This window comes from Acetobacter oeni (assembly GCF_011516825.1).
GTDB classification, from domain to species: Bacteria; Pseudomonadota; Alphaproteobacteria; order Acetobacterales; family Acetobacteraceae; genus Acetobacter; species Acetobacter oeni.
Genome location: NZ_WOTA01000020.1, coordinates 1 through 54,427 on the forward strand (window position 1 = coordinate 1; position 54,427 = coordinate 54,427).

General features: G+C 59.4%; 66 protein-coding genes, 2 pseudogenes and 1 riboswitch (1 of these 69 cut by a window edge). Of the genes and pseudogenes, 37 read left to right on the forward strand and 31 right to left on the reverse strand.

What is annotated here, in order from left to right; all coding sequences use genetic code 11:
- Positions 1-146 precede the first annotated feature (146 nt).
- Positions 147-692, reverse strand: a complete 546-nt coding sequence (locus GOB90_RS12760) for a hypothetical protein (protein ID WP_146888342.1) — start codon at positions 690-692, stop codon at positions 147-149.
- Positions 693-1,089: 397 nt separating this feature from the next.
- Positions 1,090-1,242, reverse strand: coding sequence for a ribbon-helix-helix domain-containing protein (locus GOB90_RS12765; RefSeq protein WP_173572085.1), 153 nt, complete (start codon positions 1,240-1,242; stop codon positions 1,090-1,092).
- 168 nt (positions 1,243-1,410) lie between these two features.
- Here GOB90_RS12765 and GOB90_RS12770 point away from each other — a divergent pair, with 168 nt between their 5' ends.
- Together GOB90_RS12770 and GOB90_RS12775 are read left to right on the forward strand one after the other, a co-directional pair.
- Entirely contained in the window at positions 1,411-1,695 is a 285-nt protein-coding gene (locus GOB90_RS12770) for an Mce/MlaD family protein (protein ID WP_146888340.1), read from the forward strand.
- Positions 1,692-2,390 (forward strand): BRO-N domain-containing protein, encoded by a 699-nt coding sequence (locus tag GOB90_RS12775; RefSeq protein ID WP_146888337.1) that lies wholly within the window; start codon positions 1,692-1,694, stop codon positions 2,388-2,390. Before GOB90_RS12770 ends, GOB90_RS12775 begins: the two co-directional genes overlap by 4 nt.
- Here the strand turns inward: GOB90_RS12775 and GOB90_RS12780 are convergent.
- The 5 genes from GOB90_RS12780 to GOB90_RS12800 are packed head-to-tail and all read right to left on the reverse strand — an operon-like array spanning position 2,347 to position 4,903.
- Entirely contained in the window at positions 2,347-2,850 is a 504-nt protein-coding gene (locus GOB90_RS12780; protein ID WP_146888334.1) for a hypothetical protein, read from the reverse strand. The genes GOB90_RS12775 and GOB90_RS12780 overlap by 44 nt on opposite strands.
- Before the next feature lie 48 nt (positions 2,851-2,898).
- A complete protein-coding gene (locus GOB90_RS12785) occupies positions 2,899-4,119 on the reverse strand; it encodes a hypothetical protein (protein ID WP_146888331.1) in 1,221 nt (406 codons plus the stop codon).
- The gene (locus tag GOB90_RS12790) at positions 4,116-4,388 is read right to left on the reverse strand and encodes a hypothetical protein (RefSeq protein WP_146888328.1); all 273 of its coding nucleotides are present in this window, start codon (positions 4,386-4,388) and stop codon (positions 4,116-4,118) included. The genes GOB90_RS12785 and GOB90_RS12790 overlap by 4 nt, the downstream gene beginning before the upstream one ends.
- Positions 4,389-4,403: 15 nt before the next feature.
- Positions 4,404-4,679: a hypothetical protein gene (locus GOB90_RS12795; protein ID WP_146888325.1), complete on the reverse strand. Its 276-nt coding sequence runs from the start codon at positions 4,677-4,679 to the stop codon at positions 4,404-4,406.
- Positions 4,664-4,903, reverse strand: coding sequence for a hypothetical protein (locus GOB90_RS12800; RefSeq protein ID WP_146888322.1), 240 nt, complete (start codon positions 4,901-4,903; stop codon positions 4,664-4,666). Before GOB90_RS12800 ends, GOB90_RS12795 begins: the two co-directional genes overlap by 16 nt.
- Positions 4,904-5,031: 128 nt before the next feature.
- Between GOB90_RS12800 and GOB90_RS12805 the strand changes: the two genes are divergently transcribed.
- From GOB90_RS12805 to GOB90_RS12815, 3 genes are all read left to right on the forward strand, one after another.
- Complete coding sequence (locus GOB90_RS12805) at positions 5,032-5,265, forward strand: hypothetical protein (protein WP_146888319.1); 234 nt, start codon at positions 5,032-5,034, stop codon at positions 5,263-5,265.
- A gap of 310 nt (positions 5,266-5,575) precedes the next feature.
- Positions 5,576-5,968, forward strand: coding sequence for a hypothetical protein (locus GOB90_RS12810; RefSeq protein WP_146888316.1), 393 nt, complete (start codon positions 5,576-5,578; stop codon positions 5,966-5,968).
- Positions 5,969-6,202: 234 nt separating this feature from the next.
- Positions 6,203-6,367 (forward strand): hypothetical protein, encoded by a 165-nt coding sequence (locus GOB90_RS12815; RefSeq protein ID WP_173572086.1) that lies wholly within the window; start codon positions 6,203-6,205, stop codon positions 6,365-6,367.
- A 114-nt stretch (positions 6,368-6,481) separates the two neighbouring features.
- On the opposite strand, the gene GOB90_RS12820 is transcribed toward GOB90_RS12815, so the two are convergent.
- A complete protein-coding gene (locus tag GOB90_RS12820; RefSeq protein WP_146888313.1) occupies positions 6,482-6,742 on the reverse strand; it encodes a hypothetical protein in 261 nt (86 codons plus the stop codon).
- 242 nt (positions 6,743-6,984) lie between these two features.
- Here GOB90_RS12820 and GOB90_RS12825 point away from each other — a divergent pair, with 242 nt between their 5' ends.
- The 11 genes from GOB90_RS12825 (at position 6,985) to GOB90_RS18985 (ending at position 10,849) form a co-directional block, all read left to right on the forward strand.
- On the forward strand, positions 6,985-7,587 hold the full coding sequence (locus tag GOB90_RS12825) for a hypothetical protein (RefSeq protein ID WP_146888310.1): 603 nt from the start codon (positions 6,985-6,987) through the stop codon (positions 7,585-7,587).
- Positions 7,588-7,794: 207 nt separating this feature from the next.
- Positions 7,795-8,076, forward strand: coding sequence for a hypothetical protein (locus GOB90_RS12835; RefSeq protein WP_146888307.1), 282 nt, complete (start codon positions 7,795-7,797; stop codon positions 8,074-8,076).
- Positions 8,073-8,306, forward strand: coding sequence for a hypothetical protein (locus GOB90_RS12840; protein ID WP_146888304.1), 234 nt, complete (start codon positions 8,073-8,075; stop codon positions 8,304-8,306). Before GOB90_RS12835 ends, GOB90_RS12840 begins: the two co-directional genes overlap by 4 nt.
- 19 nt (positions 8,307-8,325) lie before the next feature.
- Entirely contained in the window at positions 8,326-8,547 is a 222-nt protein-coding gene (locus tag GOB90_RS12845) for a hypothetical protein (protein WP_146888301.1), read from the forward strand.
- A gap of 124 nt (positions 8,548-8,671) precedes the next feature.
- Entirely contained in the window at positions 8,672-9,016 is a 345-nt protein-coding gene (locus GOB90_RS12850; RefSeq protein ID WP_146888298.1) for a hypothetical protein, read from the forward strand.
- A complete protein-coding gene (locus GOB90_RS12855; protein ID WP_146888295.1) occupies positions 9,013-9,537 on the forward strand; it encodes a hypothetical protein in 525 nt (174 codons plus the stop codon). Before GOB90_RS12850 ends, GOB90_RS12855 begins: the two co-directional genes overlap by 4 nt.
- Positions 9,534-9,668, forward strand: coding sequence for a hypothetical protein (locus GOB90_RS19560; RefSeq protein WP_260175977.1), 135 nt, complete (start codon positions 9,534-9,536; stop codon positions 9,666-9,668). Before GOB90_RS12855 ends, GOB90_RS19560 begins: the two co-directional genes overlap by 4 nt.
- Positions 9,658-9,876: a hypothetical protein gene (locus GOB90_RS12860; protein WP_146888292.1), complete on the forward strand. Its 219-nt coding sequence runs from the start codon at positions 9,658-9,660 to the stop codon at positions 9,874-9,876. The genes GOB90_RS19560 and GOB90_RS12860 overlap by 11 nt, the downstream gene beginning before the upstream one ends.
- Positions 9,873-10,274 (forward strand): DUF551 domain-containing protein, encoded by a 402-nt coding sequence (locus GOB90_RS12865; protein WP_146888289.1) that lies wholly within the window; start codon positions 9,873-9,875, stop codon positions 10,272-10,274. Before GOB90_RS12860 ends, GOB90_RS12865 begins: the two co-directional genes overlap by 4 nt.
- On the forward strand, positions 10,267-10,635 hold the full coding sequence (locus GOB90_RS12870; protein ID WP_206752479.1) for a DUF551 domain-containing protein: 369 nt from the start codon (positions 10,267-10,269) through the stop codon (positions 10,633-10,635). The genes GOB90_RS12865 and GOB90_RS12870 overlap by 8 nt, the downstream gene beginning before the upstream one ends.
- The gene (locus GOB90_RS18985; protein WP_242012009.1) at positions 10,628-10,849 is read left to right on the forward strand and encodes a MerR family transcriptional regulator; all 222 of its coding nucleotides are present in this window, start codon (positions 10,628-10,630) and stop codon (positions 10,847-10,849) included. The genes GOB90_RS12870 and GOB90_RS18985 overlap by 8 nt, the downstream gene beginning before the upstream one ends.
- Here GOB90_RS18985 and GOB90_RS12875 read toward each other — a convergent pair.
- On the reverse strand, positions 10,833-11,840 hold the full coding sequence (locus GOB90_RS12875; RefSeq protein WP_146888280.1) for a site-specific integrase: 1,008 nt from the start codon (positions 11,838-11,840) through the stop codon (positions 10,833-10,835). The two genes, GOB90_RS18985 and GOB90_RS12875, sit on opposite strands and share 17 nt — an antisense overlap.
- A 335-nt stretch (positions 11,841-12,175) precedes the next feature.
- On the opposite strand from GOB90_RS12875, the gene GOB90_RS12880 reads away from it, so the two are divergent.
- Positions 12,176-12,724, forward strand: coding sequence for a phosphate-starvation-inducible PsiE family protein (locus GOB90_RS12880; RefSeq protein WP_146888277.1), 549 nt, complete (start codon positions 12,176-12,178; stop codon positions 12,722-12,724).
- Positions 12,725-12,844: 120 nt separating this feature from the next.
- Here the strand turns inward: GOB90_RS12880 and GOB90_RS12885 are convergent, their stop codons facing one another.
- Positions 12,845-15,340, reverse strand: a complete 2,496-nt coding sequence (locus tag GOB90_RS12885; RefSeq protein ID WP_146888274.1) for a TonB-dependent receptor — start codon at positions 15,338-15,340, stop codon at positions 12,845-12,847.
- A 319-nt stretch (positions 15,341-15,659) separates the two neighbouring features.
- Entirely contained in the window at positions 15,660-16,925 is a 1,266-nt protein-coding gene (locus tag GOB90_RS12890) for an NAD(P)/FAD-dependent oxidoreductase (RefSeq protein WP_146888271.1), read from the reverse strand.
- A gap of 142 nt (positions 16,926-17,067) precedes the next feature.
- Here GOB90_RS12890 and GOB90_RS12895 point away from each other — a divergent pair, with 142 nt between their 5' ends.
- Positions 17,068-17,274 carry a hypothetical protein gene (locus GOB90_RS12895; RefSeq protein WP_146888268.1) on the forward strand — a complete coding sequence of 69 codons (207 nt, stop codon included), beginning with the start codon at positions 17,068-17,070 and terminating at the stop codon, positions 17,272-17,274.
- Between the two features lie 376 nt (positions 17,275-17,650).
- On the opposite strand, the gene GOB90_RS12900 is transcribed toward GOB90_RS12895, so the two are convergent.
- The 12 genes from GOB90_RS12900 to ltnD all read right to left on the reverse strand — a co-directional run bounded on the left by GOB90_RS12900 (position 17,651) and on the right by ltnD (position 28,097).
- The gene (locus GOB90_RS12900) at positions 17,651-17,902 is read right to left on the reverse strand and encodes a DUF3297 family protein (RefSeq protein WP_146888265.1); all 252 of its coding nucleotides are present in this window, start codon (positions 17,900-17,902) and stop codon (positions 17,651-17,653) included.
- 105 nt (positions 17,903-18,007) lie between these two features.
- Positions 18,008-19,294, reverse strand: a complete 1,287-nt coding sequence (gene fabF, locus GOB90_RS12905; RefSeq protein WP_146888262.1) for a beta-ketoacyl-ACP synthase II — start codon at positions 19,292-19,294, stop codon at positions 18,008-18,010.
- Between the two features lie 75 nt (positions 19,295-19,369).
- A complete protein-coding gene (locus GOB90_RS12910; protein WP_146888259.1) occupies positions 19,370-19,612 on the reverse strand; it encodes an acyl carrier protein in 243 nt (80 codons plus the stop codon).
- Positions 19,613-19,909: 297 nt separating this feature from the next.
- Positions 19,910-20,653: a 3-oxoacyl-[acyl-carrier-protein] reductase gene (gene fabG, locus GOB90_RS12915; RefSeq protein WP_146888256.1), complete on the reverse strand. Its 744-nt coding sequence runs from the start codon at positions 20,651-20,653 to the stop codon at positions 19,910-19,912.
- Positions 20,654-20,775: 122 nt separating this feature from the next.
- The gene (gene fabD, locus GOB90_RS12920; RefSeq protein ID WP_146888253.1) at positions 20,776-21,747 is read right to left on the reverse strand and encodes an ACP S-malonyltransferase; all 972 of its coding nucleotides are present in this window, start codon (positions 21,745-21,747) and stop codon (positions 20,776-20,778) included.
- A gap of 252 nt (positions 21,748-21,999) precedes the next feature.
- Positions 22,000-22,512, reverse strand: a complete 513-nt coding sequence (locus GOB90_RS12925; protein ID WP_146888250.1) for a YdcF family protein — start codon at positions 22,510-22,512, stop codon at positions 22,000-22,002.
- Positions 22,509-22,817, reverse strand: coding sequence for a PqqD family protein (locus GOB90_RS12930; RefSeq protein WP_242012010.1), 309 nt, complete (start codon positions 22,815-22,817; stop codon positions 22,509-22,511). The genes GOB90_RS12925 and GOB90_RS12930 overlap by 4 nt, the downstream gene beginning before the upstream one ends.
- 148 nt (positions 22,818-22,965) lie before the next feature.
- Entirely contained in the window at positions 22,966-23,763 is a 798-nt protein-coding gene (gene otnI, locus GOB90_RS12935) for a 2-oxo-tetronate isomerase (protein WP_146888247.1), read from the reverse strand.
- Positions 23,764-23,785: 22 nt separating this feature from the next.
- A complete protein-coding gene (locus GOB90_RS12940) occupies positions 23,786-25,165 on the reverse strand; it encodes a GntT/GntP/DsdX family permease (RefSeq protein ID WP_146888244.1) in 1,380 nt (459 codons plus the stop codon).
- Positions 25,166-25,210: 45 nt separating this feature from the next.
- Complete coding sequence (otnC, locus tag GOB90_RS12945) at positions 25,211-25,849, reverse strand: 3-oxo-tetronate 4-phosphate decarboxylase (protein ID WP_146888241.1); 639 nt, start codon at positions 25,847-25,849, stop codon at positions 25,211-25,213.
- Positions 25,846-27,132 (reverse strand): 3-oxo-tetronate kinase, encoded by a 1,287-nt coding sequence (gene otnK / locus GOB90_RS12950; RefSeq protein ID WP_146888237.1) that lies wholly within the window; start codon positions 27,130-27,132, stop codon positions 25,846-25,848. The genes otnC and otnK overlap by 4 nt, the downstream gene beginning before the upstream one ends.
- Positions 27,129-28,097: an L-threonate dehydrogenase gene (gene ltnD / locus GOB90_RS12955; RefSeq protein ID WP_261765961.1), complete on the reverse strand. Its 969-nt coding sequence runs from the start codon at positions 28,095-28,097 to the stop codon at positions 27,129-27,131. Before ltnD ends, otnK begins: the two co-directional genes overlap by 4 nt.
- Positions 28,098-28,216: 119 nt before the next feature.
- Between ltnD and GOB90_RS12960 the strand changes: the two genes are divergently transcribed.
- Complete coding sequence (locus GOB90_RS12960) at positions 28,217-29,227, forward strand: LysR family transcriptional regulator (protein WP_146888234.1); 1,011 nt, start codon at positions 28,217-28,219, stop codon at positions 29,225-29,227.
- Here the strand turns inward: GOB90_RS12960 and GOB90_RS12965 are convergent.
- The 6 genes and pseudogenes from GOB90_RS12965 to GOB90_RS12985 form a co-directional block, all read right to left on the reverse strand.
- A pseudogene (locus GOB90_RS12965) lies at positions 29,203-29,933 on the reverse strand (IS5 family transposase). The gene GOB90_RS12960 and the pseudogene GOB90_RS12965 sit on opposite strands and share 25 nt — an antisense overlap.
- A 278-nt stretch (positions 29,934-30,211) precedes the next feature.
- Positions 30,212-30,379: a hypothetical protein gene (locus GOB90_RS18990; RefSeq protein ID WP_183187347.1), complete on the reverse strand. Its 168-nt coding sequence runs from the start codon at positions 30,377-30,379 to the stop codon at positions 30,212-30,214.
- 229 nt (positions 30,380-30,608) lie between these two features.
- Positions 30,609-31,268 carry a TetR/AcrR family transcriptional regulator gene (locus GOB90_RS12970; protein ID WP_173572088.1) on the reverse strand — a complete coding sequence of 220 codons (660 nt, stop codon included), beginning with the start codon at positions 31,266-31,268 and terminating at the stop codon, positions 30,609-30,611.
- 83 nt (positions 31,269-31,351) lie between these two features.
- The gene (locus tag GOB90_RS12975) at positions 31,352-32,929 is read right to left on the reverse strand and encodes an efflux transporter outer membrane subunit (protein WP_146888228.1); all 1,578 of its coding nucleotides are present in this window, start codon (positions 32,927-32,929) and stop codon (positions 31,352-31,354) included.
- Complete coding sequence (locus tag GOB90_RS12980; protein WP_146888223.1) at positions 32,929-34,506, reverse strand: DHA2 family efflux MFS transporter permease subunit; 1,578 nt, start codon at positions 34,504-34,506, stop codon at positions 32,929-32,931. The genes GOB90_RS12975 and GOB90_RS12980 overlap by 1 nt, the downstream gene beginning before the upstream one ends.
- On the reverse strand, positions 34,503-35,603 hold the full coding sequence (locus GOB90_RS12985; protein ID WP_146888218.1) for an HlyD family secretion protein: 1,101 nt from the start codon (positions 35,601-35,603) through the stop codon (positions 34,503-34,505). Before GOB90_RS12985 ends, GOB90_RS12980 begins: the two co-directional genes overlap by 4 nt.
- Positions 35,604-35,693: 90 nt before the next feature.
- Here GOB90_RS12985 and GOB90_RS12990 point away from each other — a divergent pair, with 90 nt between their 5' ends.
- The 5 genes and pseudogenes from GOB90_RS12990 (at position 35,694) to bluB (ending at position 38,743) form a co-directional block, all read left to right on the forward strand.
- Positions 35,694-35,957 (forward strand): hypothetical protein, encoded by a 264-nt coding sequence (locus GOB90_RS12990; protein WP_173572089.1) that lies wholly within the window; start codon positions 35,694-35,696, stop codon positions 35,955-35,957.
- A gap of 72 nt (positions 35,958-36,029) precedes the next feature.
- Positions 36,030-36,550 (forward strand): annotated as a pseudogene (locus GOB90_RS19810) (transposase); the annotation flags it as partial.
- Positions 36,551-36,630: 80 nt separating this feature from the next.
- Complete coding sequence (locus tag GOB90_RS19815; protein WP_408737202.1) at positions 36,631-36,834, forward strand: transposase; 204 nt, start codon at positions 36,631-36,633, stop codon at positions 36,832-36,834.
- A 262-nt stretch (positions 36,835-37,096) separates the two neighbouring features.
- On the forward strand, positions 37,097-38,059 hold the full coding sequence (gene cbiB / locus GOB90_RS13000; RefSeq protein ID WP_306309456.1) for an adenosylcobinamide-phosphate synthase CbiB: 963 nt from the start codon (positions 37,097-37,099) through the stop codon (positions 38,057-38,059).
- 60 nt (positions 38,060-38,119) lie between these two features.
- The gene (gene bluB, locus GOB90_RS13005; RefSeq protein ID WP_146888214.1) at positions 38,120-38,743 is read left to right on the forward strand and encodes a 5,6-dimethylbenzimidazole synthase; all 624 of its coding nucleotides are present in this window, start codon (positions 38,120-38,122) and stop codon (positions 38,741-38,743) included.
- A gap of 6 nt (positions 38,744-38,749) precedes the next feature.
- On the opposite strand, the gene GOB90_RS13010 is transcribed toward bluB, so the two are convergent.
- Positions 38,750-40,195: a cobyric acid synthase gene (locus GOB90_RS13010; protein ID WP_146888391.1), complete on the reverse strand. Its 1,446-nt coding sequence runs from the start codon at positions 40,193-40,195 to the stop codon at positions 38,750-38,752.
- A gap of 184 nt (positions 40,196-40,379) precedes the next feature.
- A riboswitch (cobalamin riboswitch) is annotated at positions 40,380-40,602 on the forward strand.
- Here GOB90_RS13010 and GOB90_RS13015 point away from each other — a divergent pair.
- The 7 genes from GOB90_RS13015 to cobJ all read left to right on the forward strand — a co-directional run bounded on the left by GOB90_RS13015 (position 40,567) and on the right by cobJ (position 48,733).
- Complete coding sequence (locus tag GOB90_RS13015) at positions 40,567-41,058, forward strand: DUF1636 domain-containing protein (protein WP_261765960.1); 492 nt, start codon at positions 40,567-40,569, stop codon at positions 41,056-41,058. (Overlaps the previous riboswitch by 36 nt.)
- 1 nt (position 41,059) lies before the next feature.
- Complete coding sequence (gene cobW / locus GOB90_RS13020; protein ID WP_146888208.1) at positions 41,060-42,151, forward strand: cobalamin biosynthesis protein CobW; 1,092 nt, start codon at positions 41,060-41,062, stop codon at positions 42,149-42,151.
- Between the two features lie 6 nt (positions 42,152-42,157).
- Positions 42,158-45,397: a cobaltochelatase subunit CobN gene (gene cobN / locus GOB90_RS13025; RefSeq protein ID WP_146888204.1), complete on the forward strand. Its 3,240-nt coding sequence runs from the start codon at positions 42,158-42,160 to the stop codon at positions 45,395-45,397.
- Entirely contained in the window at positions 45,394-46,578 is a 1,185-nt protein-coding gene (gene cobG / locus GOB90_RS13030) for a precorrin-3B synthase (RefSeq protein WP_146888200.1), read from the forward strand. Before cobN ends, cobG begins: the two co-directional genes overlap by 4 nt.
- Entirely contained in the window at positions 46,562-47,191 is a 630-nt protein-coding gene (locus GOB90_RS13035) for a precorrin-8X methylmutase (RefSeq protein ID WP_146888197.1), read from the forward strand. Before cobG ends, GOB90_RS13035 begins: the two co-directional genes overlap by 17 nt.
- Before the next feature lie 19 nt (positions 47,192-47,210).
- Entirely contained in the window at positions 47,211-48,002 is a 792-nt protein-coding gene (locus GOB90_RS13040; RefSeq protein ID WP_146888388.1) for a precorrin-2 C(20)-methyltransferase, read from the forward strand.
- Complete coding sequence (gene cobJ / locus GOB90_RS13045; RefSeq protein WP_146888192.1) at positions 47,999-48,733, forward strand: precorrin-3B C(17)-methyltransferase; 735 nt, start codon at positions 47,999-48,001, stop codon at positions 48,731-48,733. Before GOB90_RS13040 ends, cobJ begins: the two co-directional genes overlap by 4 nt.
- On the opposite strand, the gene GOB90_RS13050 is transcribed toward cobJ, so the two are convergent.
- Positions 48,709-49,473, reverse strand: coding sequence for a cobalt-precorrin-6A reductase (locus tag GOB90_RS13050; protein WP_146888188.1), 765 nt, complete (start codon positions 49,471-49,473; stop codon positions 48,709-48,711). The two genes, cobJ and GOB90_RS13050, sit on opposite strands and share 25 nt — an antisense overlap.
- On the opposite strand from GOB90_RS13050, the gene cbiE reads away from it, so the two are divergent.
- The 6 genes in view from cbiE to cobF are tightly spaced (each overlapping or abutting the next) and all read left to right on the forward strand, a layout consistent with a single transcriptional unit that may run on beyond the window.
- Positions 49,472-50,665 (forward strand): precorrin-6y C5,15-methyltransferase (decarboxylating) subunit CbiE, encoded by a 1,194-nt coding sequence (gene cbiE, locus GOB90_RS13055; RefSeq protein ID WP_146888184.1) that lies wholly within the window; start codon positions 49,472-49,474, stop codon positions 50,663-50,665. The genes GOB90_RS13050 and cbiE overlap by 2 nt on opposite strands.
- Entirely contained in the window at positions 50,662-51,108 is a 447-nt protein-coding gene (locus tag GOB90_RS13060) for a cobalamin biosynthesis protein (protein ID WP_306309455.1), read from the forward strand. The genes cbiE and GOB90_RS13060 overlap by 4 nt, the downstream gene beginning before the upstream one ends.
- Positions 51,105-51,890, forward strand: coding sequence for a precorrin-4 C(11)-methyltransferase (cobM, locus tag GOB90_RS13065; protein ID WP_146888179.1), 786 nt, complete (start codon positions 51,105-51,107; stop codon positions 51,888-51,890). The genes GOB90_RS13060 and cobM overlap by 4 nt, the downstream gene beginning before the upstream one ends.
- Positions 51,887-53,212: a cobyrinate a,c-diamide synthase gene (locus GOB90_RS13070; protein ID WP_146888175.1), complete on the forward strand. Its 1,326-nt coding sequence runs from the start codon at positions 51,887-51,889 to the stop codon at positions 53,210-53,212. The genes cobM and GOB90_RS13070 overlap by 4 nt, the downstream gene beginning before the upstream one ends.
- Entirely contained in the window at positions 53,209-53,946 is a 738-nt protein-coding gene (gene cobA, locus GOB90_RS13075) for a uroporphyrinogen-III C-methyltransferase (RefSeq protein ID WP_146888170.1), read from the forward strand. Before GOB90_RS13070 ends, cobA begins: the two co-directional genes overlap by 4 nt.
- Positions 53,943-54,427 carry the 5' portion of a precorrin-6A synthase (deacetylating) gene (cobF, locus tag GOB90_RS13080; protein WP_146888167.1) on the forward strand. The gene runs 295 nt beyond the window's last position, so 485 of the gene's 780 nt are visible here — the first part of the coding sequence; the start codon lies at positions 53,943-53,945; its stop codon lies beyond the right edge, outside the window. Before cobA ends, cobF begins: the two co-directional genes overlap by 4 nt.

The following is a 54,427-nucleotide window of genomic DNA, read 5'->3' on the forward strand; positions in this document are numbered from 1 at the left end:
TCGGTGAGAGGTCACATGACATGGCTTTCCGGCATAAAAAAGCCCGCAGCAGTCAGGGACTGTGCGGGCGCAATTCTCGATAATGTATGTCTGGATGCCTGTCCCTGTACAGACTGGCAAGAAACCGGATCTGGTCTGCCCTTATATTAGCAGGCTGATGAGCGCCGACGGGATGGCCGGCTCGATATCAGCGTCTCACCAGAGTTAATAAAAATTTCCATGGTTTGTTCTATTGCTCGCCACGAGCCGCATATCACGAGAACAAACAGGGATACGATCAGCATCTCTGCAATACATACAAGAAACACCAATGGGCTGGCAGCTCCCCAGGACAAAAACATCAATCCCTTGAACACCCTCAGATCATCCGAATTTTCGTCCGCGCTAGAAATCTTATTTCCGCGTATCCCGGAAATATACTGAACTGCGAGTTTTGCGGCGGATGCAGGGATCGCAAGCACGAACAGAAACATGGGCCAACCAGAAAAGGCTGATGCGATACCACTCTCAACTACGCTCCTATCTTTTTCTGAGAGCGTTTCGCTGTCGAGCAATTTTTTCCCCAGCTGCGCAAATTTGAGACGTGCGGGCTGCGCTGCCTCTGCAACGCGACGCTTCACGAATGCATAACCGATTACTGCCGCACACACCTCCGCAAAGTAGAGGGGGACATAAAAAGCAGACCAGTTCATATACTCCTCCTCTCCACCTATCAGTTCCCTTCAGCCGCTTTCGAAAACGCTTTTTTTAATCCGTCAGGGACGGCGCGACCAAAAGTAAAAGCTAGAAAAGCACACCCAACCACTATGCAGAGAAAGCATGGGAGTATGGTGTAGCAAAAGGTGCCAGGTTGCTTTTCAGCGAAGTGAAAAAACTCCATCCCAACGTTCTCGTAACATGGTGCCTGTCCCAGCCCCGCAGTAGCCGCTGCGTGTGAATTTTCACCCGCCGGCTGACGACTACCTGTCATCCTTAACGTCTCTCGCTCAAACTTGTTGCCATCGGGTTAAGCACACAAAAGCTGTGCACGGCAACAGATGGAGAGCCATGAGATTATCACAAGACGCGCATCTCGCCGGGAGCGGCCACTCACTCGCTTTCTTTATTCCGCCCGGCATCAAGGCCCATCTGGATCAGGCGGCGGATCGCTTCGGGTCGACTAACATAAGGAGGACCGTTTTGAGCTATCCACGCATCGATCGTGGCCAGCTCCTCACTTGCGATGCGCACCATGATTGGCATCGTGTCAGCTCTTGGCCTACCTCTTGTTGATTTCTTGATATCTTCACTTGCAGTTCTCATGCTTTCTTGATATCAAGAAATCAGGCCGGAAGGAAGAGGCAACTTCCAACCGGCCCTAACCTCGAACAAGGGAAAGCCCCCATGCCCAAGGCTATCAACTGACCTACCATGACGCGCCGGGCCACTAAAGCGGAGAGGCCCGTACAGCCTCCGCAGCCGCCTCTTTCGCGACAGGAGCAGTCCGAGAAAGACCAGCTACTTGCCGACATGCAGCGGATATTGCGGCAACTCGATCAGGAACACCTGAACAACGCCGTCAGTCTGGCGATGGAAGCCGCGCGCGGCCAGGGGGAACTTGTCGAGCATTTTGCTGAACTCGGGCGCCGCTTCGGTTCGCACTCCGCAAAATCCAGTCAGCGAAAACTGCATGTCATTGAGGGAGGCCTGTCATGACCGGCCTCATCCCGTTTGCCTTCGAAGACGCGCCGGTGCGGGCGACGCTGCGCGACGGCGAGCCCTGGTTCGTTCTGGCCGATGTGTGTGTCGTGCTGGAGATCAGTAAGCATCGTGACGCTGCGTCTCGGATGGACGACGACGAAAGGGGGTCGGTAATAGTGGACACCCCTGGTGGTCCACAACAGACCACCATCATCAACGAGAGCGGTCTCTACACTCTGATTCTCACCAGTCGGAAACCCGAAGCGAAGCGTTTCCGGAAGTGGGTCACATCCGAGGTTCTGCCGTCAATCAGAAAGACTGGCGGCTATGCAGATCACTCAGAAGCGGGCTCGGTTCGTCGGCTGTCTCTCGTGCTCGTGACTCTGGATCTGAGTGGGCTAGACGCCGCGCTGCCGCTGTGGGCGGAACTGAAAACCGGCATGCCGATGCCGGACAGACGTGGACTGATTGCGCTGATCCGGTCCTATATGAGCCCGCAAGCAGGCGGACAGCACGAGGATGGACGCCCACTGACGTCCCGCCACAACGGCGCGCTTGACGGCCGGCCCCGGAAGGGAGAGACCGCCGAGATGGCGCGGACACGGCGGCTGCAGATGGTGGACAAGGTCGTCATCCCCTCTGACGACGGCCAGAGCGCTTCGGTGATCACCTATTCGACGGTGCAAAATCCGGAAGACGGGCGCGACTGACGCGGTCCGCCTCATAATAATGATCTGCCAGCACTTCCAGCACCAGTGCGATCTGCGCTGACGCCTGCCGGCATCCGGTCGGGGAGCCCGGAAACAACAGATCCCCGATCCGCGCGAACGGCAGTTCCTCGACCAGCATAAGGATGAGGCGTTGTTCGCCGGCACGGCCGATTGCGGCGCGCGCACCACGCAACGCCTCACCGGCACCGACGCGCGCCAGCTGGAAGCTCTCCTGATCGCCGGAAATACCGCACCGCAAAAGTGGATCCTGATCCCCGACGCCAAAATTGAAGAAGACATAATCGACACGCCATCTCTCGGCCGCAGCGGCCTGCGCCTCTGTAATACGGCTTCGCCGCAAAAGCGTCTGGACGGTGGTGATTACCCTTGAAACGCCGCCTGTTTCGTCGACATCGCTATGATATTTGCGCTCGGCCGTCGCCGATAGTCCAACCAGCAAAGCGCGATCCTTCAAATTGTGAGTGAAAAGACAGGAAGTTACACGTCCTCACGCCACGCGCCGGTCAGGCTCATATGCCGCGCGGTAGGCCTCACGCGTTATCTCGCATTCCGCCGGCAGTCCCAGTTCACGCGCCCGGTCAGGCCAGCGCTTTTTCATCGCTCCCCACCCGCCGCAATCGCGTGAAAGCTTCGCGCTCTCACAGGCCGCGAGATCGTAAGCCTCATCAGCCGCGCGGATGTGCTCAGGCAGTTCAGGACCGCCGGTCGCCGCCTCGCTGGCAGCCAGCAGTGCATCCTGATCCCGCATCCCGTCTTCAACGGCGCCCTTGAACGCGCCCATGTGCCCAGGCTTCTCACCACGGGACGCCATGTCTGAAGCCCGCTTCCTGATCAGCTCGCGAATGATGGCGGGGTCATACCCTTCGGACAGCCAGCGCCGGGACATCGAGACCACATAAGGCCCCTGAACCTCACCGAAACCGGTGATTGAGATAATCTCCCGCACCAGACTATTCAGGGTTTCAGGATCGACCGGAGTTTTCGCGGTTTCGGTTTCCGGAGTTTCCCTAGGGTTAGAGCAGGAATTATCAATATCTCTTTTCTCTTCTAGTTCTAGGGAAAACCCGGAAACCGGTTTTTCGTCCGAAACCCCCGAAACCAAAACCTGTTTTGAAAAACGGTTTAGGTTTCCGGTTTCCGAGGTTTCCCCGCCCGAAATAGAGCGCATCAGCGGGATCGACCTCTGCTGCGTGGCGTCGTGCAACTCACGCTCGCGACGGACACGGGCCATCTCTGCCGTCTCGCCTTTGCGCGGCCGACCGCCCAGGGCGCCGTTGCGCGGTGATGTCACCTGGTGAAGCGTTCCGGTCGGGTCGGCCTTGCCCCCCTCGACCATGCGGAGAAACTCACGCTCATGTGCCTCCCGGGCTGCCCGACGCTCGGCACGCTCCTGCCGTCGGATTTCGCGGGCCACGAGCTCCGGACTGTAAAGCGCCCCGTCGTCATCGCGCGCGGCAAACCCCCACTCGATCGCCTCGGGCAGAAGACGCTCAAGCTCGCTTTCATCCTCGGAGATCATTCGGGCAATCTCCTTCGTGCACAGGATCCGGCTTCCGCTGCGGAAAGTCGTTTCCCGTGCTTCCTTCAGAGTCTCGACGAGGCTGAACACGACACCGCGCACGGCGGCCGGGGCCACGCGCAGAAACCTGCGACCGGGCACGGACGAGACGTCAAAATTTTCCGGGATATAAAGCTTCTTCGTCGTCACCGCGCAGCGCCTCCCTGTACGGACCCTGTTTCTGCGGCAACAAAATATTCCACCCGGCGAAGGCCGACTGCCCGCAGCATGGAGTCCGGAACAGGCCGGCGACTACAGAGCACATCCGACACATCCTGCTCCCTCAGCCCGTGCGCCAGCGCGAATTTACGCTGTGTGCCGTATTTCCCGATCGCATCGCGAAGAATCCGAAATGCATCGACGCGATCCAGTCGGGGATGTTCAACCACCCCCGGGATCTTCGAAACGGTGTGCGTCATGACTGGCCGCCTTCTTTATCTGTCCTGGCTTCCGTCAGGTCGCTGACTTTTCGTCCGCTCGGGGGGGGGGCTACAGAGATTGTGAGTCCGGCAAAGCACGCGAAGGCGCTCCAGCTCACGGGATGCAGCAAAAAGGGCATCACGATCCTCTTCGACGCAGTCAGTCACTCCGGTCAGGCCGCCAGGCATGAGAAACACCCTGATCACCCCGAGACTGACAGACGGGACTTCACCAGGATCGGCACGCAAACCAAACCAGGCACCAACATCAATGCCTACTCCCCAGAGCACTGCTGATTCTCCTCAATGAACTGATTGATTTTTTCGCGAAGTGGTTTGCACTCGACCATCAGCCTCAGTAGTTCCTCGCCACGAGGCGTGCTTGTGCCACGCAGCCAGTTTCGGACCGTGTGCGGGCTCTTGAGAAGCCTGCGCGCGAGTTCCTTCGCGGCATTTCGCTTCCCGCCGTATTCATGGCGCAGCGCATCCGTAATGACGTCCTGGTAAATCGACACATTCAGTGGCCTCCTAAACGGAAAGAACTGACCTCTTTTCGACCAGAAATGGTCGCTTTCAGTGCGCGACTTTTCCATTCATCCCCTCCATCATTTCGGACGTGAGCAGCGCCGGAATATGGGGAAGGATGAGGAAAACGCCTGGTGGACGGGAGATTGTGATCTGCACGCGTTTCGGCATTGAGGTATTGCCAGACCAGGCAAACTACGGACTTGCGGACGACGGTCATGGCCGTGCTTCCCGTAGCTTCAGTGTCAGAACACTCCACGCGGCACATACGGCGATGGCTGCGGCGCACCAGGTGGCGAGGCAACCCACTGCAATCATGGAAACCCGTCTCATCTCACGGTCTTCTTCGTGACAGACGAAGCATCACGGCACTACATCTGCGGTTGGCCAGTCATGATTATCAGGCCAATTCTGACTAAACCACTTCACTGCCTTCGTGTAATTTCTGGTGGCAATGTCGCCACCCGATCGCACGCGAGCGATAGTGCGACTGTTTTTGAAGATGAGTCCGGAAACGGTAGCCTCCGAGACGCAACGCGCCGCGCAGTAGCAATCAGTCAGTCGCAGGAGATGTTTAGTAAGTTCCATGGTGTAATTATGCGGTATATTTACCGCATATGTCAAGCCGACACGCGGTTATCTTACCTCGTGTCAGAGTCACCATGACACGGCATTATTACCGCATGGAGATCGACGAATTCATAAAGCGATACGATGCTGCCCTGGTGGCTGCGGGGCTTAGTAATCGCAAGGCCACAGAAATGGCCGGTGTCAAAGAAGATACGACGCGTAATCCCAGACGAAAGGGCACGTCACCCGACGTCCTCTCGGTCATACAGCTGGCACACGTTCTCGGAGTGCCTCCTTTCCACTTTCTTGAGCCTCTGGGAATTACACCGGACATCCTCAGTTCTGCTGAGGTTGAGGAGAATTCTCTTCATAATGATGAGGAGCTCACTCTCCTCAGAATCTGGCGCAAGCTGGACGAGCCGAAGCGCCGGTCGTGGCTGCTTCTCCTTGATCAATCCGCGTCGGATAGTTCCGATGCTGCATAGCTCCTCCATACCTTCCCCCGTCTCTCTATTTGGACACCGTAACCCAAATGGGAACGAAACAGGAACGTATAATATACGTATGGGGGTTATGCGGGGGGTTTGGCTTGCGGAGATGTGGAGCCGGTCATGGATCATGACATGCCCACGGTGCTGTGACGCCGAAATAAAGGGGCGCCACTTCTCAGATCTGCCTGCGCTCCATGCGCTTAGACACCGAGACGGGAGAGGGTTCCTATGTCGCCAACAAACCGCAAAAAGCTGATCCGGATCCTGGTGTTTGGCATCATAATGGTAGCCATCGGAGTGCTGGTGTTTCTCGCTGCAGGACGGCGCGGTGGGCTGGATGGACACCGCCCGAACGACCAGTCAATTTCAGGGCAGGCGCCTCGCCGGTTCTGACGCCCATCGGTCAGTACGAACTAGATATTATCTCTCCGATTCACCCCCTAAAACCACCCAAAAGTGCCATAATACCGGCCTTCTGATTCACCAGGCTCCGAGGCAGCTTTCTCCCTACTCTCCCTCAGCGTCCGGCACATCTCCCGCAGCGCCCAGATACTCAGGCTCGCCGTAATCGCCGGTCTCAACGTCAACCGACATCCTCACGACCTGGGCTCCGTCCACGCTGAGTTGCCCCAGCCGAACCTTTTCCAGCCTTCGAAGTCCGTCTTCCTCATTGCGACAGACAATCGGTGATCCCGGATCAAGCTTCGGGCGGCGTCCGCCTTTCTTCCACGTGTAAGACTGGAAGATGATTCGTTCCTCGGTAGCCATGTAGAGCCTCAGATGATGGGATAGACACTGTAGCACGACGGACGTCCGTCTATCTCGGCGTGGATTTTTTTTGTTCGGTATGCGGTATTTATACCGTTGACAATAGCGGTATTTATACCGCACATTCCCTTCATTGCCACCTGCGATGGAGATTTCCTTGCCCCCATATTCATCCCGGTCCCGCCCCGTTGCATGCGTGCCTTATGCCATCGAAGATAACTCACCCAGTTCCGGAGAATATCGTGAGCATCGCCAGCACCAATCCCGCCGACCCTCCCAAAAAATTACTGGAGATCGGAATTCTTACGGACGAGGATCGCGACGATCCGCACTGGGGGGCTGCGGGTGCAGACTATCGTCTCTGGCGTACGAAAGAGGCGATATCGCAGGCAGAAAAGATGCTCACATCGGAAGCATCCGCACTTTCAGCGCACGAGGCTCGAGCAACATCTCTTATTGGATGGTTGAGTGCCGAAATGCTTGCAACTGCAGCGGCGGTAGCAGCGCATCCGTGTCAGACACGATTGTTCTGTGCTTTAGGGGTTATTCTTCCTGGCCTGATCTGCGGGTGGAACCTGTCACGCGTGTTCTTCGAGAAGAAGTGGAGCGTTGCGGGTATCCATCCATCGTGGCTGCTGCGGGATTATCCGGAAGCGTGCGAGTTGACTATGCTGGAGGAGATTGCAAAGCACTATGTGCAAGAGATCGATCGCAACGAGAAAATACTCGCTGCGACCTTTCGATTCCTCCGTATGGGGTGGCTTTCCTTTTTAGCAATCCCACTTGTAGCAATAGTCTGGCTCGCGCTTATAGGTCTTCTGACAATCAGCTTCGCGCCGGTTTAACCGGGATTTTCTGCGGAACTGCAATCGGCTTCGGAGCGACCGGGCGTGCGGGTGGAGGGCTTGATCCTCTGTCGTGCCTGGTTGGCGGCGGGGGTGGCGGTGCTGGTTTTTCCCCCACAGGGTTCCTCATCGGGTCGTTGAACAACTCGATGATGGAAGCGGCGGGGGCGTCTGACAACAGCCGCTCCCGCCAGCGGGAGACGGCGCATGCCTGACGTTCTCCCAATCCATGACGGAATCCGTCACGCTCAGAGCCCGTTCACCATACCGGCCTCTCCGGAACGCGCCGCCACGCAGAAGGTACTCTCGGCCAGCCTGCGGCGTGTGGAGGCGCTGAGCTCTCTCATCGCCAAAGCCGGAACAATCCTGACGGAAGGCCGCTGCGACGAAACGGCCGAGATTGATCTGTCGCTCGCTGTCGGTGCCGTCACAAGGGCTATGCGCTGCGAGGCCGGCACGATGCCTCCTTGCGGCAGGAAGGCCGGATGATGCGGATCGGTCACGTGCACGAGGAAGACCGGCTTTTCCAGTTCTCTTCCGTCTTCGCGACGCAGGCTGACCGTTTCGACGAGGCTGCGGTTGCGAGCGAAGCGTCCCTGAATCTCGATGTCGCTGAAAGTCTGCGACGTCTGTCGAAAACATGCCGGAGTGAAAGCGAGGCCTACAGCCGTCGTCTCCGCCAGCTTACCGAAAGAACGGTCCATGAAAATTCAAAGTGAAATGCCCGGAGTTTTCGCTGTGAACCGGGTTGAGAAGCGCGATCGAAACGTAGCGGTGCATACGCCCGATCACTGGGCCTTCAATGGCGGAATCATAGGACGCGAGATCTCTGTTCTTATTCAGGGCGGCGTCATTGCTCTGCACAAGATCAGATTTGCAAACGGAGTGGAGCTTGAAGCGAGGCCGTCATGGGTTCACGCCTGCGAGTGTCAGGATCATGCATTAGTAGAAAGTCCATGAGTGACCGCAAGTCCGGATACTTGTCGCTATTGGACAGACTGGAAAATTACCCGATTTTTTCAATGTCTCTTCTTTTTGTTTTTGTCTGGATCACTCTCCTTGTCCTGATTTTGGAGGACCTTTTATGATCGGCAGGTCTGCACCAAAAACCTATACTGCTCATGCCCGCGACAGGATCGCGGAGAGGTACGATATCGAGCTTAGTCGATATGAAATGGAAATTCTGGCCCGCAGTATAAAAACCGGCGATGCCACCTATATTTTCGCGCACGATGACCGAGGAACCGAGGTGTGGGAAGTAACTCACGCGGCAAGCGAAACGCAGATTCAGGTTGTTTTCGACCCAAGAGATGAAATGATTGTCACGGCACTGTATCCGGGTTCGTGGATTTACAGGCGCGGTTACTGGATGAATTCCGCTTATTCTGTTGGATTGCGAGAGCAATCATCCGCGAGCGCATTGCGATGAGCGATGCTCGGCAAATCAGCTTTCTGGACTGCGATTCATCTTCCAGTGCTCGTGGAATATTACCATATTGCGGATCAGACCCCGTCGCAGATGTCGTTCGTCACGCTCTTCCCTGCCGAGGTCACCAGTGGAATAGCCTGGCCTCATGTGTATTGCCCGCAAAGGTCACAATCATCGTCGATACACACTGGACCGGCGTTGCTCTCGAAACCCTTCGTGTGGAAGGGACAGAATATTTTCTTTTTAAAAATGGTAGTATTCAGGAGCGCAGAAGTTATTCGGACACTCCGGAACGCCGGGTCATCATGGATCCGGAGCATGCGGTCAGACTGCATAGAAAAATACGGCTTCGTGTGTGGTCTGTGACGCGCTTGTGTTTGAATTTTCGTTTTAACTTCGATGATGTTTCGAACGATTACGACAGAAAAATCATTAGTCTAATCGAAGGTATTCAGAGTTCTGCCGGTGCAACATGCACTGCGAAGTTAAAATTGAAAAAGTCGGAGTTTCAGGCGGCGTGAGCATAGAGATCACCGCCTTCCTCGCCTTCGGCATCACGTTCGTGTTCAGTTTCGGGATCGCGATGCTGAACGAATGGCACAGTCGAAATCCGATAACAGAAGATGAGATGGAGTTTTTGAATGCGTGGTAAAACAGAACGATATCTTGTGGCACTGCCGCTGACCGATGAGCAGATGCAACAATTTTACAATTATTCGGCGGGAGAGATCAGCGCAGCAAATTTGATCCGAGTTGTCGGGGCAGCCTGCTCGATGACCGCTCATGGCGGAAGACAGTATGACCTGGAGAAGGTCGCTCCCCGACCGATCTGTGAATCAAACTACGGATTATGTGAATGACTGAGCGTAAACCAACCCCTGAAATGATCGAGGTTGCCGCGCTGGCTATGTGGAACGAGTCCTGCGTTCTCGGCGACCCGATTGCAGCACACGACCTCAGTGAGGTTCAGATTTACGAGACACAGGCTGAGAATAACGAGGCGACCCTCAATGTCTGCCGGGCGCTGGCATCAGCCGCACTGAAATCTGTGTTCGGAGAGGTGCTGACCCCATGGCGCCCGATCAGCGAAGCACCGAAAGACGGAACGGAAGTAATGTTGTACGCTCCAAATATAATTTGCGGTGGGATGTCATCAGACCGGTGGAACGCCAAACTTAATCAGTGGGATGTTGCATCGGATGGACAGCCAACCCACTGGATGCCACTGCCAGCGGCGCCGGAGGTGAATGATGAGTGAGACAACATCTGAAATGATAGAGGCGGCGGCCAGAGTCCTCTGTGAAAATCAGGGATTCGCCCCGGACGGAGACGATTCAGAATGTCAGTCTGAAATGGGGGTGAACTGGAGAGCATTTGAATTTGACGCAAAGCAAGCGATCGGAGCTGCTAATTCCGTTAGCCCTTCACCGTGGCAGAAGATTGAAGCAGTGCCATCCGGGGATGAAATATTTCTCGCCGCTACTATTGATGGGCGAGTGATGGTTGTCCGGGGGAATATTCTTCAGAATATGATGCGCAAAGATACACCAGCACATCTCCAATTTCCGGCAACACACTGGATGCCACTGCCAGCAGCACCGAAGGTCAATGATGAGTGACACGCTCTGGACTGCCCGCGAACTGGCTGAATATCTCCGATACCAGGAGAGCACTATCCGTCGACTGGCCAGCCAGCATCCGGATCGTTTGCCGCCGCGTGTCGCCGGTGTCGGTCGCCCGCGCTGGAACCCTGAGACTGTTCGTCGATGGGCATCGATGCCAGCGCCCGACAGACCCCGCCGGGGACGACCTCGCCTCACCCCAACTTTTTAGCCAGGTCGCTGGGGTCTGGCCGGTAATAGTCCTTCAGCACGTTGAGGGAACGATGCCCGGTCACAGCAGCCAGTTCCAGCACGTTCGACAATTTCTTGCTAAACACAGTCGTCGCCTCACGCCTTGAATCATGGAAATGCAGATCCGGAAGTCCGGCAATATCCCGGGCACGTCGGAAAAACTGGTCCAGCGTGCCAGACGCCACATGAATTACGGGATCTTCGTCCGCTCTCACGCCGATGATCCGAAGAAGAGCGATGGCGTCCGACGACAGGGGGACATAGCGCTCGTCCCCGTTCTTCGTCTTCTGAAGGTACGCGAACTGCTTCTCCAGATTGATGTTTGACCAGCGGAGCGAAAGAATCTCCCCCTTCCGCATCGCCGTTTCAAGCGCGAGATAGAACGCTGCGGCGACCCACTGCATCTTCGTCACTGGCGTCGATTTGCGATCCCACCCCAAGGCATCCGCAATGGCTGCGCGCTCAATAACTGAGACGCGGCGCTTTCTGGCGCGCGGGTTCTTTGGTCTCTGGATCAGATGAACCGGGTTTGCAGCAAATGGGGCGCACCATTCCTTAATGGCGTGATTGATAACCGCTGAGATAAAATTCAGGTCTCGATTGACGGTCGATGCGGAGACCGTGCGAAGTCGACCATCGCGCCAGGAGGCCAGATCCGACGGCCCGAAGGATGGCGGCGGGACATTGAAGACAGGCATCCGACATAAAGCCTTCGCCCGGATTTCTTCCCATCGGACGCCGTCCTTTGCCGGCGATACCTCCCGGCTGTAACGCGCAATGATGTCGGCCACAGTCTGGCGTCCGCTGATCGGCGAAATCTGAGCGGGCTTTTGCCCCGCGAGAATCGCAGCCTCAGCGCGGACTGCCCACTCCTCCGCCTCCGATCTTGTATCAAATGTCGCGTTGACCCTCTGCCCCTTGCGGACCACCATGGCTCTCCATGACCGGCCGCGCTTCACAATTGATGCCATCAGACCCTCCGCCACGGGCCTTACGCCATGGTGTAAATCTGGTGTAGACAGGGGTAATAACAACTCATCCGAACGGACGATAAGTAATGTTAAGTCACTGATAAGGCTAAGAATTGGCTGCCACTAAGGGGTTGATTTTTCCGAGTGTCGGCACCATTTGTCCATGCATCAGAACCTTATAAACAATGCACACATGGCTGCCTGCTTTGTCTGCTTACCACTCTTTCTTTGTGGTATTTCTGAGTTTTTGATTAATCTGTAAAAAGTGGAAATCCAGAGTTTCTACTGTGCCTTATGATCTGACCGGATGACGCTGTGAGGGAAAAACCAGCAGGATGATACCTCAGGACGATCACTCCTCTTCAAAAGACCCGTTCTCCCGTGAGGCTCACCGCCTGGGGCGCAGCTTTCGGGAAATGAACCTCTATGAGGGGTTCGAACTGCTGATCATGCTGATTCTGACGGCGCTGATTATGGTTATCACTGCCATCGCGACTTGGAATCTGATGAAAGAGGTCTGGCAGCTTGTCCGCTCATCTCAGATCGATCCGGCCAACGGACAGACCTTTCAGGAAGTCTTTGGAAATATTTTTACCGTCATCATTGCACTGGAGTTTAAAAGCTCTCTCAGGATCAGTCTGTCGCATAGTAAGGACGTGGTCCGCGTCAGGACCATTGTGCTGATTGCGCTGCTGGCGGTCTCCAGAAAATTCATCATTCTGGATCTGCACGAGGTTGTGCCGGCTGAAATGTTCGCATTCTCAGCCGCGGTTCTTGCTCTGGGCGTTGTCTACTGGCTTATCCGCGAACAGGACATCCGGGTCGCGAGCCGGACTGATCCGCCGGTTAGTACCAGACCGGCTCCGCCGCCTGACCCCCAATAACAGCTGATTGCCGGCAGCCGACAACTGCTGTCACAAGCGTTCTATAACAGAACAGACAGAACCTTCCGGCTCTGTCTGTGAAAATCGTTTTTCTTCCCGGCAATATTCAGATGAGAAAACTCAGAACGTCGTCGAAACTGTTACAATCGCCGTGAACGGTGGCTGGAGGTAATAGGACGGCGCGGTCCCGGCGATCGTGCTGCCATATACGCCTTTTACTGACCCGGCATTTGATGTCGTGCTGTAAATGCCGTTGCGGAATTTGGCGTTGGTCAGGTTCGACATATTCAGCTGAATCTGCGGCGCTTTGAGAAAGCCAAAGCGCGGAAAGCGATATCCCATATTGACAGAATCGGTGATATATTGAGGAATTTTACTGTCATTCATGAATGTTGCATATTGCTGGCCAATATACTTCAGATCGGCGGCAATGAACCAGCGCCCGGTATCGTAATCCAGCCCCAGACCCGCCATGACTTTTGGCGCCCGAATGGCTTCCTTACCTTTGGTCGGCAGGTAATCGTTGATCGTCTGACCGTTCAGGGTGCCCGTCGCGGCGATATTATTGTCGATGGTGGTGTGCAGATATTCAAATGTTGCGTACGGACGCAGACCACCAAGCAGAGGTCTTGCGGAAGCTACCTGAACGTCCACACCACGTGATGTCTGACCACCGGCATTAATGGTTGTACTATACGATGCACCGCCTGACCCGTCGTAGTAGTTTTGTGAAATCTGCCGATTAGTGAAGTTATAGTTAAATAAGGACACACTAGCGCTCACCCAGTCACCGGTATAGCGATATCCCAGCTCCTCCGAGATGGAGTATTCCGGTTTCGTGTTACCTCCCTTCTGCGTCTGTACGCCAGCCGTGCTGTAGTAGTCCACCAGAGACGTATTACTCGGCATGCGAAAATTGGTGGCCGCGCTGAAATAGACCTGATGATGCCGGTTGAATGTCCAGCTTGCACCGAGCTGCGGCAGAGGTTCGGCCGTATGCAGGTTACGGTTATACTCCGTTCCCGGGGTGTAATCGTAAGTCCGGCGCGTCACCATCGCTTCTTTGAAGCCTGCGTCAATCCGCAACCGGTCATTGAAATACTTCATCGTATCACCGATGAAGATCATATTTACCTGTGTAAGTGTCAGGAAGTTACGCGCACGATAAAGCTGACCGTCCGACGTTGTCAGAACGTCCTTCGTGCCCCAGATATTGAGAGGCTGTCCCGTCGTCTGGTTGACGTAGCCAAGCGGCGAATACTGATCGAGATTCGAATATTCATACCACCAGCCGAGTTCAATATGATGATGTTTATTGGGATCAAAGTTAAGCTTGATGGTATTACCGGGACGAAACTGCACCTGATTTGACGGAGCCAGCACTATAGCAGACGTGCCGGACGTCACTTTTCCATCCCCGTTTACATCAACGGCAACTTTCTCATTGCCCATATAGGTGCTGCCCTCGGTGAGGGTGGAGGCTCCTGTTCCGTTGCCGGCGCCATACCAGAAATAAATCGTATCATCGAGCGAAAGCTTCGGCGTGAGGACGATATGCGACGGCAGCACGGCCACGACATTCTGGAACGGATTTACGTGCAGCTTATAATAATTGGTATTCGCGCTGGTCGCCTTGCCTGCCGTCTGCGTAATCCAGTCAGCGGCGTAATTGGTGCTGTAACCTGTTGCCCGGTACTGTGTAAGAGTCGGGTTCAGCATCGAATCATTGATCTGATGGTTATAGGAGACGGTCAGCCCGGTGTGACTTCCGTTGTCGAAATCCTTCACCATCTTGAAATCATAGTGAAATTTCTCGAATCCGCCTGGTCCACGCCAGGTGTTGCCATCTGTATGGCTGAACGAGAACATGGCACGCAGACCGGAATTTCCAATATCACCTGAATTCAGACGAAGAAATTCACGATGCGTGTCGAACGACCCGAAAGAAATATCGATCAGACCACCAGCCTTGTGGGTCGGGTCACTCATCGTCGCGGATGTCAGGCCACCCGAGGCATTGGCTGTCGGACTGTCAAGATTCACAGAGCCTGGCTGGAGAGAAACAGATTCAAGATCCTCTGCCTCCAGCACTTCGTTGGCATAGAACTGTCCGCCGCCAATGTCGTTAAGAGGCATGCCATCAAGGAGCCAGCCGATCTGTGTCTGATCCATCCCGCGCACTGTCATCTGTCCGGAATAAATCCCATAAGGGTCCTGATTTGACACATTCGCGCTAGGCATCATGGCCATCAGCTGCTGAATATTCGTGGTCGGCGACTGTTTTGCTATAAATTCGTGGCTGACGGTCTGAACCGCTTTTGTCGCGGTTTCGCGGCGCAGCAAGCCACCACCGGGTGTACGGGTGCGGGAACTGCGCCCCGTGACGGCCACTGTTTCCTCACCTTTCGCTTCCATCTGCGTCGGAGGGCGGTGGGTCGGGGCGGATGCCTTGGGCTTTGCCTTCCCGGATACTGCGGCGGGAACACCGGAATTCGATGCAACTGCGGCATCATGGCGCGCCGGCGTATGATAAGGCGAAGCTGCATGAGCAACGTCTATGCAGCCAGCGAGCGCGGTGGATGTAAAAAGAATACCGAAACGGGTGCGACTGAGCATGATACGGACAATTGCCTGAGCGAAATGACAAGATGACCCTCTCTAATCGCAGGCTTTTGAACAATTCAACAAAAATCTGACCGGCTGCGCAACATTCCGGGAGCATGTAGTTTTTGCATCACAGATATGTCCAGCTTTTCGGGCAAGGCACATTTTACTCAATCATCACGATATCTCTGTAAGCGACCGCTAACCTGCGTCTTTGCTTCAGAAGCCAGACGCTCATTATTCTTTCAGATATGAAGGCGGAGAAGACAAACTTCTGTCCTCTCCGAAAAAATAAACGCAACAGCTACACATCATCCTGAAAAATACTTCTTCAGCCCGCGTCTTTGATCCACTCAGGGTGATGTGGCACAGCAACATCCCGCCCCTTCAGCATCAGATCCCAGTAAACGCGCGGGAAGACTTTTGTCTTGAGCAGCCAGGCAAAACTGCTGGGTTTGCGCTGGTCATACGGAAAACTCGGAGCGGGTTTGCCGCCATAAAGAAATTCAGCCAGCACTACCTTTCCGTAAGCGACGGTCAGCGGACAGGCGCCATAGCCGTCATAATGGCCCGTAACTGGCGTTCCCTCGAGAGATGCCAGAACATTGGCGACAACCACCGGCGTCTGAGCACGCGCTGCTGCCGCCGTTTTGGCGTTACTCGTCCCGATCACATCGCCCGCGCCAAACACGGTATCGTATTTCACATGACGGAGTGAGGAAGGATCGACATCGACCCATCCCGCCGCATTCGCGAGCGGGCTGGATTTAATGAAATCCGGCGCGCTCTGCGGCGGGGTCACATGCAGCATATCAAAGCTGCGGGTCTCGCGCGAAGTCGAACCGTCGGGTGCCGTAACATCAAAAGTCGCGGTTTTGGTTTTCCCGTCCACAGCGACGAGGTTGTGCTTATAAAACAGGTTTATTCCATAATAATCGACCGTGAACTGCAAAGAAGGCCGGTAATAACCTACGCCGAACAGAGCATCACCGGCGAGCAGAAACTCAACGTCGGTACGGTTGAGCGAACCTTCCTTACGCCAGAAATCCGAGGCCAGATAAGCAATTTTCTGCGGCGCTCCGGCGCATTTGATCGGCATGGGCGGCTGGGTAAACAGCGCCTTGCCACCATTCAGCGTCTGGATGCAGGTCCATGTATATTCGACATGCTGCATCGAATAGTTGCTGCACACGCCATTTTTTCCGAGCGTTTCCGTGAGCCCCTCAATCTTGTCCCAGTCGAGTTGCAGACCCGGGCAGACGACAAGCCGGCGATATCCGATCCGTTTGCCGTCCTCCAGCGTGACAATATTCTCTTCCGGCTGAAACGAGGCTGCCGCGGCACGAAACCAGGTGACACCCTCCGGAATCAGTCCGCCTTCCTGCCGTAATGTCTGTTTCAGAGACATGACGCCCGCCCCTACAAGCGTCCAGCCCGGCTGATAAGCATGGGTTGTGGCAGGGTCAATGATCGCAACGGAGAGCGCCGGACGTTCCCGCCGCAGTTTCGCGGCGATGGAAATGCCGGCGGCCCCCCCGCCAACGACAACGACGGTGAACTGCTGATCGGGCCGGGCCACGATTGCGGGTTCGGTCATGGGAGAAACTCCTTATCTCATGCTGTACAGATGCGACGCAGGGTGCGCCGATCCGGGGTCGGGGGCAACACGCGTGCCCGAATGACACGCTCAGACAGAGAGAAAAGGCGCCCGAGCCGTATCGGTTTCTGCGGAGATTTTCATGGAAACGATGGATACGGGAGGGTGGGGTCTTATCTGCGCGCGCGATCAGTGGGTAAGAGAAATGCGCCACAGGCTGGACATGCGCGACAGAACCCGCACGAGTCCGGGCGTTGAGTCCGCCATGAAGCGAAAAAAGATAGCGAAAGGCGTCCGCCGGACGGTCATGACCGTGTTGTTTCCGGTTACGAAAACGGTTTTTCCATGAGCACGCCAGTGTCAGGCAACATGACCCGGAAATGAGAATCTCTGGTTCTGCCCCTGCTAAGCATTGCCGCTTTTCTCAGGACTTTGCCCAGACACCCACAAAGACCGCCTGTCTCCGGAAACCGGTGTTGTTTATCAACAGATGGGGGGCTGAGGATGTGGGTCCCTGCCGGGTTTTGGGCAGAGTCTGCTTGTCCGGGAATATCTTCGGGCCGGTCCCATATCTGATTTATGACCTTACGGAAGCCCGGGAGAAACGGCTGTTCTCACAGCGACAGGCAACACAGAGCGGGCTTTCACGCATCCGCAGACCGGCAAACAACCCGCTAAAACCGGCTGAATACCGTGAGCAGTCCCCGGCAGGCCAGAGACCCGACTTATTTTGCGTCTTTAAACCAGACCTCGACCGGTCCCTTGATCTTCATCGCCATCGGCTTGCCACGACGGTCCAGCGTCTTGCCCACGGCAACGCGAACCCAGCCTTCGCTGATGCAGTATTCCTCAACATTGGTCTTTTCCTGACCTTTGAAACGGACACCGATGCCGCGATCCAGCAGCGTCTCGTTGTAGAACGAGCTGTCCGGATCGACGGAAAGCCGGTCGGGAGGAGTATTCGTGGTTTCACTCATGATGAGAAGCCTGTCCCTCTTTGCGGACTGATCGACCGGCACCGGAATGACCGTCAATCATATATCCCGGCGGATGAGCCGCTCACACGGCCCGTCCGGCCTGTGTCAGACGCCGCGAACGACGATGCTGGCGTTTGTGCCGCCAAAGCCGAAGCTGTTCGACAGCGCAACTTTGACATTCCGTTCCTGCGCATGGTGAGCGACACGGTCGATGGCGCTCTCACGTGACGGATTGTCGAGATTGAGCGTCGGCGGCACGACATTGTCGCGAATCGCGAGCATTGAGAACATGGCTTCAACCGCGCCGGCCGCACCGAGCAGATGCCCGATCGCCGATTTGGTGGAAGACATCGCAAGTTTGCCGGCATCGTCGCCGAACAGACGCTCGACCGCCACAAGCTCAAGGTCATCGGCCATGGTCGATGTCCCGTGAGCATTGACATAACCGACGTCACCCGGTGTCACGCCCGCGCTTTTCAACGCGGAATTCATGGCGCGATAAGCGCCCTCATGTCCTTCGGCAGGAGCGGTGATGTGATGAGCATCCCCTGACATCCCGTAGCCGACGATTTCACCGTAAATTTTAGCGCCACGTGCTTTCGCGTGCTCATATTCCTCAAGCACGACAATGCCCGCGCCTTCTCCCATGACGAAGCCGTCACGGTCACGATCCCACGGACGGGAAGCCCTTTGCGGCGTCTCATTGAAAGACGTGGAAAGCGCGCGGGCCGAGCAGAAGCCGGCGATACCAAGTTTGCAGACCGTGGCTTCCGCGCCGCCGGCTACCATGACATCGGCATCGCCGAGCATGATCAGACGCGCCGCGTCACCGATGGCATGCACACCTGTGGCGCAGGCCGTCACCGCGGAATGATTAGGGCCTTTGAAGCCGTATCTGATCGAGACATTACCCGAAACCAGGTTGGTCAGAGCCGACGGGATAAAGAAGGGCGACAGGCGCCGTGCTTTTCCTTCGTAGACCGTGATCGATGCCTCGTAGATGGTCTGAAGGCCGCCGATCCCGGAACCGATCATCACGCCGGTGGCGCAGCGATCCTCTTCCGATTCGGGCTTCCACCCGGAATCCTCGACCGCCTCGGCGGCAGCGATCATACCAAGATGGATAAAGCGATCCATCTTCTTCTGGTCTTTGACCGGTATCCAGTCAGAGACGGTCAGCTTCCCTTCAGCCGTAGGGCCTTCGGGCACTTCACCGGCAACATGCGCTGCAAGCTCGCTCGGATCGAAGGCGTGAATGCGGTCAATACCACTTTCGCCAGCGATGAGACGCTTCCAGACATGCTCAGTACCGAGCCCGAGCGGGGTCACCATCCCCATGCCGGTGACGACAACACGTCTCCGGCCCAAATCCGATCCAGCCGACTGCAGCAAGCTAGCCCGCTCCCTGTTCACGCGTTAACGGGGGTCCGCGAAACATCCGTGGACCCTAATCCCGGACAAACTGCCTCAGGCAGCCTTCTTCTGGGCCTCAATGTAGTCGATCGCATCCTTGACCGTGGCGATTTTCTCAGCCGCATCCTCGGGGATCTCAACATTGAAAGCTTCTTCAAATGCCATCACCAGCTCAACGGTGTCGAGGCTGTCCGCGCCCAGATCGTCGATGAACGACGCTTCCGGGGTCACTTTACTTTCTTCGACGCCGAGGTGTTCGACAACGATTTTTTTAACCTTGTCAGCGATTTCGCTCATCTGTCTCTGCTTCCTGTATGCCCAAGGGATACGGGCGATTGGTTGACGCTCGTTCTGCCTGACTTTCACGGCCAGCCCAGGGTGCCGAGCGCGGCAACCCGTGTGTGCCCAACGAGGCTGCCGGGGCGCTTAGCACGGTTTTCTTCCCGTCGCCAAGGCGATAGAGAAAACCACTGACACTTCGTCACCCGGACAGCACACGGAACACAAAATAAATCCTGCCACGCAACCCGTCCGCGCGGTAGTCCGGATTATGCCGGAACGCAAAACCGGCACCGCGAATTTGCAGAACCGGCCTCAGATCATTGCCATCCCGCCATTGACGTGCAGGGTGCTGCCGGTGACCCAGGCGGCCTCATCGGAGGCCAGATACAGCACCGCCGAAGCTACATCGTCCGGCGTGCCCATCCGGGCAAGCGGAATGGCGCCGACCAGCTTTTCTTTCTGCGCTTCCGGCAGAACGTCGGTCATCGGCGTGGCGATAAAACCAGGTGCCACGACATTCAGCGTAACACCACGCGCGCCGGCCTCCTGGGCCAGAGACTTGGTCATGCCCACAAGCCCCGCCTTCGCGGCTGTGTAATTGGCCTGCCCGGCGTTTCCGGTCGCGCCCACAACGGAGGCTATGTTGATGATCCGCCCTGAGCGACGGCGCAGCATCCCTTTCAGGGCGGCACGGCAGAGGCGGAACGGCGAGGACAGATCGACATTGATGACCTTGTCCCAGTCTTCGTCCTTCATGCGGATCGCCAGCATGTCACGGGTTAGCCCGGCATTGTTGACGAGAATATCGAGCGGCGCGCCGGCGGCTTCCTCCGCCCGGGCAATAAGCTGATCGGCGCTGGCCGGATCGGAGAGGTCGGCGGTCACGGCATGGACACGCTCCTTGCCAAGCCCGGCGGCAAGCTCGTTCAGCACGGATTCACGGGTGCCTGTGATAACGACGACCGCGCCCTGCCTGTGAAGCTGACGGGCAATCGCCGCGCCGATACCGCCTGTGGCGCCGGTGACTAGGGCGACTTTCGAGGTGAGGCTAAACATTCTGATTTATTGAATCCTGTCAGTGCTGAACCGTGTGACCGGTTATTATAGCAGAGTGACGGGAACCAGGAGCAGCGCCCCTGATACGTCTGCTCTGCGATCAAAATTTCTGTCTCAGAATTTCAGAGACTCTGCAAAAAAGCGTCGATATCCGGCACGGTCCCGGCGGTCTGCGCCTTCGCATCCGGCGCAATCCGGCGAATCAGCCCGGTCAGAACCTTGCCTGCGCCAAGCTCGACAAAGCTGTCGACGCCCATCGCCACCATCTCCTCCACACTCTCGCGCCAGCGCACCGTTCCGCACACCTGACGAACCAGCAGATCACGAATCACATCGGGCGACGTCACCTTCCGCGCCGTAACATTGGCGACAACCGGCACGACCGGCGTTTCGACCTCGGCGCCGGCAAGTGCTTCCGCCATCTCATCGGCCGCCGGACGCATCAGCGAGCTGTGGAAGGGGGCGGAAACAGGAAGCCTGACGGCCCGCTTCACCCCCATGTCCTTCGCGATGACAATCGCCCGATCGATCGCTCCGGTCTGTCCCGAAACAACGATCTGCCCGCCACCGTTATCGTTTGCGAGTTCGATCACCTCACGATGCTCCGGCTCGCCCTCGACCTTTACGATGGCCGCGGCCTCGCAGATCTCGCGCGCCTTTTCCGGCGTGACGCCGATCAGAGCCGCCATACCGCCCTGCCCGGCCGGCACCGCGCGTTGCATGGCCCGGCCACGGAGACGCAGCAGTTTCGCGGTCTCCGCAATACCGAAGCTGCGGGCCGCGGCAAGCGCCGAATATTCACCCAGCGAGTGCCCCGCCATCAGCGTGGCTTTTTCAGCGAAGTTGAAGCCGCCTTCCCGTTCCATGATCCGAACAACCGCCAGAGACACCGCCATCAGCGCTGGCTGAGCGTTTTCCGTGCTGGTCAGAGTGTCAGCCGGCCCCTCGAAAATAATTTTCGAGAGATGCTCGCCAAGAGCGTCATCCACCTCCTGAAACACCTCGCGGGCGGCGGGATAAGCATCGGCCAGATCCTGCCCCATGCCGGGAAACTGGCTTCCCTGCCCCGGGAAAACAAATGCGAATACAGGCATTGGGACCTCTCCTGAGCGGGCTGCCCTCTCCGGCCTTCTGGCTGGCCTGAAAGAGTGCCGCGTTTGTCTGACGCGCCGTTCGCCTGCCGGTTTTTACTCAGAAGACGCGGTCACGGGCCTATGATAAGGATCGCCAGGATCACGCCCGACGGGCGCAATGGTGACGGCGATTGCGCAGGAGATGAAAGAAAATCCCGCCCGAATGTCAATGTTGGCGAAAGCAGTCCGGTCGTCCGACCCGGCCGACGCCTCTCAGCGCGCCTGTTTCAGCCGCCAGAGGATCACCAGAAACACGTCCCAGACTGTTGCCGGCACTTCCCGTAGCCACTGCCACGCCCGCCTGCCGACCGCCAGACCGACCCCGGACGGCGCCGGGATTTTCACGACCGTCCAGCCAGCCGCCCGCATCATCGCAACGCAACGCATCATATGAAAGTCGCTGGTCACAATCCCGACCGGGCCGGAATAGCCCCGCGCACGCAGAATCCGGGTGCAGACAATAACGGAATCGCACGTATCAGACGCCGTGGGCTCCGGCAAAATTGCGGCCACGGAAATCCCCGCGTCGCGCAGCAGGCCCGTCATCACCTCTGCCTCCGTGCGGCCGCCCTGAGGCACGCCGCCTGTTGGAATCCAGAGCGGCGGCACGGAGGAACACTGACCGAAACGGACGGCGGCGGCGATGCGCCTCAGAAGGACAGGCCCTGCCGTGCCGTCTTCTCTCAGAGCCGCACCGAAGAGAATGACCGGCAGAGTCCGGTTCACGACCGGCCCTGGGTGAATTGCAGCAGACCCGTATGCGCGAGAGCCTGAACCGTCTTCCGCCAGACATCGCGGAACTGATCCGCCTCCACCCCTCTTGTTTCAAGGCGGGCGGCAATATCCGCAACGGTGTTAACGCCGTCGATCAGCGGAAAAATACCCCGGGCCTGTGGTGGCAACTGAACAGGCGAACCGCTTTCGAGCGGAAGCTGGTGGGTCGCGGTCATTGCCATGGCCAGTGCGATGCCGGTCGTGTCGCTGAGGCGGGGAACGGTGGCGGGATTCAGAGGATCGGGTGAGAGCTGCATGAAACACAGTTAAACGAAGCAATGCCGGACCACGCAAGCGGCGCGGAACGCAGACCGGGAAAACCGCAATGACAGCGCCTCTCCGGTCGGTCTCTGCTCCGGACAATCGCCAGACCATTTCCCCGGGGCACAGCACACAAAGTGGTCCTCAGGGACGAACGGCTATCCGGCTTTCCCATGGTGCCATCCAGCCCAGCCCCTCCGAAGCCGTCGCACGGGGATGATATTCGCACCCGACCCACCCCTCATAACCGGATCGGTCCAGCAGATCATAAAGTGAGTCATACGCGATTTCCCCGCTATCCGGCTCATGCCGCTCCGGCACGCCGGCGATCTGCACATGCCCTGTCAGAGGCAGCAGACGCTCCAGTCGCCTTGTCAGATCCCCCTGCATGATCTGGGCGTGATAGAAATCGAACTGAATCCTGACATTATCCGCGCCGATATTCCGGCAGACAGCGGCGGTTTCCTCCTGCCTCGACACAAGATAACCCGGCATGTCGCGCGTATTGATTGCCTCCAGCACAATCGTCACACCCATGCTGCGTGCCTGCGCGGCGGCGGCGGCGATGTTGCGGGTATAGAGAGCGAGTCTCGCTTCTTTCTCCGCCTCATCCGGACAAAGGCCGGCCATAACATGCAGCCGTCTGTTTCCGAGGCGCTCCGCATAAGTGAGTGCGAGATCGATACTCCGCCGGAACTCATCCTCTCTGCCCGGCAGGGATGCGATCCCCCGTTCTCCACCGGACCAGTCTCCGGGCGGCGCGTTGAACAGAGCCTGCCGCAAACCGTTGTCTTTCAGACGAAGTGCAATTTCGTCCGCCGGATAATCATAAGGAAAAAGGAATTCGACACCCCGAAAACCATCTTTCGCCGCAGCGGAAAAACGGTCAGGAAATTTCATTTCCGTATAAAGCATCGTCAGATTTGCAGCAAAAGCAGGCATGGTTTTGTCTTCCAGTCTGGTGTCAGGCACACAGGGGCCAGAGTATTGCGGTCATACAGAATCCGAGAAAACCGAGAATGCTTGTCAGAACGGTCCATGTTCGCAGGCTTTCTCCGGTATCAATTCCGGTCAGTTTCGTAAAAATCCAGAATCCTGCATCATTGATATGCGATATGGAAAGACCACCTCCACCCATTGGCAGGCAGAGCAGCGCCTTCTGGCTGGCGGTGATGGTCAGCGTCTGCAGAAGCGGCGACAGGATTCCGGCGGTGGTGACGAGAGCAACCGTGGTGGAACCCTGAATCGCGCGCAGCAAAGCACTGAGAACAAAGGCAAGAGCCAGAACCGGAAGTCCGCTTGCGTGCAGCAGACCGGACACGACGTGACCAATACCGCTCTGGACAAGAATATTCCCGAAAACACCTCCGGCACCGGCTATCAGAATAACCATGGCCACCCCGGGAACGGCGGAGCCGACGACTTCCGAAACCTGCACATGGCTCCAGCCCCTGGACAGACCGAGCAGCCAGCCCGCGAGCAGAGTATCGATCAGCAGGGCTGTCATCGGGGCGCCGCACAATGCGGCTGCGTTGTGAAGAACAGTTCCTGCCTCTGTCAGCGAAAGAACGAATGTGCCGGACATAATCAGGACGACCGGAAACAGGATGAGCGCAACAATAATGCCAAAGGGCGGCGGAGGGGCATGGACAGTTCCTTCACCCGCCAGTACGCCGCCTTCAGCTTCCGACATCTCTTCGACCGTTCGCCGGATATCCTCACTGCATGAGAACTCCCGCCGTGTCATGCGCGAAGCAATCACATAACCCGTGAAGCCAAGGATAAGGGTAATCGGCAATCCGAACGCAAGAATACGTCCCAGGTCGGCACCGATCTGGGCGGCTGCCGCCGCCGGCCCGGGATGCGGCGGCAAAAAGGAGTGTACAGTCAGCATTGTCACGCACATTGGCAGCGCAAAGACCATGATCTGACGGTGTGTCAGCCTGCTCACACCATAAATAATCGGCATGACCATGATGACACCGACTTCGAAAAACACGGGAATACCAATCAGGAATCCTGCGAGGGTCAGCGCCAGAGGAATACGGCGGCTGCCGAACCGCCCTATCAGGGTTCTGGCCAGCACCTCCGCGCCACCGGAAATTTCGACGATTTTTCCGATCATGGCGCCAAGCGTGATGATGATCGCGATATGACCAAGTGTTTTCCCCATTCCGGCCTCAATGGCCGGCGCGATTCTGTCCAGCGGCATACCGGACAGAATCGCCACGAACATGCTGACGAGCAGCAACGCGAGGACGGGTTGCAGACGAAACCGCAGAATAAGAACAATCATCAGAATGATGCCGGCAATTGCGCTGGCAAGCAGAAGAACGGGTGTCATCTCAAGACCTTATTGTTTTTCTGTTCAGGTCCCGGGAAACCGGAGTTATTCCCAGACGGCGCCGAATGTAATACGCAGATCGTCCAGAGCATCCGGAGTCAGCGGCGCCGGACGGGGCGTTGTCATCAGCCAGAGCCTCGCCGTCTCTTCCAGCTCTTCCAGGCAGGCCGATGCGCGTTCCGGTGTTTCTCCCCAGATGACCGGACCAAGCCTCTCCAGCATGACACCCCTGACGCTACCTGCCAGTTTCGCAACCTTTGCCGCGACCTGCGGAGAACCCGGCCTGTCATAAGGAATAAGCGGTATCCGGCCGACCTTCATTACCTGATACGGCGTAACGGGCGGCAGAATGCAGTCGGGCTTCCACACGCCGGCCAGCGTCAGGGCAACAAGGTGGGTGGAATGGGTATGGATGATGACCCGGCTGTCCGGCCGGGCGTCAAAGATCAGTCTGTGCAGTTCCAGCGTCTTGGAAGGTTTGTCCCCCGATATCCACTCTCCGTTCCGGGACACTTTCGCAAGACATTCCGGATCAAGGCGGCCCAGACACGCATCGGTCGGCGTGATGAGCCAGCCGTCATCGAGACGAATGCTGATATTTCCGGCTGTTCCGGCCGTATAGCCCCTGAGAAAAAGATCACGGCCGATCCGGCAGATTTCTTCACGAAGCGACTGTTCCGTCATGCCGCGTGCCCCTGTTCCAGCGCTTCCAGTGCCTGACTGAAGAACGCCACGTCACCGAAGTTTCCCGATTTCAGAACAAGCCCGAACGGATCATCACCGACGGAAACCGTCAGCGGCACACCGGGCGCGATACACGGACCGATCCTGAGTTTTCGGACATCCAGCGCCTGAACCACCGCGCCGGACGTTTCACCCCCCGCCACCACGAAATTCCTGAAGCCGTTCTGCCTCAGCCTTACCGCGATCGCGGCCATGGCTGCTTCGACCAGTTCCCCGGCCCGCCCGGCGCCCAGGCTCTCCTGAACAGAAGCGAGTTCAGACGTGTCAGGCGTGGAGAAGATCAGCACAGGGGTCTCGGCCTGAAGAGCGAAACCGACGGCTTCGCTGATATTGTCACGACCTTCCGCAAGCTGCATGGGATCAATCCGGAAAGCAGGTCCCCCGGCCTGCTTCCATGCGACGACCTGCTCATTTGTTCTGAGCGACGCGCTGCCGGAGAGCACCACACGACGCCCCGCAACACGAGGCATCCTGTCTGCATCAGTTGTTTTCAGAAGACCTTCCTGGCGGAAATTTTCGGGAAGACCCATGGCAATGCCCGAGCCGCCTGTGATGAGCCTGTGATCCGCGCAAGCCTGACCGAGCGCCAGAAGATCCCGGTCGTCGATTGCGTCGGCAATCGCACATGTCACTCCCTCTCGCCGCAGAGCCTGTATTGCATGCCGGATGGCAGAGCTTCCCTGTGCAATCACCTCATGGGCAATCAGTCCGGACATTCTTCTGATCTGTTCCTGAAGAACGCGCACGAGATCTGAATCCCGCATGGGGGTGAGAGGATGATTCCTCATCCCGCTTTCGCTCAGCAGGCGATTTCCGACAAAGAGATGTCCCTGATAAACCATGCGTCCGTTTGCCGGAAAAGCCGGGCACGCAATGAAAAACTCTGTTTCCAGGGCTCTGCCCAGAGCTTCCGCGACCGGGCCGATATTGCCGGCAGGCGTGGAATCGAACGTAGAGCAATATTTAAACAGGTATTGCCGGCAGGAGAATGTCTGAAGCCATTGCAGAGCTTCCAGAGACTGGCTCACAGCTTTCTCTGCCGGAACGGTCCGTGTCTTCAGCGCAATGACGACCGCATCGACATCATCGCAGTCGCCAGATGCCGGAATACCGATTGTCTGGATGGTCCGCATGCCATTGCTGACGAGCATGCTGGCCAGATCCGTCGCGCCGGTAAAATCATCGGCAATACAGCCCAGCAGAATGGTTCCGGTTCCGGTCATCGGCCCGTCTGCCCGGCATGGGGCAAGTCGATGCCGGGAAACATCTTGATGACGGCGGAATCATCCTCCCGACCAAACCCCGCTGCCGAGGCCGCCAGAAACTGCTGGTGTGCCGCCGCGGCGAGAGGCAGCGGAAACTTTGTCCGCCCGCCCGTATCGAGTACCAGCCCGAGATCCTTCACGAAAATATCCACAGCGGAGAGTGGCGTATAATCCCCGCTGAGAATATGTGGCACCCGGTTCTCAAACATCCATGAATTTCCGGCACTGTTCGTGATAATTTCGTATGCGGTTCTCGGATCGCCCCCCTCCCTGATAGCAAGAGCCATGGCTTCTGCCGCCGCCGCAATATGCACACCCGCCAGAAGCTGGTTGACGATCTTGATCTTGCTGCCTGTTCCCGCGCGATCGCCTACCCGGTAGACAGTGCCAGCTATTGCCGGCAGAATATCCGCTGCCAGCGCCTGCGCCTCCGGCGCACCCGAAGTCATCAGCGTCATTTCACCGGACGCCGCTTTTGCCGCGCCGCCTGACATCGGTGCATCCAGAAAAAAGAGTCCCGCGTTGTGCAGCCGGGCATCAACAGACTCTGCAAATTCTGGAGATACGGTCGCACACCCGATGACGAGTGATCCAGGTTTCAGAGTGGACACCGCACCCTTTTCACCGAACAGAACCTGCTCCGTCTGGGCTGCATTCACAACCTGCACGAGGATGACATCGCATTCCGCGCCCAGCGCAGCCGGGTCCGCTGCCGGCACGCCACCGGCTTCCGCGAACCTGTCCAGAGCTTCCCGGCGTGTATCAGCCGCGTGCACAGTAAAGCCTCGCCGCAGCAGGGACAGTGCAACTCCGGCTCCCATCGCGCCCAGTCCGATAACACCAATCTTTTTATTATTGCTCATCCGGAAATCCCCCGAAGAAACCGGCCCCGGCGCAAACCGGACCGGTATTTTTCTGACCACAGGCAGCTCCGGGCATCCTGCCGGTCATCCTGTGAGGGGAAGACATATATTCGCGCTTCCGCGACGGCGTCCAATATACGAATGATGAAGTGATATATAGATTCTGGTATATAAAAAGGATGAATCCCGGCCCGGCCCTCTCACCTTCATGGTATATCGGCGCACGCCTCAAGCTGAGACATCTCCGGCTTCTGGATACCCTCTCGCGCACCTCGACCCTCCTCGACGCGGCAACCGGTCTGGGAATTTCCCAGCCTGCCGCGTCGAAACTTCTCAGCGATCTTGAAGATATGATCGGCTTTCCGCTTTTCCTTCAGGACGGAAGACGGATGCGGTTCAGCGTCTTCGGGGAAGTTCTGGCGAGACGGGCAGCAGTGATCCTCAATGAGCTCGACAGAGCGCGGGAAGAGATCAATATTCTTCTGAGCGGCAGCACCGGCCGCGTCTCCATTGGCACGATCGACGGTCCCGCCGTGGACCTTCTGACCAGCATTATCTTTCGCCTGCAAAAGAATTTTCCCGGTATCGATCTGGAAATCCGCACCGGCTCCAGCATCGGCCTTTTCGGGGATCTGCTCCGGGGAGAAGTGGACATCATGATCGGGCGCCCTCCCGAGGACGCCAGCCCGCAGGACTTCACAATCCGCAACGCGGGCCGGGAACCGATGGTGCTTGCGGCGCGCCCGAAGCATCCTCTCGCAGGACGAAAAAAACGGGATATTCGAGATATCGCGAACTACCCGCTTATTCTTCAGAGACGAGGCGGACGCTCACGTCTCAGACTTGAAACTCTTTTTCAGGAGGCCGGCATTCCCCTGCCTTCCTCCGTTATCGGCAGCGACTCTCTGGTTGTGACCCTGGCCTGCATCGCGGACTCGGACGCTCTGACAATTCTTTCCGAGCCCGTTGCCCTCCAGCAGGAACGGTATCATCAGATCACGGGCATCCCGACCGCGTTTGATCTGTCCATCAGTTCCTACGGTATTCTGACATCGGTGGTCCGTCCTCCGACTCCGGCAGCCCGGATGGTCATGACCCTTCTGCTGGAAGCAGCCGACGGCGACGAGTCCCCGATGTCGGAAGAAAACCCGACCGCGCCCCAGGCTCAGGACTCCTTCCTTGAGGAATAGAAGATGAAGGTTGCTGCGATATGGATTACGGACATGAAGGTATGAGCGCAGCGATCGTATCGGGTAGCCACACGTCGCCAGTCTTTCAGTTTTGCGAACATGTTTTTGATCTGGTGGCGCTTTTTATACAGATGCCAGTTGTGAGGCAGTTTTGATTTCATGTTCTTTTTCGGCGGAATACCGGTTACTGTCGCAGCCCCGGTCGCCGATGACTTCTGCTGTCTCGGCAGGAAGATCTGCCAGCAGAACATCCGCACCTTTGAAATCACTGACCTGCCGTCAGATAAAGCCGGACCGGACGATCTTCACCGTCACACACAGCGTGCAGCTTTGAGTTCAGACCGCCCTTTGTGCGTCCGATGTGGCGGGGAAAAGCCCCCTTTTAAGCAGGGGAGGCCGCTGTCCTGTGGGCCTTGAGGTGTGTCACATCAATCATCAGGCGCATCGACTGTCCGGCCTGTGCCGTCAGCGCCATGAAAATCCGGTCGAAAACACCCAGGCGGCTCCGGCGGATGAAGCGATTGTATAAGGTCTTGTGCGGACCATACGCTTTCGGTGCGTCTTTCCACTGAAAACCGTTGCGGATCACGTAAACGATCCCGCTCAGAACACGGCAGTCATCCACGCGAGGCACGCCATGTGCCAAAGGGAAATACGGTTCAATTCGTGCCATCTGGCTTTCAGACAGCAAAAACAACTCACTCACGGGCTCACCCTCCATCGGTGAACCGGTGAACCGCAGCGTAATGCTCAGTTCAATGAATTAACAGGTCCTGAGCCTAACACTGACTACCAGACGACCGAAGATGCGGCGAAATTGGCGCTCCGAGGTGCTGATCGTTTTCCGTACGTCAAAGTGGCGGCTACTGGTGATAGAGGTGGTCCCACTCGTTCGGACAGTTTCGAGGACTCGATAAGCAGCTATACCCGGTTGATACCATGCGGCCATTCTGACGGCATTGCTGCTGATCTTCTGGTCCGGGGTTAACCCCGGACCAGAAGATCAGGAACCACCTCTTTGAAAAAGCCTGCCGCAACATGAGTGTCGATCGCCGCAAAACCAAAGCTTGCTGGCCGTAAACCAACGGTATGGTCGAGCGGTTTAACGGACGTGTCGCGACCGAAGTGCTCCCAACATGCATCTCCGTTCACGCAGCCTCGAAATCCTGTTCATGAGGTTCTGCTTTACCTGTAACCACCGAAAGCAGCGCGTTCTGGCAAGATTGTCACCAACAGAACACCTCACCTCATGGCTCCGCAGCCGTCCCAACTTGCGACTACATCAAACCAGAGCGGAGTGACATTGTGGAACAGATCGATAATGCCCTCGACTACGCAAATGACGCCTCGCGACATGCCAAATAATCGATAACATATTTTATCAAAATATCCAAGGGTTGGTTTGTTTATAAGAATATATTCTCATAAATATTTTCGACACTCTTTCTGCATGACATTCCATAGCGTTAACCGAGAAGTCAACAGGTATTGAAAACCTTCGTTTTTCAACGATGCCTGACTGGCAGAGAGAAATGAATATCTGGGCCGCGAATTCTATATCTTCCACATGAATAGCACCAGCATCTGACCAGTAACTGATCGCTTTACATATGCATGCTCTTGTCGGTTCAATCGCATATTCCTGCATGATTTCCGAAATTTCCGGGAATTTGGAAGCCTCAGCAATCACGATTCTATATATACCAAGTGAAATCGGATGCGTCACTGCCGAGACGAATTCCTCACAGATCCCGCGAAGACATCCCGCACAACTTCCCATATTATTGTCATCATATTTAAAGAGACCGGATAGTTTGTTCTTACTGATATCAAGTATAATTTCGCGGAAAAGATCTGCCTTATCCTTGAAGTGGTTATAAAGCGTTCCTTTTGACACTTTTGCATATTGTGCGATACGCGCCATTGATGCCCCTTCATATCCAAGATCGAGAAAAACTTTCTCTGCACCTCGTAATATCTGGTTCCTTTTGGCTAACGCCGCGCTTTTGCTTGCTGACATTGTCATATCGCGCAATTTCATATCTCTTTCACGGCATCTCTTCAGATGCCGGCTCGCAGTGTGTAGGACAAGAGCCCTGCACACCATCAAGATCCATCTTTCCGTTACCTGGAAGCGACACGCTTTTTTGTATCCACAACTGTCTCAGGATCCGCTGTCTCCCATCCACCACCAAGGGCGTTGTAAAGCTGTGCCACATCGGAGGCCAGCGTGGTCGTACTCGAAGCAAGGTCGAGCTCTGACGATTCCAGACCAGCTTGTGCTGACAGTACATTGAGGTAATTGGTCAGGCCATGCCGGTATTGCTCGAGCGCAAGTACAAGCGACTGTTTATGAGCATCTACACTCGTGAGAAGACCGTCATGCCGGTTCTGCTCATCGCGATAGGCAATCAAGGCATTATCTACGTCGCGCCACGCCCCCAGAACGGTGGATCTGTAAACAACAGCCGCTTCCCTCTGTTCTGCTTTGGTCAGCTGAAGATTACCCGTCAGTCGACCGCCCTGGAAGATTGGCAGTGTAATTCTGGGTCCTACATTCCACGCCCTTGCACTCCATGCCCAGAAATCACGGAATGAAAGCGACTGCACTCCGAACCCGGCGTCGATTGTTACCTTCGGATAAAACTCTGCAGTCGCCTCAGCAACGCCGGCAACAGCCGAATGCAGCCGCGCTTCAGCTTCACGAACGTCTGGACGACGTTGTGCAAGTTGCGAAGGAACTCCGATCGGCACGCGTGGGGGCGTCACAGGAATAGCTGCTGCCTTTACGAGTTCACTATTAAGAGCGCGAGGTACCTCTCCAAGCAGAAGTGCGATCGCGTTCATCTGCTGCTCGATCACCTGTTCAAGTTGTGCAATCCGTGCGTCGCTGTCAGCCACCTGCGCTCGCGCGCTCTGTACATCGACATCACTGACCAGACCACTTCGATGACGACTTTCAGTCAGGCCAAGAGTAGACGCCTGCGTAGCGCGATTTTCCTGCGCAATACGCAAACGCTCCTGATCTCCGCGTAACATCATGTAGTCACGCGCCATGTCTGCCTGACGTGCTATCAGTATACCACGCCGGACTTCCCGGGAAGCCTGCATCTCGGCTTTAGCCTGGCGGTAGGCAGACGAAATTCTTCCCCACAGGTCTATCTCATAGCTTGCGTCAATATTGTCAGTCCATGTGTTCAGTTCCGGGATCGTTGCTGTCCCTGCCGCCTGCGAAAGCACGGAACCAAAGCCTCCCGCACCGGACGACTTGCCGATACTACCCAGGATGTACTGAAGAGATTTTGAACTGTATTGATTGCGAGAATATGAACCGCTCGCGTCAAGGGTCGGAAAACGCCCTGCACCTGAAACACGCATCTGCGCGCGGCTTTCAGCAAGTTGCTCGGTTGCCCGCTGAACATCCAGGTTCTGGGACGCAATGAGATTTTCAAGATGACTCAGTTCCGGATCGTGGAAAATATCCCACCAGCTGGGATCAGGTGCTTCTTCAGTCGCGGAACTAAACTGTCGGGCATCTGTCGGGGTGGTGGCATAGTCCGACGGGGACCATAGTTTGGGTTTATGGTATTTAGGTCCGACAGAACACGCCGATAGCGCGACCACAGTGAGGAGCAAACTTACAGGACGCAGAACTGCATGTGGCTGCCCCTTTATTTTATCGGAAAAAACATGCGTGATCATCAATGTCCTCCTTTGCCATTACCAGTCGAAGCGCTTGGAGCCAGGAAGAAACAGAATGGAACCACGAGGAACGCTATAATCCCGATTTCCATAAATACCTGATTATAAGCCAACATTGAGACCTGGGTGCGGAATGTTTGTTGAAGCTGATGAAGCGCCACTTCAGGGGCGGCAGCGACAGAGACGCCATGTTCAATGCTCTTGCGCTGCGCGACAGCGAGATATTCCTGATATTCCGGACGTAGAGGAGTCATCCAGTGGTTCAGATATCCCTGACGCACTTGCTGCGTTTCAGTCACAGCCGCCGTGCTCAACGAAATGGCGAGAGAGCCGACATAATTTCGTGACATGCTGAACATTGCCGAGGCATCTGCATTGAGTTCACGAGGTAATGTTGCGTAAGCAATCGTTGAAAGCGGAACAAACAGGAATGCCAGTGCCGCTGTCTGCAGAATGCGATATTCCATGAGATGGGCAAAGCTCGTCGTGGGCACAAGCCGGGCCGAATAGAAGAGTGACGCGCCCATGAAGAAGAACCCAAAAGCGACTATAGTTCGTATCTGGATTACACCCATTGCCCTTCCGACAAGTGGAATGAGACAGATGATGACAGCTCCCCCGGGGGCCAGAACCTCGCCTGAAACAGTGGCAGTATAACCAAGCACCTGTTGGGCAAACTGTGGAACGATGATGGCGGCGGCATATAGCAGCGCACCAACCATGGCCATCAGGAAAGTGGAGACTGCGAAATTTCGATCCTTGAAGATCGCAAGATTCAGAAGTGGTTCTTTCGCCTTAAGGAGCCATATGACTGCCGCGATGCATCCGACACCTCCCAGAACACCCATCGTCACAATAAAACCTGAACCGAACCAGCCTTCATCTTCTCCTCGGTCGCACATGATTTCGAGACATCCAAGTCCGATCGTAATGAGCGAAATGCCGATGACGTCTACTTTTTCACGACGTTTCTTTTCCCACGGCGGATCTTCCACCAGCGCAGACACCCCGATAAAAGTAATGATGCCGAACGGTACATTAACGTAGAAAATCCAGTGCCATGAGAAGTTGTCGACCAGATATCCTCCTGCAAGCGGCCCGAGGACAGGTGCGACCACAGTCGCAATGGCAGCCAGTCCCATGGCTGCCGCGCGCTGCGACGGAGGGAACGTGTCAAGAATAATCGACTGCTGACTAGGCTGCAGCCCGCCACCAAAGAAGCCCTGAAGCAGCCGAAACACGATCAGCATTGGCAGACTCGTCGACAGGCCACAAAGAAAGGACGAAACCGTAAAAAGAGCCACGCACACCAGGAAGTAGCGCTTGCGCCCGAAGAGTCGGCTAAGCCAGCCCGAGATGGTGAGTACGACGCCATTGGCAACAAGATATGCCGTCAACGCCCATGTTGCGTCATCGTAACTACTTCCCAGCGCTCCTGCGATATGTGGGAGCGCGACATTGATGATCGTCGTGTCCAGCACTTCCATGAAAGCACCAAGAGTCACAACAACGGCAATCAGCCAGGGATTGGCTTTTGGTTTCCATTCCCGCTGATCAGTAGGAGAGGTTTCTGTCATTGTACGTGAACTGTCGGTTCGACAGAGAGACCGATAGCAAGAGGGTGTTGAGGATCGATTCCGCTATCAATCAAGATCTTGACCGGAATACGTTGCACGATCTTGACGAAATTACCGGTCGCGTTTTCTGCCGGAAATGTGCTGAACTGTTCGCCGGAGCCAAGTTGCAGAGAGTCCACATGGCCGCGCAATTTCAGGGACGGATATGCATCGACTTTCATGTCGACGTCCTGCCCGGCTTTCATTCTTGTAAGCTGGGTTTCCTTATAGTTTGCTGTTACCCAGATTTCCGGTTGCACGATCGTGAATATCTGCTGCCCTTGCTGAACATAATTTCCCTGTTCAACATTCCGCTGTGAAACCCATCCGTCATGCGGCGCCCGAAGTTCTGTCCACCCAAGATTGAGTTTTGCCTGAACAACATCGGCTTCCGCGGCTTTCAGCAATGCCTGTTCCTGCGAAATGACTTCCTGGGTATTATTAATGCTGGGAATTACCGGCATGGCCTGCTGCAGTCGCCCTTCGGCTTCAACCACCTGGGCGCGAGCCTGATCGAGTGCTGCTTTCGCATAATCGATATCCTGCTGGCTGGTTGCCTGCCGGGAAACTATGGACTGCCGCCTGTAATCAGCTTCAGCCTTGACCTGTTGAGCCCTGGCACTCTTGAGATTGCCCTGAGCCTGCGCCAGGACACCAGGGAACTGGAATTTTGCAACCTCAAAACGGGCGCTGGATGCTCGTAGATTCGCCTGGGCTTCCAGCAGCTGACCCTCCGCTTTCTGAAGTGCGGCCCGATAATCACGATCATCGATTTTTATCAGAAGATCACCAGCATGAACGAACTGGTTATCATTAACAAAAAGACCAGTCACATAACCATTAACGTGAGGCGCCATAGAGATCTTGCGACCATCCGTATAAGCGTCATCCGTTTCGATATTATTCCTGGTGAGGAACCAGTACAAGCCGCATGCCAGAACAATGACGACGAGCGCAAGAACAATGATAATACGGATCCGGGGATTGCCTTTCCGTGGCTTGCTAGTGGCCTCGTTCTGAGAGGGCTGGGCTTGATTGTCGTGATTTTCTTGCGCCATTTTGGCTCCTTCGAGAACCGTATTTTGTTTGTATTTTTTAGGTGAACCGCTTTTGTCGTTACAGGAATGCACTTCAGCCCTGAATTATAATTGCCCTATAATCTGACCACTCGGTTCGGTCAATTGGAGACGATCGTTATTCAGGATTTACATGGATGCGTAAGGTCTGGTGCGGATATGAGTGGTGGTGGACAAACAGGGAAAGAGCCGGAACAAACCGGCGACACGGCTACCTTCGAATCGATTGATTTCTTTGCGGCTTTCGAACTCAACGCGTATGCCGCCGTATTCAGTGGTGGCAGTGAGAGCAACAAAGGCACGCACATTGATGCTGACGCACATTGGATTCCGTGACGCCTCGCAGAAGGCCTGACAGCCTGTCGGGTTGGGGTACCCATTGGACCGGCAAGGCTGTAAGGATTTGGGATAAGCCGCTTCATCCTGTTTGACCGATCTCAGCCCTGTCTTCTGCCGCCTGATCTGAAGTCATGGCTTCCGGCTGACGATATGGCGCATTTTGTTGTTGCCGCCGTTGAGCGGGTTCCGATGAGTGCGTTTTTCATGCAGGTGCGCACCGGCGGGAAGGCGCAGTATCATCCGCGTCTGATGCTGGCGCTTCTGATCTTCAGTTACGCCAATCTTCAGTTACGCCAACGGGTTGTTTTCCTCCCGCCGGATCGAGCGCGCCACATGTCGCGACATCGTGGTGGCGCTTCGTGGCGGCGAACCTGCATCCGGATCACGGCACGATCGCCACCTTCCGGCGGACGAACCGGACCGTCATTGAAGCCGCCTTTGTGCAGGTGCTGCTGCTGGCGCGCGAGACCGGGCTTCTGCGCGTGGGCGTGGTGTCGATCGACGGCACGAAGATCGACGCCGACGCCTCGAAATACCAGTCACTCCGCTATGATCGGATTAAAGCTCTGCCGGAGCAACTGGAGGCTGATTGTGGCAACCGGCATGGTCGCCACGTCTGCCGCCCGATCTGAAAGAGTCTCGCCGGATCACCGGACCGTGGCGTCTGGCCATGAAAGAAAGACTGAAAACTACGGAAGCCCGGGATATTTGCAGACTACAAAAACAGACTGGCGCACCGGCATTCCGGATCATCAAAAGTGTCATGGGGTTCATGAGATTTCATCTGCGAGGACTTGCAAAAATCATCACAGAACTCGCCCTCATCGTTCTCGCCTGCAACTGCAAAAGAACGGCACGTCTTCAAGCCGCATGAGCCAGGGTCTTCCCCACCCTTGTCGTCCTGAATGAGCCCAACCTGACAGACTGCCAGGCGAAAGCTGAAGGGTATTATGGCGTTGACACAAACAAACCCGTTATAGAACAATCGTTCCGTTCACTCATGAGTGCCAAAAAATTCCAATAAAGACAAAAGCAATGAACAGTGGAGACTTTATCGTTTTTTACTTGAACCTGATGAAAGGCATGTATGTCCTGTCACCACTCCTCAGGCATTTGACGTCAGGCCGTAACGCTCCATGATAATGGAAGAAAATATGGTCGCGATGCTGCTGGCCTTTTTTCTGGATGCTGTAGTTGGTTGGCCCCGGTGGCTGTATTTGCGCATCGGTCATCCGGTGACGTGGGTCGGCAGGATGATCAATGCAGGTGACCGCAGCCTTAATCGTGAAGCGGACAGCCGCCTCCTGCGACGCATCTGCGGCATTGCAGTTGCAGGCTTTGTCATCATCCTGACAGCCGGTATGACGTTTGGAATCTCCTGGCTTTTACCAGACGGATGGCCAAAGATTCTTCTGACCGGGCTACTGGCATGGCCTCTGGTGGCGGCTCGCTCGCTCCATGACCATGTATGTGCAGTCTCCAGGCCACTCGCCACGGGCGACCTGCCCACCGCACGCAAGGCCGTCTCCATGATCGTCGGCCGCAATCCGAAGCTTCTGAATGATGCCGGCGTTGCACGTGCCGCCATGGAAAGTCTGGCCGAGAACAGCTCGGATGGCATCGTCGCTCCCCTGTTCTGGGGGATGCTGTTGGGGCTGCCTGGCATTGCCGCCTACAAGGCGATCAACACAATGGATTCGATGATCGGCCATCGTACGCCGCGTCATGAGGCATTTGGCTGGGCGGCAGCGCGGATCGACGATGTAGCCAATCTGATCCCGGCGCGGCTGACGGGCCTCCTTTTCGTCCTCGTTTCGGGCCGTCCCGCAGCAGCCCTGAGGGTCATGCTGCGTGACGCCCCCTCCCACCGCTCGCCCAATGCCGGCTGGCCCGAGGCCGCCTTTGCGGGCGCGCTCGGCATTCGTCTCTCCGGACCCCGCACCTATGCCGATCATGTGGCCGAGGAACCATGGCTCAACGGGGCCGCTCCAGACCCGTGCCCGGATGATCTTGTGCGCGGGCTGGTCCTGTATCGCCGCGCCATGGCGGCAGTGGCCGTCCTCTTGGCCGTGATCGTTCTGACGACAGGCTGGCCATGAGAGACGATTGGCATGGGCGCGACTGGACAGGACTGTGCGCCCGTCTGAAAAGACTGGTCTATGAAATTCACCGCGCCTGAAGCCGCCACCCTGCATCGCGTCCTGCGCTGGCGCCGGGACGTCCGCCATTTTCGCACCGACCCGATCAACGAGCCCGTCCTCACCCGCTTGCGGGACGCGATGGATCTTGCGCCCTCCGTCGGCAACGCCCGCCCCTGGCGCGTGATTCGCGTCACCAGCCAGGCCTTGCGCGCCGCCGTGCGCGCCGATTTCATCCGCTGCAACGCCAAAGCCGTCCAAACCTATGACGGGCAGCAGCGTGAGGATTATCTGAGGCTGAAACTCGCCGGACTGGATAACGCGCCGCTCCAGCTGGCCGTCTTCACCGTGACCGATCCACCCGAGGGGCATGCGCTCGGACGCCAGTCCATGCCGGACACGCTGAACGCCTCGACAAGCATGGCGATCCATACGCTGTGGCTGGCCGCAAGGGTGGAAAATCTTGGGCTGGGCATGGTGTCCATCCTTGATCCGGTCCTCATGGAACGGCTTTTCGATACCCCTGCCGACTGGCGTTTTTCCGCCTATCTCTGCCTCGGCCATCCGGAATTCGAGGATGACAAACCCCTGTTGCATCGCACCGGCTGGCAGGACAATCACACTCACCCGTGGGAAGAGCGCTGACCGCCTCTACCGCGCCGCGCCCAGCAGGCCGGCCACGTCGCAATGCGCTTCAAGATGATCGGCCAGCGCGTCCAGAACCTTCTCCACTCTCGCGCCATAGGCCAACGTGGATGGGGCCGCGCCAAGCTGGCGGAGGAACGCTGCGCGAAACGCATCGTCGGAAAACATGCCATGGAGATAGCTGCCCATGATCCGGCCGTCCGGCGACATGGCGCCCTCCGGCGTACCCGCGACACAGGCAAACGGGCGGGAACGGGCCTCCCCCGTGGTTTCACCGATATGAATCTCGTAGCCCGTCATCGGCGTGCCACTGGCCTCATGGATCGCGTCCACGCGGGAGAGATGCTTGTTCGGCTGCATCGTCGTGACAAGATCCAGCAGGCCAAGTCCGGGGACCTCGCCGGGAGCGCCCTCCAGCCCCAGCGGGTCGCTGATGATCCGGCCCAGCATCTGATAGCCACCGCAGATACCCAGCACATAACCACCACGCCGCACATGGGCAAGAATATCAATATCCCAACCCTGAGCCCGCACCCAAGCGAGATCCCCAAGGGTGGATTTGGTTCCCGGCAGAATGACGAGGTCAGTATCGCCGGGAAAGGCCTGCCCCGGCCGGAGCATGCGAAGGGAGACCGTCGGTTCCTGCGCCAGCGGATCGAGATCGTCGAAATTGGCGATACGCGACAGGACCGGCACTGCCACCTGCAACGGGCCGCTCCCGACCGTTCGGCCCAGATCCAGTGCATCCTCGGCTGGCAGCAGCGCTGCGTCAGCGAAATACGGAACCACACCATAACCACGCCAGCCGGTGCGTTGTCCGATCAGGGCGTATCCGTCATCGAACAGAGTTGGATCTCCGCGAAAACGATTGATCAGGAAGCCGCTTACCTGGGCAGCATCGGCGGCATCCAGCACGACTTTGGTGCCGACGACCTGGGCGATGACTCCGCCTCGATCAATGTCGCCCACCAGGATGACGGGCACATCCGCTGCCCGCGCAAATCCCATGTTGGCAATATCTCCCGCCCGGAGGTTCACTTCGGCCGGACTGCCCGCGCCTTCGATGATGACAAGGTCGGCTGCCCGCCGCAACCGTGCGAAACTCTCAAGCACAGGCGCCAGCAGCCGGGGTTTGAGCCGCGCATAGTCCCGCGCCCGTGCCGTGGCGACGTGCCGACCCTGCACGATCACTTGCGCGCCCATGTCGGACTCCGGCTTCAGCAGAACAGGATTCATGTCCGTGTGGGGTTCGCGTCCGCAGGCAAGGGCCTGCAGGGCCTGCGCGCGTCCGATCTCTCCGCCGTCCCGGGTCACCGCTGCGTTGTTAGACATGTTCTGCGGCTTGAACGGCGCCACCGACAGTCCCCGTCGCAGGGCGGCGCGGCACAGGCCCGCCACCAGCAACGATTTGCCGACATTCGAGCCAGTACCCTGGATCATCAACGCACGCATCGTTTGTCCTGCTCTCCCGTCTTCACACCCGGTTTCGACCTGCGACATGGAGGTTTCACTGTCTATCCAGCCGGAGCGGCAACCTCTTCCCTTCACCGGAACCCGTCCCCATCACATGGCTGGACGAGCCCCGGCCCTGTCCGGTACAGGGTGGCTCTTTCGCTTGACATGCAGGACGCGTTGCCGCAACAGCCGATCTGTTGGTTCCGCTCGTAGATGTATCTATCGAGAGGCTAAGAGGGAATGTGACAGACTGGCCCGCAGGGGCCGACCCAGGCACAGCCGCCCCCGCGACCGTTAACGGAAAGATCGTCCAGGGCCACTGACACAGCGTCGGGAAGGTGGACGATCGTTGGGGAAACCCTGAATCCGTGAGCCGGGAGACCTGCCAGCTGGACGCTACAATGGGCAGCCGGGGTGTGCTGCAACCGGCTGGACCTGTCCCTCTGCCGTCTCGCGGCAAGGGGATGGCCGCGGGCACCCCGGTTGCGGAACAGGACTGGGACATGAACGCGACACTCTTTGTCTGCATAACCTGCCGCGCGGGTGAGCCGGTTGTGGAGGGACAGCCCATCCCGGGTGCTCGCCTCTACACCGCACTGACAGACCAGGCCGCGCCTGACGGCCTCACCATCGCGCCAGTGGAATGCCTGTCCGCGTGCAGCAACGGCTGCACGGTGGCCCTGAGCGCGCCGGGCTGCTGGAGCTACGTCTATGGACGCCTCAATGAAGGCGACGCACCCGACATTCTGGCCGGCGCCATGGCCTATGCGACCACCTCCGACGGGCTGGTCCCGTGGCGCGAGCGCCCGCAGATTTTTCGCAAGCAGAGCCTTGCCCGTCTTCCCCCACAGGAGCGCTGACATGACCGAAACAGCCCGGATCCCCCAGCCCGATGCGGGCCGACCCGATCTCGCGAAAATTCCTGTCACCGTCATCACCGGCTTTCTCGGCGCCGGCAAGACCACGCTCATCCGTCACCTGATGACGCACCCACAGGGGAAGCGTCTGGCGGTGCTGGTCAATGAATTCGGCACGCTTGGCGTGGACGGAGACATCCTCAGATCCTGCGCCGACGCGAACTGTCCGGCGGAGAACATCGTCGAACTGGCGAACGGCTGCATCTGCTGCACCGTGGCTGATGATTTCATACCCACCATCGAACGGCTGATGGCGCTGCCACAGCGACCGGACCATATCCTGATCGAAACGTCTGGCCTCGCACTGCCCAAACCGCTGCTCAAGGCCTTCGACTGGCCCGGCATCCGATCACGCATCACGGTTGACGGTGTCATCACCCTCGCCGACGCCGAGGCGGTGGCCGAAGGACGTTTCGCCCCCGATCCGGCCGCCGTGGACGCGCAGAGGCTGGCCGATGACAGTCTGGATCACGATACACCACTGGCCGAAGTATTCGAGGATCAACTGTCCTGCGCCGACATCGTGCTGCTGTCCAAGGCCGATCTTGTGGATGAGGCGTACCTTGACCGCGCGCGCGCCATGATTGCCGAAACCGCGCCCCGCTCCCTGCCGATCCTGCCGATGCGTGATGGTGTGATCGATCCGCAGATCATCCTCGGACTGGGTGCGGCGGCGGAAAACGACCTGGCCGCCCGTCCCTCGCATCATGACGGTCATGATGACCATGAACATGAGGATTTCGACAGTATCGTCCTCGACCTGCCCGAAATCGCTGATCCGGAAACGCTGGCCGAGGCGGTCCGCACCCTTGCCCGCGAGCAGAAGATCCTGCGTGTGAAAGGCTATGTCGCCATTAGCGGAAAGCCCATGCGGATGCTGCTTCAGGCCGTAGGCGAACGGGTGCGGACCCAGTACGATCGCCCGTGGGGAGCGCAGCCACGCCAGACCCGTCTGGTGGTGATTGCGGAGCACGATCACGTCGATGCCGAGGCGATCCATGCGGTGCTGGTGGCCCAGACGACACTGAAGGGATAAACCGCAATGCACGTGGTCTTCCGTGAAAGCCACGGTCTTGAGGAAACGGACACACCCGTTGATCTCGGGCAGAGTCCGGCCGATCTCGTGGTGCTGTCCTTCTCCGATAGCGACCTCGGTGCTTTCGCGGCGGGATGGCACGCGGCGGAGGGTACCCTGCCCTCCCTGCGGCTGGCCAATCTGGCGGCCCTGCGGCATCCGCTGTCGATCGACACCTATGTCGAGGCCACGCTGGCACAGGCGAGAGGAATCCTGATCCGGCTGATCGGCGGGGTTAATTACTGGCCTTACGGCCTGACGCAGCTGCATCAGGTCGCCCGGCGGACCGGCATCGCTTTGGCCGTGCTGCCCGCTGACGGGCGCGAGGACGCGCGTCTCAGCGAACTCTCCACCGTCCCGACATCCACCCTGCAACGCCTGGCGGCCCTGTGCGACAGCGGCGGCGCTGTAGCGGCACGCGCGGCGCTGGCGCAACTGGCGCTGGCATCCGGCCTTGATGCCACGCCGGTGACCGGGCTGAAGATCCTTCCCGAATGTGGGTGGTACGATCCTGATCAGGGTGGCGGCGCACCGGTGCCCGAAGGCGATGCGCCGCTGGCCGTGGTCACTTTCTACCGCGCCTACCTGACGGCAGCGGATACCGGCCCGATCGACGCCCTGATCCATGCCATGCGTGAACGTGGCTTTCGGGCCGTCGGGCTGTTCACTCCGTCGCTGAAAGTCCCCGAAGCGGCACGCTGGGTCCGGCAGGCCCTGCGCGATGCTAACGCCGCACTGGTGATCAACGCCACCGCCTTTTCCGCTCGTGGCGAGGACGGTACAACGCCACTCGACGCCACGGGCTGCCCGGTCTTTCAGGTCGCCCTCTCCACCGCGCGGCACCGGGACTGGGCCACGGCGGAACGTGGTCTGTCGCCGGCTGATCTGGCCATGCATGTCGTGCTACCCGAAGTGGACGGTCGCGTGTTCGCGGGCGTGATCAGCTTCAAGTCGACGAATGAACGTGATCCGCAGCTTCAGTTCTCCCGGCAGATACACCAGCCCGTCCCTGATCGGGTTGCCGCCGTGGCAGACCGCGTGGCGGCATGGCATCGTCTGGGCACCACGCCCACCTGCGCACGCAAACTGGTGATCGTCCTCTCCACCTATCCCGGCCGCCCCGACCAGATGGCGCACGCCGTAGGGCTGGATGCTCTGGCCTCGACGGAAGCCATCCTGACCGACCTCGCCCGAAACGGTCACGCTGTGTCGTCAGCCACCGAGCCTCTGGCCGATGCACTGATGACCACCCGCCAGAGCTGGCCGCTTGAGGCCTATCGCGCCGCTCTCACGCGACTGCCAGCGGCCTTACAGAAGGCGCTGCAAGATGCATGGGGCAAGCCGGAAGCCGATCCGCTGGTACGGAACGGGGCTTTCCACTTTCCCGCCCTCCGGCGGGGGGCGATGCTGGTGGCCCTGCAACCGGAACGCGGCGAGGTGTGCCAGCGCGAGGGGGATTATCATGACCTCTCCCGCACCCCCCGGCACGCCTACGTCGCCTTCTATCTGTGGCTGAGAGAGCAGCATGTTCACGCACTGGTGCATGTCGGGGCACACGGTACGCTGGAGTGGCTGCCGGGCAAGGCGGTTGCCCTGTCCGCCACATGCTGGCCCGAGGCCCTGTCCGGCGACCTGCCCGTCATCTATCCCTTCATCGTCAACGATCCTGGGGAAGCGGCGCAGGCCAAGCGCCGGATCGGCGCGGTCACGCTGGGCCATCTGCCGCCCCCGCAGCGGGCCAGCGCCGTGCCTGACGGCATGTTGCGCCTGGAAAGGCTGCTCGACGAATATTCCACAGCCGAGGGGCTCGATCCTGCCCGCCGCGACCGGCTGATCGGGGCGATCCGCGCGGAGGCACAGGCCGTCGGTGTCGAACAGGATCTGGGTATCCCGCAGGATGCCGGGGCTGCGGAAGCCATCGTGCGGATTGACCGCTTCGTCTGCGACATCAAGGAAAGCCAGTTCGGCGATGGCCTGCATATCTACGGTCAGGGAGCCGGGGAGCGTGAAGGACTGCTGACAGCCCTGTCCAGTCGCCGGGTGCTGCCCGGTCCGGCAGGCTCCCCCCAGCGCGGACAGGCCGATGTACTGCCGACAGGACGGAATCTCTACGCCGTCGATCCCCGCGCCGTACCCAGCCGGGTCGCCCATGCACAGGGCGTACGGCTGGCCGAGGAACTGCTGCGCCGCCATTTGCAGGATCATGGTGACTGGCCACGCGGCCTGATCGTCGATCTGTGGGGATCGGCCACCATGCGCACCGCAGGCGAAGAATTCGCCATGGCCCTGCATCTGGCCGGACTGGCCCCACAATGGGATTCGGGCTCGGAGCGCGTGTGCGGTTTCGAAATCCTCCCTCCCGTCCTTCTGAACCGTCCGCGCATCGACGTGACACTTCGGGTCTCGGGCCTGTTCCGCGATGTGTTTCCCGGCATGGCCCAAATGTTCGAGGCCGCCGCCGCCGCGCTGGCGGAACGGGACGAACCGCTGGAGGACAACCCCTACAGAACGCGGGGGCCACGGGTCTTCGGGCCACGGCCCGGCCATTACGGGATTGGCATGGGCACGGCGCTGGAAGAATACAGCGACGAGGGCCGCGCTGCCGCTGGAGAAGCATGGCTCAGCGCCTCGGAATGGGCGATCGGCGCGGGGGGCGACATCCGGCGGGATCGCGACGCACTGGAAAGCCGCCTCCGCACCACGGACAGTGTGGCGCATGTGCAGGACCTTTCCGAAACCGACCTGCTTCTTTCGTCCGACTACGCGGCACATGAGGGCGGACCCGCAGCAGCCATTGCCCGACTGGGCGGCCCGGTACCCACGCTCTATCACATCGACGCCACCCGACCCGACGCACCCCGTGCGCGCCTGCTGCGCGAGGAAATCGCCCGGGTGGTGCGCGCCCGCGCCGGCAACCCCGACTGGGCCAGCGGCATGATGCGACACGGCTTTCGCGGTGCGGCGGAGATCACCGCCACGCTCGATACGCTTGCCGCGTTCTCGCACCTGACGCGCGATGTGCCGGGCCATCTCTTCGACATCTATCACGACGCCACGCTGGGTCGCGACGATCTGGTCACTTTCATGGCGCAGGAAAACCCGCGTGCCCTCGCAGCCCTGCGCGACCGCTTCCGTGCGCTCGACGCCGCCGATCTGTGGACCACGCGCCGCAACGCCATTGCCGCCAGCCTGCGGGACGCGCCGTGACCACACCGCTCATCAAGGGCTGGTGCCCGGGGGCGCTGCGCCCGATGCTCTCCGGCGACGGGCTTCTTGTCCGTGTTCGCCCGTCCGCCGGGCGGCTGACGCAAGCACAGGCCAGTGGCATCGCGCATCTGGCCGCGCGCCATGGCAGCGGGCTGATTGACCTGTCAGCACGCGCGAACCTGCAGATCCGTGGCGTCACCGACCACACCTATGCCCCGCTTGTCAGCGGGCTCGCGGCGCTAGGCCTGATCGACCCCACGCCCGAGGCCGAAGCACGACGCAATATTGTCGTGACCCCCTATTGGCAGGCCGGCGACGACACGGCGGAACTGGCCGAACATCTGTCCCGTGTCTTACTGGACGACAGGACACTCACCCTGTCCGGCAAGTTCGGCTTTGCCGTCGATACCGGCCCCCAACCTGTCCTGCACGACGTTTCCGCCGATATCCGGATCGAACGCGACAGCACGGGCAGCCTTCTCTGCCGCGCCGACGGGGTTGCCCGTGGTGCGCGGGTCACGCCGGACAGCATGGCGGACGCAGCGCTGACCCTTGTCCGCTGGTTCGTCGCCAGCGGCGGCCGTGGGCGCATGGCCGCACATCTGGCCAATGGTGCGACGCTACCGGCCACCTTTGCCGCCTGCGAGGCCGCGCCAACGAGGGCCGCCCCCTTTCCAGCCAGTCCCGTTCCAGCCCCTGGTCTTTCAACAGCAGGCTTCATGATCGGCCTTGCCTTCGGCCAGATGCACGCCCGCACGCTGGCCGCCCTTGCCACGCTCGCGCCCCTGCGCGTCACGCCATGGCGCATGCTCCTGCTCGAAGGCCAGACACGCGCACCGGATATCTCCGGAATCATCACCCGCCCGGACGATCCCCTGTTGCACGTCGTCGCCTGCACGGGGGCACCGGCCTGCACCCAGGGCGTGCAACCCACGAGGAAACTGGCGCGCGCGCTGGCGCCGCATATTCCCGCCGGAACGCTGCTGCACCTCTCGGGCTGCACGAAAGGTTGTGCTCATCCGGGGCCGGCAGCGCTCACTCTGGCCGCACACGCGCAGGGCTTCGATCTCATCCGGAACGGCACTGCCGCCGCCCCACCCGTCCGGCGTGGCCTGACGGCCGAACATCTGCTGGCCACCCCCGGGATACTGACAGAAGGTACCGATGCCCCATCTCTATGAAACCGACGGCGCGGCCATCTACCGCATGTCCTTCGCCACCATCCGCGCGGAAGCCGATCTGGCCCGTTTCACACCTGAGGAAGAGGTCGTCGCTGTCAGGATGATCCATGCGGCCGGCATGGTCGGTCTCGAACAGCACATCGCCTTTTCACCCAACATGACGGTCGTGGCCCGTGCGGCGCTGGAGTCCGGGGCACCGATCCTGTGCGACGCGCGCATGGTCAGCGAGGGCATCACCCGCGCGCGCCTGCCATCCGCCAATGAGGTGATCTGCACGCTGAACGACCCCCGTGTTGTCGATCTGGCCCGCGCCATGAGCAACACCCGCTCGGCTGCGGCGCTGGAACTGTGGCGGCCCCACCTGTCCGGCGCGGTGGTGGCCATCGGCAATGCGCCCACCGCCCTGTTTCATCTTCTCAATATGCTGGAAGATCCCGCCTGCCCCCGACCGGGGGCGATCATCGGTTGCCCGGTCGGTTTTGTCGGCGCGGCGGAATCGAAGGACGCGCTGATGGCGACCCTCCCGGTTCCCGCGCTGACGGTCCGGGGGCGGCTGGGCGGTTCGGCAATCACGGTCGCGGCCCTCAACGCGCTGGCCAGCCGGAAGGAATAGACGCGTGTCCGACAGAGTTATACCCGACAGCGTCACACAAGGCTGTCCCGCACAGGGACGTCCCACATCGGGAAGAATCATCTGTGCCGGCCTCGGCCCCGGTGACCCGGAACTGATGAGCGTGCGGGCCGACCGCCTGATCCGCTCGGCCTGCCATGTGGCCTATTTCCGCAAGGCCGGACGCGCCGGACAGGCACGGCGGATTGTCGAAGGGATGCTGGCGCCCGGTGTTATCGAACATCCGATGGAATATCCCGTGACCACTGAACTGCCGGTGGACAGCCCCGCCTACCGCGACGCACTGGCAGGCTTTTACGATTCATGGGCTGCCCGTCTGACCGATCTGGCACGCACTCAGGACGTCGTGGTGCTGTGTGAGGGTGATCCGTTCTTCTACGGCTCCTTCATGCATCTTCACACACGGCTGCAAGGACACGTCGCGCTGGAGGTCGTCCCCGGTATGACCGGTATGACCGGTTGCTGGAATGTCACCGGCATCCCCATCACCTGGGGCGATGACGTGCTGACCGTGCTGACCGGCACGATGCCGGAAGCCGAACTGATACGGCACATGCAGGCGACCGACGCGCTGGTCGTGATGAAAACCGGCCGGAACCTGCCCAGGGTGCGGAGTGCCCTCGCCCTCACGGGGCGGCTGGAGGAGGCGTGGCTGATTGAGCGCGGCACGATGCCCGGTCAGCGTGTGATCCGGCTTGCCGAAGCCCACGATGACGACTGCCCCTATTTCGCAATCGTGCTGGTCCACGGGCATGGCCGCCGCCCCGAAAGGGCACAGGGAGACGAACCATGAGCGGCATGCTGGTCGTCGCCGGCCTCGGTCCCGGCGGCGAGGCGCTGATCACGCCGGAGGTGTCCCTCGCGCTGGCCGGGGCGACCGACGTTGTCGGCTATATCCCCTATGTGGCGCGCATCCCCGTCCGGGAAGGCCTGACACTACACGCCACGGACAATCGGGCGGAACTGGCGCGGGCGACCCACGCGCTGGAACTGGCGGCGGACGGACGGAGAGTTGTCGTCGTCTCGTCGGGTGACCCCGGTGTGTTCGCCATGGCCTCTGCCGTGTTCGAAGCGATGGAGCAGACACCGCATCTGGTGTCCGTGACCGTCCAGATCCTGCCCGGCATCACGGCCATGCTGGCCGCCGCCGCGCGTGTCGGCTCACCACTGGGCCATGATTTCTGCACAATCAACCTGTCGGACAACCTGAAACCCTGGGACATGGTCGAACGGCGTCTGCGCCTTGCCGCGCAGGCGGATTTCGCCATGGCCTTCTACAACCCGCGCTCAGCCAGTCGCCCGCACCAGTTTGTCCGCGTGCTGGAAATCCTGCGCGAGGAATGCGAACCTGAGCGGCTGATTACCTTCGCCCGCGCCGTGACCACGCCAGAGGAACGGATCAATGTGACGACACTGGCTGAAGCCCGCGCCGAAATGGCGGACATGCGCACCGTGGTGCTGGTGGGAAACACCGCCACACGCCGGGTCGGACGGTATGTTTACACCCCGAGGCAGGCGGGATGAGCGGCCACATCGCCTCCGAGCCAGATCATAACGGCTTCAGTGGTGCGTGCCACCGGGCGTGGGGGCACCACGGGCCGATCAATCAGAATGACCGGCAGACCCCGCGCGCGCGCGGCCTCCAGCTTGGCCCGCGCACCCATGCCGCCAGCATTCTTGGCCACGACATGGGTGATACCGTGCGCCTGCATCAGGGCCATATCGCCCTCCCGTGTGAACGGCCCGCGCGCAACGATCACGGTCGCGCGAGGCAGCGGCAGAACAGCGCGGGGCGGATCGACCAGACGCAGCAGATAGTCATGCCGGGGACAGGCCAGGAACGCGTCGAGCGACTGCCGGCCAATCGCGAGGAACACGCGGGCCGGTGCATCGGGCAATGCGGCGACCGCCCCTGCCATATCGGCAACCCTGCACCAGTCATCGCCTTTTTCCGGCCTCCAGGGTGGCCGCTCGAACGCCAGCAGCGGGAGTCCTGCGACCGCACAGGCTTCAACGGCATTGCAGCTCATCCGGGCGGCGAAGGGGTGGGTGGCGTCGATCACGTGGCTGATTCCCGCCGTGTGCAGATACGCCACCAGTCCCTCCACCCCGCCAAACCCACCGACCCGGACCGGCAGGGGCTGAGAAGCAGGCGACGCGGTCCTGCCGGCATAGGAAAAGATGGCATCCACCCCGGCTTCGGCCAGAACACGTGCCATCTGGCTGGCTTCGGTAGTACCGCCCAGCAGAAGGACGCGTCTCATGGCTGACTCCCCTGTTGAACCCTGGCTTGTGATCATCGGCATTGGTGAAGACGGCATGGCAGGTTTGACCGCCGCACGCCATGCCGATCTGGCCCGTGCGGAGGTGATTTTCGGTGGCCCACGCCATCTTGCGCTGGCGGACGCCGGCGACAGGGGTCGTGTCTGGCCGGTGCCCTTCTCAGTCGCACCTGTGCTTGCCGAGCGTGGGCGCAGGGTAGTGGTGGTGGCCTCGGGTGATCCGTTCTGGTTCGGCGCGGGGACCAGCCTTGCGGCCCGGCTCACTCCGGGCGAGTGGGTGGCCCATCCGGCGCCCTCGACCTTTTCGCTGGTGGCGAACCGGCTGGGCTGGCCACTGGAGCAGGTGATCTGCCTCGGGCTGCACGCAGCGCCGCTGGAACGGCTGGTCCCGACGCTGAACGCGAACAGGCGAGCGATCTGCCTGCTGCGTGACGGACAGGCCGTAACCACGCTGGCGCACTGGCTGGTCACACAGGGATTCGGCGCTTCCACGCTCTACGTCATGGAGGCGCTGGGCGGCCCAGGCGAGCGCATCCGCCACGTTGTCGCAACCGATTTCGCCTTCACGGATGTCGCCGCCCCGGTTGCCGTCGCCATCGCCCTGTCAGGGCCACCGGGATCGGGCCGGGCCCCGGGCCTTCCCGACGCCACATTCCTCCATGACGGACAGATCACCAAACGTCCGGTCCGCGCGCTCACCCTCGCCACCCTTGCGCCGCGGCACGGCGAAATCCTGTGGGATCTTGGGGCGGGATCGGGATCGGTCTCGGCGGAGTGGTGCCTGAGTGGTGGACAGGCCATCGCGGTCGAACGCCGTACTGACCGCGCCACGACCATACGCGCCAATGCACAGGCCCTGGGTCTGGAGCACATCCTCAAGGTGGTGGAGGGCGACACTACGGCGGTTCTGGCCCACCTGCCCCGGCCTGATGCCGTTTTCATTGGAGGAGGCGCCGATCAGGCGCTGCTGGATCGTCTGTGGACCGTGCTGCCACCCGGCGTCCGGATCGTCGCCAACGGCGTCACACTGGAGACCGAAGCATTGCTGGCCACATGGCATGGGCAGAAAGGGGGCGAACTGTTGCGCATCGAACTGGCAACCGCCGCTCCGCTGGGAGCGATGCGCGGCTGGCGGCCTGCGCGGCCGGTCGTGCAATGGAGTGTGACACGATGACAGAAAGCCCCATGACAGGCGATCCCGGCCGTCATCCCCTCCCCTCCGGGCTTCTGAAAAATCCCCTGCGGATCGCGGGTTTCGGCTTCCGGCGCACTGCCAGCCTTGCCTCTCTCCGCGATGCCCTTGCGGCGGCGGGTGGGGGCAGAGAGCTCGACGCCCTGGCCACGATCACGGAAAAAGCCTCTTCACCCGCCTTACAGGCACTGGCACGGGAACTTGGCCTGCCCATCCACGGACTGGCGCGTGAAACACTGGAACATGTCAGCACGCCAACCCGTTCCCACCGTGTCATGGCCGGTTACGGAACCGGCAGCATTGCCGAGGCGGCGGCTCTGGTCGCGGCCGGACCGGGCGCATGTCTGCTTGCGCCACGCGCGGTCTCATCCGACGGAATGGCGGTGGCGGCGATTGCCAGAAACGCGAGGAGGACCAGCGAATGACCGTTCACTTCATCGGCGCCGGACCGGGTGCGCCGGATCTCATCACCTTGCGTGGACGAAATCTGATCGCGGCAAGTCCTGTCTGCCTTTATGCCGGATCTCTGGTGCCGGATGCGCTGCTCGACCACTGCCCCCCCGGCGCGCGCATCGTCAACACAGCGCCACTGTCGCTTGACGCGATCGTCGTCGAGATCGTGGCAGCGCATGACGCGGGCCAGGATGTCGCGCGGCTGCATTCGGGCGACCTGTCGGTGTGGTCCGCCATGGGGGAACAACTGCGCCGCCTGCGCGCGCTGGGCATTCCCTATGACATAACGCCCGGCGTGCCGTCCTTCGCCGCCGCTGCCGCCGCGCTGGGTGCGGAACTGACTCTGCCGGGTGTTGCGCAGTCGGTCGTGTTGACACGCACATCGGGCCGCGCCACCCCCATGCCACCCGGCGAAACCCTTGCTGCCTTCGCCACAACCGGTGCGACACTGGCGATCCATCTGTCGATCCATGTGCTGGACCGCGTCCTTGCCGAACTGACCCTGCATTATGGGGCCGATTGCCCTGTTGCCGTAGTGTGGCGCGCCAGCTGGCCGGACGAGCGCATCGTCCACGCGACACTCGGCACGCTGGAAGCCGCGCTGGCCAGCGAACTGGAACGTACCGCGCTGATTCTGGTTGGACGTGCGCTCGGAGCCAGCGACTTTGCGGAAAGCCGCCTTTACGCCGGCGATTATGACCGCCGTTTCCGTCCTGTCGGCACCATGCCCCGCTTTCCGGATGAGGCCGAATGAAGAGTCCTGAAACGATCTGTCCCGGTCTTATCATTTCCGCCCCGGCTTCCGGCGCGGGCAAGACCATGGTCACGCTGGGACTTCTGGCCGCCCTGCGCGCGCACGGGTTGACGGTGCAGCCGTTCAAGAATGGTCCCGATTACATCGATCCGGCGTTTCATTCGGCCGCATCGGGGCGTCCGTCGGTCAATCTCGATACATGGGCCATGTCGGAGGAACGGATCGCGGGTCTGATCGGAGCGCGGACGGATGCGGATCTGATCATTGCCGAGGGTTCGATGGGGCTGTTTGATGGCGTGGCGTCGGCAGGCGAGACCGGGAACGGATCGAGCGCGGATCTGGCAGCGCTGACGGGATGGCCGGTCGTGCTGGTGCTGGATGTGTCCGGCCAGGCCCAGTCGGCCGCCGCCATCGCCCATGGCTTCGCCACGCTGTCATCCGGGGTGCGGCTGGCTGGCGTGATTCTCAACCGCGTCGCCAGCCCGCGCCACGAAGCGCTGATCCGCACGGGCATGAAGGATGCTGGCATACGCGTACTGGGCGCCCTGCCCCGACGCGCGACCATGACCCTGCCCGAACGGCATCTTGGTCTGGTGCAGGCCGAAGAACAGCCGCAGCTTGCCGCGCTGCTGGACGATCTTGGCATTTTCATCACCGCGCATACGAATATTGATGAGATCGTGACGCTGGCCGCCGGCTCCGTCGGTGCCCGGGCTCCGGCGATGGCGTTACCGCCGCCCGGCAATCGTGTAGCACTAGCCCGCGATGCCGCCTTTTCGTTCGTGTACCCGCATTTGCTTGAGGGATGGCGCACGGCGGGGGCGGAAATCGTGCCCTTCTCGCCGCTTGCCGACGAAGCTCCCGCTCCGGACGCCGATGCCTGCTGGATTCCCGGTGGCTATCCTGAACTTCATGCCGGCACGCTCGCCGCCGCCCATCGTTTCCGCGATGGCCTGCAACGCTTCGCCGCGCACAAGCCGGTGCATGGCGAGTGCGGCGGCTACATGGCGATGGGCGTGGGACTGGTCGACGCACAGGGCATCCGGCATGCCATGGCAGGCCTGCTGGGGCTGGAAACCTCCTTCGCGCAGAGGCGCATACACCTGGGCTACCGGCTGGCCACGCTTCACGCGCCGATTCCCGGATATGACGCAGGGCAGCAGCTGCGTGGGCATGAATTCCATTACGCCACCATCACCCGGCAGCGTGACGAAATGCTTGCGCACACCCTCGACGCCAATGGCACCCGCGTCTCCGAAGCCGGATCGCGGCGTGGCCGGGCCACCGGCACCTTCTTTCACCTGATCGCGCCCGCGACATGAGCGGCTTTGTCTCCTTCGTCTCCTCCGGTCCAGGCGATCCCGAACTTCTGACGCTAAAGGCCGTGGCGCGCCTGCAGGCCGCCGACGTCATCCTGTTCGACGACCTGTCCTCAGGACCTGTCCTCGCCCACGCCCGTTCCGATGCGGATGTCATCAGCGTCGGCAAACGGGCTGGCCGACCGTCGCCCCGGCAGGACAGCATCAACCGCCTGATGATGGATTATGCGACGACCGGCGCGCGTGTTGTCCGCCTGAAATCCGGTGACGCGGGCATTTTCGGTCGGCTGGAAGAGGAAATCACGGCACTGGAGGCCGCCGGTATCGGTTACGAGATCATCCCTGGCGTGCCGTCCGCCTGTGCCGCGGCCGCAGCCGCTGGCATCCCGCTCAGCCGCCGGCTGACCTCCCGCCGTGTCCAGTTCGTGACCGGCCACGATGTCACCGGGGATCTGCCCGAAGAGCTGAACATGGCGGCACTAGCCGATCCGGACGCCACAACGGCTGTCTTCATGGGGAAGCGCACCTTTCCGAAGCTGGCCGCGCGCCTGCTCGCTGCCGGACTGCCGGGTGACACCCCCGCTCTTCTGGCCGAGGCGGTAAGCCACCCGGAACAGCGTCTTCTGTACACCACGGTCGCCGAACTGGCCGGAATGCTCGCCACCCACCACAGCAGCGCGCCGGCACTCATCCTCTACGGCGCGCTGAATGGGCAACCGGGTGGAGGCCGACCATGATCGATCTGGTTCTTGTCGGCATCGGCACGGGAAATCCCGAACATCTTACCCTGCAGGCCATGCGCGAACTCAACGCGGCGGACCTGATCCTGATACCGCGCAAGGGCGACGACAAGAGCGAACTTGCCGACCTCCGCCGTATCATCTGCGCGCAGGTTCTCACCAACCCGGCGATCCGTGTCGCCGAATTTGACATGCCGCGCCGCAACACGACCGATCCTGAGTATCACAGGGGAGTTACACAGTGGCACGATGCCGTCGCCACAGTGTGGACGGACGCGATCCGCACCCACCTGCCACGAGGCGGCACCGTCGCGCTGCTCGTCTGGGGCGATCCGGCCCTCTATGACAGCACCTTGCGTATTGCCTCCCGGCTCACTCCTGTGCCCTCGGTGCGTAGCATTCCCGGGATCATGTCACTGAACATGCTGGCGGCCGCCCACACCATCACGCTCAACGCGGTCGGCGCACCGTTTCTCGT

Excerpts from the sequence above, each read along its gene's own strand:
- GOB90_RS12855 (WP_146888295.1), top strand. The coding sequence starts at position 9,013 with ATGAGCGATGCTCGGCAAATCAGCTTTCTGGACTGCGATTCATCTTCC.
- cobN (WP_146888204.1), top strand. The coding sequence starts at position 42,158 with ATGCACGTGGTCTTCCGTGAAAGCCACGGTCTTGAGGAAACGGACACA.
- GOB90_RS12765 (WP_173572085.1), bottom strand. The coding sequence starts at position 1,242 with ATGCCAATCATGGTGCGCATCGCAAGTGAGGAGCTGGCCACGATCGAT.
- GOB90_RS12980 (WP_146888223.1), bottom strand. The coding sequence starts at position 34,506 with ATGACAGAAACCTCTCCTACTGATCAGCGGGAATGGAAACCAAAAGCC.
- GOB90_RS12770 (WP_146888340.1), top strand. The coding sequence starts at position 1,411 with ATGACGCGCCGGGCCACTAAAGCGGAGAGGCCCGTACAGCCTCCGCAG.
- GOB90_RS13010 (WP_146888391.1), bottom strand. The coding sequence starts at position 40,195 with ATGCGTGCGTTGATGATCCAGGGTACTGGCTCGAATGTCGGCAAATCG.
- GOB90_RS12850 (WP_146888298.1), top strand. The coding sequence starts at position 8,672 with ATGATCGGCAGGTCTGCACCAAAAACCTATACTGCTCATGCCCGCGAC.
- GOB90_RS12875 (WP_146888280.1), bottom strand. The coding sequence starts at position 11,840 with ATGGCATCAATTGTGAAGCGCGGCCGGTCATGGAGAGCCATGGTGGTC.
- GOB90_RS12865 (WP_146888289.1), top strand. The coding sequence starts at position 9,873 with ATGACTGAGCGTAAACCAACCCCTGAAATGATCGAGGTTGCCGCGCTG.
- GOB90_RS12810 (WP_146888316.1), top strand. The coding sequence starts at position 5,576 with ATGACACGGCATTATTACCGCATGGAGATCGACGAATTCATAAAGCGA.
- GOB90_RS12880 (WP_146888277.1), top strand. The coding sequence starts at position 12,176 with ATGATACCTCAGGACGATCACTCCTCTTCAAAAGACCCGTTCTCCCGT.
- GOB90_RS12890 (WP_146888271.1), bottom strand. The coding sequence starts at position 16,925 with ATGACCGAACCCGCAATCGTGGCCCGGCCCGATCAGCAGTTCACCGTC.
- GOB90_RS12975 (WP_146888228.1), bottom strand. The coding sequence starts at position 32,929 with ATGATCACGCATGTTTTTTCCGATAAAATAAAGGGGCAGCCACATGCA.
- GOB90_RS13050 (WP_146888188.1), bottom strand. The coding sequence starts at position 49,473 with ATGAGACGCGTCCTTCTGCTGGGCGGTACTACCGAAGCCAGCCAGATG.
- GOB90_RS12835 (WP_146888307.1), top strand. The coding sequence starts at position 7,795 with ATGCCTGACGTTCTCCCAATCCATGACGGAATCCGTCACGCTCAGAGC.
- GOB90_RS18985 (WP_242012009.1), top strand. The coding sequence starts at position 10,628 with ATGAGTGACACGCTCTGGACTGCCCGCGAACTGGCTGAATATCTCCGA.
- GOB90_RS12910 (WP_146888259.1), bottom strand. The coding sequence starts at position 19,612 with ATGAGCGAAATCGCTGACAAGGTTAAAAAAATCGTTGTCGAACACCTC.
- GOB90_RS12815 (WP_173572086.1), top strand. The coding sequence starts at position 6,203 with ATGTCGCCAACAAACCGCAAAAAGCTGATCCGGATCCTGGTGTTTGGC.
- GOB90_RS13070 (WP_146888175.1), top strand. The coding sequence starts at position 51,887 with ATGAAGAGTCCTGAAACGATCTGTCCCGGTCTTATCATTTCCGCCCCG.
- GOB90_RS12805 (WP_146888319.1), top strand. The coding sequence starts at position 5,032 with ATGAGGAAAACGCCTGGTGGACGGGAGATTGTGATCTGCACGCGTTTC.
- GOB90_RS12860 (WP_146888292.1), top strand. The coding sequence starts at position 9,658 with ATGCGTGGTAAAACAGAACGATATCTTGTGGCACTGCCGCTGACCGAT.
- GOB90_RS19815 (WP_408737202.1), top strand. The coding sequence starts at position 36,631 with ATGAAAGAAAGACTGAAAACTACGGAAGCCCGGGATATTTGCAGACTA.
- otnC (WP_146888241.1), bottom strand. The coding sequence starts at position 25,849 with ATGACGGAACAGTCGCTTCGTGAAGAAATCTGCCGGATCGGCCGTGAT.
- GOB90_RS12870 (WP_206752479.1), top strand. The coding sequence starts at position 10,267 with ATGAGTGAGACAACATCTGAAATGATAGAGGCGGCGGCCAGAGTCCTC.
- cobM (WP_146888179.1), top strand. The coding sequence starts at position 51,105 with ATGACCGTTCACTTCATCGGCGCCGGACCGGGTGCGCCGGATCTCATC.
- otnK (WP_146888237.1), bottom strand. The coding sequence starts at position 27,132 with ATGACCGGAACCGGAACCATTCTGCTGGGCTGTATTGCCGATGATTTT.
- GOB90_RS13060 (WP_306309455.1), top strand. The coding sequence starts at position 50,662 with ATGACAGAAAGCCCCATGACAGGCGATCCCGGCCGTCATCCCCTCCCC.
- GOB90_RS12900 (WP_146888265.1), bottom strand. The coding sequence starts at position 17,902 with ATGAGTGAAACCACGAATACTCCTCCCGACCGGCTTTCCGTCGATCCG.
- GOB90_RS13035 (WP_146888197.1), top strand. The coding sequence starts at position 46,562 with ATGCCCCATCTCTATGAAACCGACGGCGCGGCCATCTACCGCATGTCC.
- fabG (WP_146888256.1), bottom strand. The coding sequence starts at position 20,653 with ATGTTTAGCCTCACCTCGAAAGTCGCCCTAGTCACCGGCGCCACAGGC.
- fabD (WP_146888253.1), bottom strand. The coding sequence starts at position 21,747 with ATGCCTGTATTCGCATTTGTTTTCCCGGGGCAGGGAAGCCAGTTTCCC.
- GOB90_RS12940 (WP_146888244.1), bottom strand. The coding sequence starts at position 25,165 with ATGACACCCGTTCTTCTGCTTGCCAGCGCAATTGCCGGCATCATTCTG.
- GOB90_RS12885 (WP_146888274.1), bottom strand. The coding sequence starts at position 15,340 with ATGCTCAGTCGCACCCGTTTCGGTATTCTTTTTACATCCACCGCGCTC.
- GOB90_RS12895 (WP_146888268.1), top strand. The coding sequence starts at position 17,068 with ATGGAAACGATGGATACGGGAGGGTGGGGTCTTATCTGCGCGCGCGAT.
- bluB (WP_146888214.1), top strand. The coding sequence starts at position 38,120 with ATGAAATTCACCGCGCCTGAAGCCGCCACCCTGCATCGCGTCCTGCGC.
- cbiB (WP_306309456.1), top strand. The coding sequence starts at position 37,097 with ATGATAATGGAAGAAAATATGGTCGCGATGCTGCTGGCCTTTTTTCTG.
- GOB90_RS12985 (WP_146888218.1), bottom strand. The coding sequence starts at position 35,603 with ATGGCGCAAGAAAATCACGACAATCAAGCCCAGCCCTCTCAGAACGAG.
- GOB90_RS12930 (WP_242012010.1), bottom strand. The coding sequence starts at position 22,817 with ATGCAGCTCTCACCCGATCCTCTGAATCCCGCCACCGTTCCCCGCCTC.
- cbiE (WP_146888184.1), top strand. The coding sequence starts at position 49,472 with ATGGCTGACTCCCCTGTTGAACCCTGGCTTGTGATCATCGGCATTGGT.
- cobA (WP_146888170.1), top strand. The coding sequence starts at position 53,209 with ATGAGCGGCTTTGTCTCCTTCGTCTCCTCCGGTCCAGGCGATCCCGAA.
- GOB90_RS12775 (WP_146888337.1), top strand. The coding sequence starts at position 1,692 with ATGACCGGCCTCATCCCGTTTGCCTTCGAAGACGCGCCGGTGCGGGCG.
- GOB90_RS12760 (WP_146888342.1), bottom strand. The coding sequence starts at position 692 with ATGAACTGGTCTGCTTTTTATGTCCCCCTCTACTTTGCGGAGGTGTGT.
- cobJ (WP_146888192.1), top strand. The coding sequence starts at position 47,999 with ATGAGCGGCATGCTGGTCGTCGCCGGCCTCGGTCCCGGCGGCGAGGCG.
- GOB90_RS12840 (WP_146888304.1), top strand. The coding sequence starts at position 8,073 with ATGATGCGGATCGGTCACGTGCACGAGGAAGACCGGCTTTTCCAGTTC.
- cobW (WP_146888208.1), top strand. The coding sequence starts at position 41,060 with ATGACCGAAACAGCCCGGATCCCCCAGCCCGATGCGGGCCGACCCGAT.
- GOB90_RS12970 (WP_173572088.1), bottom strand. The coding sequence starts at position 31,268 with ATGAAATTGCGCGATATGACAATGTCAGCAAGCAAAAGCGCGGCGTTA.
- GOB90_RS12790 (WP_146888328.1), bottom strand. The coding sequence starts at position 4,388 with ATGACGCACACCGTTTCGAAGATCCCGGGGGTGGTTGAACATCCCCGA.
- otnI (WP_146888247.1), bottom strand. The coding sequence starts at position 23,763 with ATGCCTGCTTTTGCTGCAAATCTGACGATGCTTTATACGGAAATGAAA.
- GOB90_RS12820 (WP_146888313.1), bottom strand. The coding sequence starts at position 6,742 with ATGGCTACCGAGGAACGAATCATCTTCCAGTCTTACACGTGGAAGAAA.
- GOB90_RS12960 (WP_146888234.1), top strand. The coding sequence starts at position 28,217 with ATGAATCCCGGCCCGGCCCTCTCACCTTCATGGTATATCGGCGCACGC.